This window comes from Nocardia sp. NPDC051052 (assembly GCF_044456045.1).
Lineage (GTDB): Bacteria > Actinomycetota > Actinomycetes > Mycobacteriales > Mycobacteriaceae > Nocardia.
Genome location: NZ_JBITFL010000001.1, coordinates 740773 through 797586, shown reverse-complemented (window position 1 = coordinate 797586; position 56814 = coordinate 740773). Strand labels below are relative to the sequence as shown.

At 67.6% G+C, this 56814-nt stretch carries 54 protein-coding genes and 2 pseudogenes (2 of these 56 cut by a window edge); 28 read left to right on the top strand and 28 right to left on the bottom strand.

Translation table 11 applies throughout. The features are described 5' to 3' along the window. Positions 1–239, bottom strand: the 5' end (the start) of a protein-coding gene (locus ACIBCN_RS03550) for a DUF2235 domain-containing protein (RefSeq protein ID WP_396989871.1). Its footprint begins 973 nt before the window's first position; only the first 239 of its 1212 coding nucleotides appear in the window; the start codon lies at positions 237–239; its stop codon lies beyond the left edge, outside the window. 128 nt (positions 240–367) lie between these two features. Beyond that, positions 368–970 carry an MspA family porin gene (locus ACIBCN_RS03545; RefSeq protein WP_396989870.1) on the bottom strand — a complete coding sequence of 201 codons (603 nt, stop codon included), beginning with the start codon at positions 968–970 and terminating at the stop codon, positions 368–370. A gap of 131 nt (positions 971–1101) precedes the next feature. Here ACIBCN_RS03545 and ACIBCN_RS03540 point away from each other — a divergent pair, with 131 nt between their 5' ends. Then, positions 1102–3789 (top strand): ATP-binding protein, encoded by a 2688-nt coding sequence (locus ACIBCN_RS03540; RefSeq protein ID WP_396989869.1) that lies wholly within the window; start codon positions 1102–1104, stop codon positions 3787–3789. On the opposite strand, the gene ACIBCN_RS03535 is transcribed toward ACIBCN_RS03540, so the two are convergent. After that, complete coding sequence (locus ACIBCN_RS03535; RefSeq protein ID WP_396989868.1) at positions 3786–4013, bottom strand: hypothetical protein; 228 nt, start codon at positions 4011–4013, stop codon at positions 3786–3788. The two genes, ACIBCN_RS03540 and ACIBCN_RS03535, sit on opposite strands and share 4 nt — an antisense overlap. A gap of 88 nt (positions 4014–4101) precedes the next feature. Here ACIBCN_RS03535 and ACIBCN_RS03530 point away from each other — a divergent pair, with 88 nt between their 5' ends. Further along, positions 4102–4539, top strand: a complete 438-nt coding sequence (locus tag ACIBCN_RS03530) for a nitroreductase family deazaflavin-dependent oxidoreductase (RefSeq protein ID WP_396989867.1) — start codon at positions 4102–4104, stop codon at positions 4537–4539. A gap of 103 nt (positions 4540–4642) precedes the next feature. Next, positions 4643–5998 (top strand): threonine ammonia-lyase IlvA, encoded by a 1356-nt coding sequence (gene ilvA / locus ACIBCN_RS03525; protein WP_396989866.1) that lies wholly within the window; start codon positions 4643–4645, stop codon positions 5996–5998. A gap of 1 nt (position 5999) precedes the next feature. Here the strand turns inward: ilvA and ACIBCN_RS03520 are convergent, their stop codons facing one another. Together ACIBCN_RS03520 and treZ are read right to left on the bottom strand one after the other, a co-directional pair. Continuing rightward, positions 6000–7247 (bottom strand): serine hydrolase domain-containing protein, encoded by a 1248-nt coding sequence (locus tag ACIBCN_RS03520; protein WP_396989865.1) that lies wholly within the window; start codon positions 7245–7247, stop codon positions 6000–6002. A gap of 115 nt (positions 7248–7362) precedes the next feature. Further along, entirely contained in the window at positions 7363–9087 is a 1725-nt protein-coding gene (gene treZ / locus ACIBCN_RS03515) for a malto-oligosyltrehalose trehalohydrolase (RefSeq protein ID WP_396989864.1), read from the bottom strand. 185 nt (positions 9088–9272) lie between these two features. On the opposite strand from treZ, the gene ACIBCN_RS03510 reads away from it, so the two are divergent. Continuing rightward, entirely contained in the window at positions 9273–10127 is an 855-nt protein-coding gene (locus ACIBCN_RS03510; RefSeq protein ID WP_396989863.1) for a hypothetical protein, read from the top strand. On the opposite strand, the pseudogene ACIBCN_RS03505 reads toward ACIBCN_RS03510, so the two are convergent. Continuing rightward, positions 10044–10436: pseudogene (locus ACIBCN_RS03505) on the bottom strand (PT domain-containing protein); the annotation flags it as partial. The gene ACIBCN_RS03510 and the pseudogene ACIBCN_RS03505 overlap by 84 nt on opposite strands. Beyond that, a pseudogene (locus ACIBCN_RS03500) lies at positions 10367–10528 on the bottom strand (PT domain-containing protein); the annotation flags it as partial. The pseudogenes ACIBCN_RS03500 and ACIBCN_RS03505, both read right to left, overlap by 70 nt. Positions 10529–10688: 160 nt before the next feature. Here ACIBCN_RS03500 and ACIBCN_RS03495 point away from each other — a divergent pair. Beyond that, positions 10689–11306 (top strand): class I SAM-dependent methyltransferase, encoded by a 618-nt coding sequence (locus tag ACIBCN_RS03495; protein ID WP_396989862.1) that lies wholly within the window; start codon positions 10689–10691, stop codon positions 11304–11306. Between the two features lie 287 nt (positions 11307–11593). Here the strand turns inward: ACIBCN_RS03495 and ACIBCN_RS03490 are convergent, their stop codons facing one another. Together ACIBCN_RS03490 and ACIBCN_RS03485 are read right to left on the bottom strand one after the other, a co-directional pair. Further along, on the bottom strand, positions 11594–11917 hold the full coding sequence (locus tag ACIBCN_RS03490; RefSeq protein WP_396989861.1) for a type II toxin-antitoxin system PemK/MazF family toxin: 324 nt from the start codon (positions 11915–11917) through the stop codon (positions 11594–11596). After that, complete coding sequence (locus ACIBCN_RS03485) at positions 11914–12231, bottom strand: hypothetical protein (RefSeq protein ID WP_396989860.1); 318 nt, start codon at positions 12229–12231, stop codon at positions 11914–11916. The genes ACIBCN_RS03490 and ACIBCN_RS03485 overlap by 4 nt, the downstream gene beginning before the upstream one ends. Positions 12232–12343: 112 nt before the next feature. On the opposite strand from ACIBCN_RS03485, the gene ACIBCN_RS03480 reads away from it, so the two are divergent. Both ACIBCN_RS03480 and ACIBCN_RS03475 read left to right on the top strand, forming a co-directional pair. Next, positions 12344–12916, top strand: coding sequence for a TetR/AcrR family transcriptional regulator (locus ACIBCN_RS03480; protein WP_396989859.1), 573 nt, complete (start codon positions 12344–12346; stop codon positions 12914–12916). A gap of 85 nt (positions 12917–13001) precedes the next feature. Next, the gene (locus ACIBCN_RS03475) at positions 13002–14180 is read left to right on the top strand and encodes a Cmx/CmrA family chloramphenicol efflux MFS transporter (protein WP_396989858.1); all 1179 of its coding nucleotides are present in this window, start codon (positions 13002–13004) and stop codon (positions 14178–14180) included. 331 nt (positions 14181–14511) lie between these two features. Here ACIBCN_RS03475 and dnaE read toward each other — a convergent pair whose 3' ends face one another. Together dnaE and ACIBCN_RS03465 are read right to left on the bottom strand one after the other, a co-directional pair. Beyond that, entirely contained in the window at positions 14512–18060 is a 3549-nt protein-coding gene (gene dnaE / locus ACIBCN_RS03470) for a DNA polymerase III subunit alpha (protein WP_396989857.1), read from the bottom strand. A 258-nt stretch (positions 18061–18318) separates the two neighbouring features. Beyond that, positions 18319–18711, bottom strand: coding sequence for a DUF3052 domain-containing protein (locus tag ACIBCN_RS03465; protein WP_396989856.1), 393 nt, complete (start codon positions 18709–18711; stop codon positions 18319–18321). A 125-nt stretch (positions 18712–18836) separates the two neighbouring features. Between ACIBCN_RS03465 and ACIBCN_RS03460 the strand changes: the two genes are divergently transcribed. The 9 genes from ACIBCN_RS03460 (at position 18837) to ACIBCN_RS03420 (ending at position 28805) form a co-directional block, all read left to right on the top strand. Beyond that, a complete protein-coding gene (locus tag ACIBCN_RS03460) occupies positions 18837–19286 on the top strand; it encodes a hypothetical protein (protein ID WP_396989855.1) in 450 nt (149 codons plus the stop codon). Positions 19287–19383: 97 nt separating this feature from the next. Continuing rightward, entirely contained in the window at positions 19384–20583 is a 1200-nt protein-coding gene (locus tag ACIBCN_RS03455; RefSeq protein ID WP_396989854.1) for a sensor histidine kinase, read from the top strand. 57 nt (positions 20584–20640) lie between these two features. After that, positions 20641–21438, top strand: coding sequence for a LytR/AlgR family response regulator transcription factor (locus ACIBCN_RS03450; RefSeq protein ID WP_396989853.1), 798 nt, complete (start codon positions 20641–20643; stop codon positions 21436–21438). Continuing rightward, on the top strand, positions 21435–21800 hold the full coding sequence (locus ACIBCN_RS03445; protein ID WP_396989852.1) for a hypothetical protein: 366 nt from the start codon (positions 21435–21437) through the stop codon (positions 21798–21800). Before ACIBCN_RS03450 ends, ACIBCN_RS03445 begins: the two co-directional genes overlap by 4 nt. Before the next feature lie 42 nt (positions 21801–21842). Further along, positions 21843–23597 (top strand): cation acetate symporter, encoded by a 1755-nt coding sequence (locus tag ACIBCN_RS03440; RefSeq protein ID WP_396989851.1) that lies wholly within the window; start codon positions 21843–21845, stop codon positions 23595–23597. Positions 23598–23760: 163 nt separating this feature from the next. Then, complete coding sequence (locus ACIBCN_RS03435; protein WP_396989850.1) at positions 23761–24117, top strand: DUF485 domain-containing protein; 357 nt, start codon at positions 23761–23763, stop codon at positions 24115–24117. Next, the gene (locus ACIBCN_RS03430) at positions 24114–25751 is read left to right on the top strand and encodes a cation acetate symporter (protein ID WP_396989849.1); all 1638 of its coding nucleotides are present in this window, start codon (positions 24114–24116) and stop codon (positions 25749–25751) included. The genes ACIBCN_RS03435 and ACIBCN_RS03430 overlap by 4 nt, the downstream gene beginning before the upstream one ends. 51 nt (positions 25752–25802) lie before the next feature. After that, entirely contained in the window at positions 25803–27749 is a 1947-nt protein-coding gene (gene acs / locus ACIBCN_RS03425; protein ID WP_396989848.1) for an acetate--CoA ligase, read from the top strand. 111 nt (positions 27750–27860) lie between these two features. Further along, a complete protein-coding gene (locus ACIBCN_RS03420) occupies positions 27861–28805 on the top strand; it encodes an alpha/beta hydrolase family esterase (RefSeq protein ID WP_396989847.1) in 945 nt (314 codons plus the stop codon). A gap of 205 nt (positions 28806–29010) precedes the next feature. On the opposite strand, the gene ACIBCN_RS03415 is transcribed toward ACIBCN_RS03420, so the two are convergent. Then, positions 29011–29166, bottom strand: coding sequence for a hypothetical protein (locus tag ACIBCN_RS03415; RefSeq protein ID WP_396989846.1), 156 nt, complete (start codon positions 29164–29166; stop codon positions 29011–29013). A 190-nt stretch (positions 29167–29356) separates the two neighbouring features. Here ACIBCN_RS03415 and ACIBCN_RS03410 point away from each other — a divergent pair, with 190 nt between their 5' ends. The 3 genes from ACIBCN_RS03410 to ACIBCN_RS03400 are packed head-to-tail and all read left to right on the top strand — an operon-like array spanning position 29357 to position 31043. Further along, complete coding sequence (locus ACIBCN_RS03410; protein WP_396989845.1) at positions 29357–30025, top strand: hypothetical protein; 669 nt, start codon at positions 29357–29359, stop codon at positions 30023–30025. After that, positions 30015–30587: a DUF6529 family protein gene (locus ACIBCN_RS03405; RefSeq protein ID WP_396989844.1), complete on the top strand. Its 573-nt coding sequence runs from the start codon at positions 30015–30017 to the stop codon at positions 30585–30587. The genes ACIBCN_RS03410 and ACIBCN_RS03405 overlap by 11 nt, the downstream gene beginning before the upstream one ends. Before the next feature lie 15 nt (positions 30588–30602). Then, positions 30603–31043: a ubiquinol-cytochrome c reductase iron-sulfur subunit gene (locus tag ACIBCN_RS03400; protein WP_396989843.1), complete on the top strand. Its 441-nt coding sequence runs from the start codon at positions 30603–30605 to the stop codon at positions 31041–31043. A gap of 4 nt (positions 31044–31047) precedes the next feature. Here ACIBCN_RS03400 and ACIBCN_RS03395 read toward each other — a convergent pair whose 3' ends face one another. Both ACIBCN_RS03395 and ACIBCN_RS03390 read right to left on the bottom strand, forming a co-directional pair. Next, positions 31048–31764, bottom strand: coding sequence for a hypothetical protein (locus ACIBCN_RS03395; RefSeq protein ID WP_396989842.1), 717 nt, complete (start codon positions 31762–31764; stop codon positions 31048–31050). Next, positions 31761–32714 (bottom strand): hypothetical protein, encoded by a 954-nt coding sequence (locus tag ACIBCN_RS03390; RefSeq protein WP_396989841.1) that lies wholly within the window; start codon positions 32712–32714, stop codon positions 31761–31763. Before ACIBCN_RS03390 ends, ACIBCN_RS03395 begins: the two co-directional genes overlap by 4 nt. A gap of 76 nt (positions 32715–32790) precedes the next feature. Here ACIBCN_RS03390 and lspA point away from each other — a divergent pair, with 76 nt between their 5' ends. Genes lspA through ACIBCN_RS03375 form a run of 3 tightly spaced genes read left to right on the top strand, consistent with a single transcriptional unit; the run spans position 32791 to position 35004 of the window. Further along, entirely contained in the window at positions 32791–33420 is a 630-nt protein-coding gene (lspA, locus tag ACIBCN_RS03385) for a signal peptidase II (protein ID WP_396989840.1), read from the top strand. Further along, positions 33417–34343, top strand: a complete 927-nt coding sequence (locus tag ACIBCN_RS03380) for an RluA family pseudouridine synthase (protein WP_396989839.1) — start codon at positions 33417–33419, stop codon at positions 34341–34343. Before lspA ends, ACIBCN_RS03380 begins: the two co-directional genes overlap by 4 nt. Beyond that, positions 34336–35004, top strand: a complete 669-nt coding sequence (locus ACIBCN_RS03375) for a hypothetical protein (protein ID WP_396989838.1) — start codon at positions 34336–34338, stop codon at positions 35002–35004. The genes ACIBCN_RS03380 and ACIBCN_RS03375 overlap by 8 nt, the downstream gene beginning before the upstream one ends. A gap of 313 nt (positions 35005–35317) precedes the next feature. Here the strand turns inward: ACIBCN_RS03375 and ACIBCN_RS03370 are convergent, their stop codons facing one another. Both ACIBCN_RS03370 and ACIBCN_RS03365 read right to left on the bottom strand, forming a co-directional pair. Continuing rightward, positions 35318–36136, bottom strand: a complete 819-nt coding sequence (locus tag ACIBCN_RS03370) for a PhzF family phenazine biosynthesis protein (protein ID WP_396989837.1) — start codon at positions 36134–36136, stop codon at positions 35318–35320. A gap of 80 nt (positions 36137–36216) precedes the next feature. After that, a complete protein-coding gene (locus tag ACIBCN_RS03365) occupies positions 36217–38640 on the bottom strand; it encodes an HAD-IC family P-type ATPase (RefSeq protein WP_396989836.1) in 2424 nt (807 codons plus the stop codon). 35 nt (positions 38641–38675) lie between these two features. Between ACIBCN_RS03365 and rarD the strand changes: the two genes are divergently transcribed. From rarD to ACIBCN_RS03350, 3 genes are read left to right on the top strand one after another with little or no spacing between them, the layout of a single operon-like run. Beyond that, on the top strand, positions 38676–39605 hold the full coding sequence (gene rarD / locus ACIBCN_RS03360) for an EamA family transporter RarD (protein WP_396989835.1): 930 nt from the start codon (positions 38676–38678) through the stop codon (positions 39603–39605). Positions 39606–39623: 18 nt separating this feature from the next. Further along, the gene (locus ACIBCN_RS03355) at positions 39624–39908 is read left to right on the top strand and encodes a type II toxin-antitoxin system VapB family antitoxin (protein WP_396989834.1); all 285 of its coding nucleotides are present in this window, start codon (positions 39624–39626) and stop codon (positions 39906–39908) included. Beyond that, positions 39895–40356, top strand: coding sequence for a type II toxin-antitoxin system VapC family toxin (locus ACIBCN_RS03350; protein ID WP_396989833.1), 462 nt, complete (start codon positions 39895–39897; stop codon positions 40354–40356). Before ACIBCN_RS03355 ends, ACIBCN_RS03350 begins: the two co-directional genes overlap by 14 nt. Before the next feature lie 17 nt (positions 40357–40373). Here ACIBCN_RS03350 and ACIBCN_RS03345 read toward each other — a convergent pair whose 3' ends face one another. From ACIBCN_RS03345 to ACIBCN_RS03335, 3 genes are all read right to left on the bottom strand, one after another. After that, complete coding sequence (locus ACIBCN_RS03345; RefSeq protein WP_396989832.1) at positions 40374–43688, bottom strand: arabinosyltransferase domain-containing protein; 3315 nt, start codon at positions 43686–43688, stop codon at positions 40374–40376. 157 nt (positions 43689–43845) lie between these two features. Next, positions 43846–44385, bottom strand: coding sequence for a hypothetical protein (locus ACIBCN_RS03340; protein WP_396990180.1), 540 nt, complete (start codon positions 44383–44385; stop codon positions 43846–43848). Between the two features lie 159 nt (positions 44386–44544). Beyond that, complete coding sequence (locus ACIBCN_RS03335; RefSeq protein WP_396990179.1) at positions 44545–45861, bottom strand: DNA polymerase IV; 1317 nt, start codon at positions 45859–45861, stop codon at positions 44545–44547. Positions 45862–46420: 559 nt separating this feature from the next. On the opposite strand from ACIBCN_RS03335, the gene ACIBCN_RS03330 reads away from it, so the two are divergent. Continuing rightward, positions 46421–47305, top strand: a complete 885-nt coding sequence (locus ACIBCN_RS03330) for a UTP--glucose-1-phosphate uridylyltransferase (RefSeq protein ID WP_396989831.1) — start codon at positions 46421–46423, stop codon at positions 47303–47305. 53 nt (positions 47306–47358) lie between these two features. On the opposite strand, the gene ACIBCN_RS03325 is transcribed toward ACIBCN_RS03330, so the two are convergent. Then, the gene (locus ACIBCN_RS03325) at positions 47359–47862 is read right to left on the bottom strand and encodes an NlpC/P60 family protein (RefSeq protein ID WP_396989830.1); all 504 of its coding nucleotides are present in this window, start codon (positions 47860–47862) and stop codon (positions 47359–47361) included. 320 nt (positions 47863–48182) lie between these two features. Beyond that, positions 48183–48833, bottom strand: coding sequence for a TetR/AcrR family transcriptional regulator (locus tag ACIBCN_RS03320; protein ID WP_396989829.1), 651 nt, complete (start codon positions 48831–48833; stop codon positions 48183–48185). 42 nt (positions 48834–48875) lie between these two features. Between ACIBCN_RS03320 and ACIBCN_RS03315 the strand changes: the two genes are divergently transcribed. Together ACIBCN_RS03315 and ACIBCN_RS03310 are read left to right on the top strand one after the other, a co-directional pair. After that, positions 48876–49292, top strand: coding sequence for an ester cyclase (locus tag ACIBCN_RS03315; protein WP_396989828.1), 417 nt, complete (start codon positions 48876–48878; stop codon positions 49290–49292). Beyond that, a complete protein-coding gene (locus tag ACIBCN_RS03310) occupies positions 49292–49450 on the top strand; it encodes a hypothetical protein (protein ID WP_396989827.1) in 159 nt (52 codons plus the stop codon). The genes ACIBCN_RS03315 and ACIBCN_RS03310 overlap by 1 nt, the downstream gene beginning before the upstream one ends. 44 nt (positions 49451–49494) lie before the next feature. Here ACIBCN_RS03310 and ileS read toward each other — a convergent pair whose 3' ends face one another. The 7 genes from ileS to pgeF all read right to left on the bottom strand — a co-directional run. Beyond that, complete coding sequence (gene ileS / locus ACIBCN_RS03305; RefSeq protein ID WP_396989826.1) at positions 49495–52629, bottom strand: isoleucine--tRNA ligase; 3135 nt, start codon at positions 52627–52629, stop codon at positions 49495–49497. A 270-nt stretch (positions 52630–52899) separates the two neighbouring features. Continuing rightward, a complete protein-coding gene (locus tag ACIBCN_RS03300; protein ID WP_396989825.1) occupies positions 52900–53100 on the bottom strand; it encodes a hypothetical protein in 201 nt (66 codons plus the stop codon). Between the two features lie 116 nt (positions 53101–53216). Then, positions 53217–54074, bottom strand: a complete 858-nt coding sequence (locus ACIBCN_RS03295; RefSeq protein ID WP_396989824.1) for a DivIVA domain-containing protein — start codon at positions 54072–54074, stop codon at positions 53217–53219. Positions 54075–54142: 68 nt separating this feature from the next. Then, complete coding sequence (locus tag ACIBCN_RS03290) at positions 54143–54445, bottom strand: YggT family protein (protein WP_014983168.1); 303 nt, start codon at positions 54443–54445, stop codon at positions 54143–54145. 89 nt (positions 54446–54534) lie between these two features. After that, complete coding sequence (locus ACIBCN_RS03285) at positions 54535–55344, bottom strand: cell division protein SepF (RefSeq protein WP_396989823.1); 810 nt, start codon at positions 55342–55344, stop codon at positions 54535–54537. A 187-nt stretch (positions 55345–55531) separates the two neighbouring features. Next, positions 55532–56314, bottom strand: a complete 783-nt coding sequence (locus tag ACIBCN_RS03280; RefSeq protein ID WP_396989822.1) for a YggS family pyridoxal phosphate-dependent enzyme — start codon at positions 56312–56314, stop codon at positions 55532–55534. Further along, a protein-coding gene (gene pgeF, locus ACIBCN_RS03275) for a peptidoglycan editing factor PgeF (protein ID WP_396989821.1) crosses the window boundary here: on the bottom strand, positions 56314–56814 show its 3' portion. It continues 225 nt past the right edge of the window; only the last 501 of its 726 coding nucleotides appear in the window; its start codon lies beyond the right edge, outside the window; its stop codon occupies positions 56314–56316. Before pgeF ends, ACIBCN_RS03280 begins: the two co-directional genes overlap by 1 nt.

Here is a 56814-nt window from a genome sequence, read left to right as displayed (position 1 = left end):
CAGTACGCGGACGACAGGTTCGCCTCCAGGCCCAGGCCGAACGCGCCACCCATCAGCCGGTCGGACAGGAAGCCGCGGGCACCGGGCCCCGACACGTAGGTGACCCACTGCTGGATCGTCTCCCCCAACGGACCGGGCGCGTCGTACCGGATCGTCTGGGCGATCTTGATGATGTTGGATACCGTGCTGCTCGACTCCGCTTTCCAGGTGCCGTCACAACATACGACCAGGCGTTTCATGGACCAGATCCTCCCGCCGGGCTTCTGCTGAAGCCCGCGTACTCGACTACTCGAATAATCGAGCGCGGGGTATACGGTGTTAATGAACTACGCCTGTTTCTAACGAGTAGCGAGCCGGATGGCGCGGCTCAGAGCCAGGTGGGCTCGCCGAAAACGGCTCCGGAATCGTCGACCTCGGGAGATTTGTAATCCACGTAGGCGTACTGCCGGAGGGTGACCGGGCCGGTGCAGGAGTTCACCTTGATATGGAAATCGCGGAAGCTGAGCTGAATCAGCTTGCCGGGAATCATGTCCTTCTCGGCGATCGCGACCTCGCCGACCTCGCCCGGCGCGAGGTTCAGGGTGGCGACCGGATTCGGATTGACGCTCGGCTGCTGCCCGATCACCAGGTCGGGCGTCGCGCCGAGGGTGCCCGCGCCGATGGTCACCGCGCAGCCGACGTGGTAACCGATCCGCAGCTTGCCCGCCGAGGCGCCCTCGACCTGGCCGTAGCCGATCGAACTGACCAGCGCCTCGCGGGTGGTGCCCATGAAGTTCAGCGGCGGGATCCGGTAGATGTACTCCTCCCGGCTGCCGATGGTGAACTTCATCGCGGCGCCGCCGCCCGGCGGGATGAACGACTTCTCGTGCGGGGGCATGCTGATCACCTCGGCGGTCGCCGTCGGTGCGAGGGCAGCAACGGACGCGCAGGTCACGGCGACGCCCGCCAATGCCTGAACGGTCCTTTTCACATTCGACCCCATAGCCCAGACCTTAGTAGCCGATCGCTATATCGTCGGCGTACGACACGGCAAAAACGGGCGCCGACCACTGCCGGGGCGGACGACTGATCGCCCGTCCAGCAGACCGCTACGGTGTGGAGATGCTCCAGGGACGACAAGCCGAACAAGCACAGATCGATCGGCTTCTCGCGGCGGCACGGGAGGGCCGGAGCAGCGCGCTGGTGGTGCGCGGCGAACCCGGCATCGGCAAGACGGCGCTGCTGGATTACGCAGCCGCCCAAGGCCTTCCGACGGTGCGCAGCGCGGGCATCGAATCCGAGGCCGAATTGCCCTTCGCCGGACTGCATCTGCTGGTTCGCCCCGGCATCGCGCTGCTGGACACGCTCCCGGACCGGCAGCGCGCCGCGTTGCGCGGGGCTTTCGGTCTGGCACAGCAGGATCCGGGCGATCGGATGCTGATCGGGCTCGCGGTGCTGTCGCTGCTGGCCGAGGAGGCGACCGACGGTCCGCTGCTCTGCCTGATCGATGACGCGCACTGGCTCGATCGCGCGACCGCGGAGGCCCTGCTGTTCGCGGCGCGCAGGCTCGACGCGGAAGGCGTGGTGATGATCTTCGCGACCCGCCAGGGCGCGGCGGTTTTCCCCGCGCCCGGCCTGCCCGAGCTGATCGTGCCGGGGCTGGCACCCGAGGCGGCCGCCGCCCTGGTGGACAGCCGCGACCCCGACCTGTCGCCGGTGCTGCGCTATCGGCTGCTCAGCGAGGCGGGCGGCAATCCGCTGGCATTGCGTGAGCTGCCCGCCGTGCTCGCGGCGGAATCGCCTGGCGCGGGCCCGAATCCGCTGCCGCTGACGCAGCGGCTGCAGGTCGCCTTCCACGGTCAGGTGAGCAGGCTGCCCGCGCGCACGCGGCTGTTGCTGCTCGTCGCGGCCGCCGCGAGCAACGCCGAGCTCGCCACGGTGCTGCGCGCGGGCGCCGCACTCGACGCGCAACTGGCCGACCTCGCGCCCGCCGAAGACGCCGGACTCGTGCACAGCGACGGCCGGACGCTGACCTTCCGTCATCCGCTGCTGCGCTCGGCGGTCTACCAGGGCGCGCCGCTGACCCAGCGCCTCGCCGCGCATCGCGCGCTCGCCGAGGCGCTCACCGCGGCCGAGGACGCCGACCTGCGGGCCTGGCACCTGGCCTCGGCGGCGACCGGACCGGAGGAAAACACCGCGGCGGCACTCGAACACACCGCGGATCGGGCGCGCGAGCGCAGCGGCTACCACGGTGCCGTCGCGGCCTATGAGCGCGCGGCCGGATTGAGTACCGTCCCGGCGGATCGGGTGCGCAGGCTGGTGCTCGCCGCCGAGACCGCCGGCGAAACCGGCCTGCCCGACCTGGCGCGGCAGCTGGCCGAACGCGCGGCGGCGCAGACGACCGATCGACTGGTGCTCGCGCGTCTCGATCTCGTCCGCGGTGTCGCGGAATTCGGTGCGGGCAAGCCACTTTCGGCGCATCGGCTGTTGCTGGGTGCCGCCGCGGTGGTGCGCGCGTCCGAGCCACCGCGGGCGGCCCGCATCCTCGCTCAGGCGTTGCACACGGCCTGGTATCTCGGCGAGCCGGAACTGGCGGAAGTGACCGAGGCACTGACGGCGCTCGCGCTGCCGGACAGCGAACCGCTGTCGTCCATCGCGCGGTACCTGGTCGCGGCGATCAATGGCCGGTTCACCGTCGACCTGCGGGTGGCCGCCGCCTCGGCACGGGAAGCGGGCGCGGACAGTCCGCGCGATCTGGTGCAGCTGTGCGGGATGGGTCTGGTGGTCGGGCAGGACGACCACGTCAGCGAGTTGGCGGGCGAGCTCGTCGCCGAATGCCGCGAGCAGGGCCGGATCGCCCTACTGCCGACGCTGCTGTTCTTTCGCGCCGAAGCCGAGGCCTTCCTCGGCAGGCCGGGTGAGGGCCGGATCGCCGCGACCGAAGGGTTGCGGATCGCGACCGACCTCGGGCACGGGCAGTGGATCAGCCAGCTGTCGGCCTACCTGGCATATCTGGCCGCGCTGGAGGGTCGGGCGGCTGAATGCCGGGAACTGGTCGACCGGGCACTCGCCGAGGAGTTCGGCGGAAGTAGCGCGCCCGGTGCGCCCTGGACGCACCTCGCGCTCGGCCTGCTGGAGCTAGGACTCGGCAAGGTCGACGGGGCGTTGGCCAGGCTGGAATTGCTGACGGTCGAGCCCGCGCGTCATCACGTGGCCGGCCGGCGTGCCCTGCCCGAACTGATCGAGGCGGCGGTCCGGCTCGGTGACCCGGCTCGCGTTGGCGACGGGTTGGACCGGCTGACCGAGTGGGCAACGGTCGCGCGCCAGGACTGGATCGAAGCGCTGACCTATCGCTGCCGGGCCTTGATCGACGACGCGAATGCCGAGCAGCATTACCTCGCGGCGTTGCGGCTCGGCGGCCGACCGTTCGAGCACGCCCGAACCCAACTGCTGTACGGCGAATGGTTGCGTCGCACTCGCCGCAAAGCCGATGCGCGAACCCAACTGCAACCCGCGCTGGAAACCTTCGAGCGCCTCGATGCTGTCCCATGGGCAGAGCGGACGCGTACCGAACTCGGCGCACTCGGCGTCGGCACGGCGGCCCGGCCCGCGCACGGTGTGCTGGCCGCGCTGACGCCGCAGGAACTACAGATCGTGCGATTGGCCGCGCAGGGCATGTCCAATCGGGACATCGCCGCGCAGTTGTTCCTCAGTCCGCGCACGGTCGGCCATCACCTGTACAAGGCGTATCCGAAGCTGGGCGTGCTCTCGCGAGGTGAACTCGCGGATCTTCCGCTCGACGCGAACTAGCCGGTTCGGTCGGCCGAGCGACGCGCGACGGCGAGCCCGACCACCCAGCGGCCCGCACCGACCGCGGCGGCGATCAGCACCGCCACCTGCGGCGAACCGATGATCAGCGCAAGGATCAGGCAGGTCACCAGCGCGGCGGCCAGCGCCTCGAGCTTGTATACCGGCCACGCGCTCCCCGCGATCTCAACTGTCGCGGAGCGGGCCGACGGGTGAACAACTGCCATCTAGTGAGGATATACGGACTACGAAGTTCGGGCTACCGAACTTCGTGTTGCCGGGAACACAGTCGGCTCCTGCCACGTTTTCGCAGTTATGCCACTGACAGGAGAATACGAACCGAGCCCGTACCCCATGGCCCGCGACCAGGTCGAAACCTATGAGAACTCGGGCGGCACCGAGGGCACCACGCACGAGGGCAAGCCGGTCATCCTGCTCACCACCAAAGGTGCGAAGTCCGGCAAGCTGCGCAAGATCCCGCTGATGCGGGTGGAGCACAACGGTGAATACGCGGTGGTCGCCTCGTTGGGCGGCGCGCCGAAGAACCCCGTCTGGTACTACAACATGAAGGCCGAACCGCACGTCGAACTGCGCGACGGCACCGTGAACAAGGACTACACCGCGCGCGAGGTCTTCGACGACGAGCGCCAGCTGTGGTGGGACCGGGCCATCGAGGTCTGGCCGGACTACATCGAGTACACCAAGAAGACGGATCGCACCATCCCGCTCTTCGTGCTGACTCCGCGAGACTGAGGACACGCCGCGCGTCGGATCATCCGACGTGAAGGCGGCTGATTCCGCCCACCACCGCCACCCGCCGCAGCAGCCCGACGCGGCGGGTGGCAGCATATTTCCGGTGTCCAATCCGCTTGATGTCATCGACGCACGGTCCACGTCCCGTCCCGCGCTGAGCGCGGACGAGATCGACGCTGCCGCCAAGCGAATTGCCGACATTATCGAGCCGACTCCGCTGCAGCGCAGCGAGCGGCTCTCGCGGCTCACCGGAGCGAACGTCTACCTCAAGCGCGAGGACCTTTCCGCGGTCCGCTCCTACAAGCTGCGCGGCGCCTACAACCTGGTGATGCAGCTGACCGAGAGCGAACGCGCCGCCGGTGTCGTCGCGGCCAGCGCGGGCAACCACGCGCAGGGTGTGGCGTTCGCCTGCCACGCGATGGGCATCAAGTGCCGCATCTACGTACCGACCACCACCCCCAAGCAGAAGCGCGACCGGATCCGGGTGCACGGCGGTGAGTTCGTGCAGCTGATCGCGGTCGGCGAAACCTACGATGCCGCCGCGTCGGCCGCCGTCGACGATGTCGAGCGCACCGGCGCGACCATGGTGCCGCCGTTCGACGACGTGCGCACCGCGGCCGGGCAGGGCACCATCGCGCCGGAAATCCTGGAGCAACTCGGCACCTCGCCCGACCTGGTCGTGGTACCGGTGGGCGGCGGCGGCTGCCTGGCCGGTGTCGGCACCTACCTGCGGGACCGGTCGCCGCACACCTCGATCCTCGGCGTGGAACCGGCGGGCGCGGCCTCGATGACCGCGGCGCTGGTCGCGGGCGGGCCGGTGACGCTGCCGGAGATCGACCCGTTCGTGGACGGTGCCGCGGTGCGCCGGATCGGCGCGGTACCGTTCGCGGCGATCGCCGGGTTCGGCGGCCGCGTGGTCTCGCATGCCTCGCTGCCGTTACTGACCACCACCGAGTCGCCAAGCGGCACAAGCTCTTTCCGGATGATGCAGGTCGACGAGGGCGCGATCTGCACGACCATGCTCGACCTGTACCAGAACGAGGGCATCATCGCCGAACCCGCGGGCGCGCTGGCCGTCACCGCGCTCAGCGAGCTCGCGGTGGAGCCGGGATCGACGGTGGTGTGCCTGGTCTCCGGCGGCAACAACGATGTGTCGCGCTACGGCGAGATCATCGAACGTTCGCTGGTGCATCGCGGCCTGAAACACTATTTCCTGGTGGACTTTCCGCAGGAGCCGGGCGCGCTGCGGCGCTTCCTGGACGAGGTGCTCGGGCCGGACGACGACATCACCATGTTCGAATACGTCAAGCGCAACAACCGCGAAACCGGTTCGGCGCTGGTCGGTATCGAGCTCGGCGCTCCGGATGGGCTGGGCGCCTTGCTGGAACGGATGGCCGAGTCGCCGATTCAGTGCGAGCGGCTGGAACCGGGCTCGCCCGCGTACCGCTATCTGACCTGAGCTAAGCCGCCGCCTCGCGCGTCTCCTCCATGGGGATGCGCCGGGTGGCGCGCAGGCAGTTCAGCAGCATCGGCAGCATCCAGAAGGCCGCCGACATGTCGTAGGACAGTTGGCCTGCGGACAGCCGGTTGTGCACGAAGCCGACCGAAAGACCAAGGCGCGGTTCGGCCCAGCCGAAGGAACCGCCGAGACCGATGTGGCCGAACCCGGCGCGGGCACCCGGCATCGGCAGCGAGTGGTAGCCGAGCCGCCAGAGCATGGGCGTATAGAACAGGGCGTGGTCGAGGCGGTACGTCTGAATTCGCCTGATCGCCTTGATGGTTCGCGGGCTGAGGTACTGACGGCCAGCCGTCACACCGTCGTTGGCGAGTGCGCCGTACATGGTCGCGAGCGCGGGCGCGGTGCACACGCCGTTGCCCGCGCCGAGCTCGGTGCGCAGAATCGGCGGTTGTTCCCCGGTCAGGATGGATTCCAGACCGGGCAGGAACAGGCAGCGGGTGGCCGCGCCCAAGGCGCCGGGGATTCGATGGCTGCGGCCCAATATCATTGCGCTGACGGGCTTTCCGATCAAGCTGAGCTGGGATCCGGCCAGTGGCGCGTAGCTGGTCGGCGCGTCCGGCGGCGGTGCGCCCAGGTGGATGCCGTCGATGCCGAGCGGGTCGGCGACCTCCGAGCGGAACAACTCACCCATGCTGTGACCGGTGATCGCGCGGGCAAGTCCGGCCATCAGCCAGCCGAAGGTGAGCGCGTGATAGGCCGGAACGCCAAGCAGGCGATCGGGTTTCGCGGCGGCCAGCCGCTGCTCCATCAGCTCGTGGTCCAGCACATCATCGAGGCCGATGGCGAGCGGACCGAGCGCGGACAGGCCCGCACTGTGCGTCATCGCTTGGCGCACGGTGATTTTGGCCTTGCCGTTGGCGCCGAATTCCGGCCAGTACTCGGCCATCGGCGCGGTGTAGTCGAGCAGTCCCCGGTCGGCGAGCCGGTGGATGACGGTGGCGGTGACGCCCTTCGTCGCGGAGAAGATGATCGACCCGGTGTCCTGGGTCCACGGGCTGGCGCCGGCGGATCCGGTCCAGATGTCGAGCAGCGGCTCGCCGTGCAGGTGCACCGCCAGCGCGCCACCCGCGCCGCGGCGGTGTCCGAAGGTCCTGGCGAAAGCGCGTACCAGTGGGGCGAATTCGGCGGTGGCGCTGCCACCCATCCCGGTCGGGATCGGCGCTAGATCCCCGGAAGCGACGTTGCTCATCTTTCTACGGTAATAGCGGCGGTCACACGCGGCAATGGATCTGTCTCGGACAGTGTTTTATCGTGACTTTCCCGCAACCGGATTCGGACGGGATGTCGGCTGTTCGCCGGGCCCGTTACCGGTCCGCGAGGATCGCGAACGAGTGCGCGGGAATCGTTGTCGCCGTCGGGCCTTCGGTCGGCGGCTCCCACGAGAGCAGCGAAAAACCGGTGACCGGCACGGTGACCTGGTCTTCGGACAGGTTGCACACCAACTTCAGCGTGCCGCGACGCACCACGATCCAGCGCGCGTTTTCGTCGTAGTCGACCGAGACGTGCGTCAGCCACGGGTCGGTGAGTTCCGGCCGTTCGCGGCGCAGAGCGAGCAACCTTCGATAGCAGGAAAGTAGCCGGATGTGGCGGGATTCTTCGAGCGCGGTCCAGTTCAGCTTCGAACGCAGGAACGTCGACGGGTCCTGCGGATCGGGAACCTCGTCGGAACTCCAACCATGCTCGGCGAATTCGGCCTTGCGGCCGGTCGCGGTGGCGGCGCCGATCACCGGGTCGGTGTGCGAGGTGAAGAACAGGAACGGGGTGCGCGCGCCCCACTCCTCCCCCATGAACAGCATCGGCGTGTACGGCGAGCACAGCACCAACGCCGCTTTGATCGCCAGTTGGCCGTCGTTGAGGTAGTCGCTCGGGCGGTCGCCGATGGCGCGGTTGCCGATCTGATCGTGGTTGCAGGTGTAGGCGAGCAAGGCGCTGCCCGGGATCACCGCGGTGTCGATCGGGCGGCCGTGAGTGCGGCCACGGAAGCTGGAAAACGTTGCGGCGTGGAAGAATCCGTGCGTCAACGTGTGGGCCAGGCAGCGCAGTGAGCCGAAATCGGCGTAGTAGCCCTGCCGTTCGCCGGAGACCGCGGTGTGGATCGCGTGATGCAGGTCGTCGTTCCACTGCCCGGTCAACCCGTAACCACCGGCGGCGCGCGGCGTGATCAGCTTCGGGTCGTTGAGGTCGCTTTCCGCGATCAGCGTGAGCGGCCTGCGCACGTGCGCCGCGAGACGCGCTGTCTCGGTGGCGAGTTCGGCGAGCACATGGTTCGCGGTCCGATCGACCAACGCGTGCACCGCGTCCAGTCGCAGCGCGTCGATATGGAAGTCCCGCAACCACCGCAACGCGTTGCCGATGATGAACCCCCGCACCTCATCCGAATCGGGCCCATCCAGATTCAGGCTCTGCCCCCAGGTATTGCGACCTTCGGTGAGATAGGGACCGAAGCGCGGCAGATAGTTCCCGGAGGGCCCGAGATGGTTGTAGACAACGTCCAGCGCTACCGCCAACCCCCGCGCATGGCAGGCATCCACGAACCGTTGCAACCCATCCGGGCCGCCGTAAGGTTCATGCACCGCGTACCAGAGCACACCGTCGTAACCCCAGTTGTGTGCGCCGTCGAACGCGTTCACCGGCATCAACTCGACGACGGTGACCCCGAGATCGACCAGATAATCGAGCCGCTCGATCGCCGAATCGAAGGTGCCGTCCGGGGTGAAGGTCCCCACGTGCATCTCGTAGAACACCGCGCCGGCCAACGGCCGCCCGGTCCACCCCGAGTCCGTCCACACCGACCGATCGAGGGTGTGCACCGCCGACCGCCCGTGCACGCCGTCCGGTTGCCGAGCCGAGCGCGGGTCCGGCAGCACCGCCGGATCGTCGTCCAGCAAAAACCCGTACCGAGCCCCATCGTCAGCAGCCACCTCCGCCTGCCACCAGCCGCCCCCGCCTCGCCCCATCGGGTGGACGACACCCGCCACATCCACTCGCACCTGCTCCACCCGCGGCGCCCACACCTCGAACAAGGTCACCCCGCCAGCATTCCACGCAGCCTGGCCCGGCGCCGCGCAACCCGACCGCTCAGGAGGCGATTGCGCGCATCCAGCGATGACGTCTGTTGGTCATTACAGTCGACTGCTAGCTTCTGATCGATGATCCTGGCCCGCCATGGTGTCGGCGCTCGATACCGCAATGAGGAGGTCTTACGGTGCGGTCGGTGACCAAGCAATCGACGATGGTGTCGCGAGCGGTGCTGGGGCTGTCGCTGGCCGTGGCGCTCAGCGGATGTGGCGCCGATGGTGCGAACGACAACAGCACCACACAGCAGCGCTCGACTGTCGCGGTGACAACGACCGGCGCTGCTTCGACAACGACGCCTGCCGGAGCCGAACCCACGGATCCGGCAGGCGTCCAGTCGGCCGGGGCGACCTACACGGTGCGAAAGGTGGAGGTGCCCAACGGTGTCGGCACCTCCGGCGTTGCGGCATCGCTGGAGTTGTCCGGCGGCGATCCGCGAGTGGCCGAGGTTTTCAATCGCGGTGTGCGGACGTTCATCCAGGAGCAGGTGGACACCACCAACCGCAGCGGCGACTCGCGCCCACACTCCGTCCGATCCGCCGGCCGGATCCTCTCCACCGACAGCACCATCAGCGAAGTGCTGTCCGGCCTGATCAGCTACCAGGGTGAGGCGCATCCGTTCAAAATCCTCGCCACCATCACCACCGACAGCCGCGCGGCCGCACCCGTCTTGATCGGCGACCTGTTCACCGACCGCCAGGCCGGGATCACCGAACTGGCCGCGGCCGCCACCGAGGCAACGAAGCAAATCCATCCGCAAATAGCCGACAACCCCGCCATCACCACCGCGTTGCAGCCGACAGAAAAGAACTTCGCGAACTGGGTCCCCACCCCGACCGGCGTCCAGATCTACATCGATACCGGCCTCTATGTGTACGGCTACCCCTGCGTGGAGATCCCCTGGTCCCGGTTACGACCGGTACTCGGGCCGACCATGCGGGCCGTCGCCGAGAAGGCACCCGACGCACCCCCGGCATCCTGCAGTGGGGTGTAGTCGATGTGACCCGAATGGCGAACGATTGCGGTGACGGGACCGCCGTTTCGGATTCGACTGCCCGATCAGCCAGAGGCACGCCGCGGCGGATCGCGAACAACCCGCGACACACACGCCGGGGTCTACGCCAACACCGTCCGATGATCGGGATCGAGACACCCGCACCCGCTGGGCGGCCAGCCGAACGATGACACGGCAGACTCGAACGGCTGCTCGGCTGCTCGGCTGCTCGGTAGGTCGGTAGGTCGGTAGGTCGGTAGGTCGGTAGGTCGGTAGGTCGGTAGGTCGGTAGGTCGGTAGGTCGGTAGGTCGGTAGGTCGGCTACTCGGCAGGTCGGCTGGTCGCGCAACGAACCCCGCGAACAACCAGTCCGGCGGTGGCGCGGCAGACTCGATAAACAAGCCGCCGAGTGGTGGATTGACACGCCGGGCTCGCTGAACGACCGGTCGAACGGTCGCTCAAAGAACCCCGCGAACAACGAGCCCGGCCGTGGCGCGGCAGGCTCGATGAGTAAGCAGCTGTGCGGTGGCGCGGTGGGGTCGGTCCTGGGAGAGTGGGCGCGTGGGCTTTTATGGAGATCGAGTTGTGCCGCGGATCGTCGACGTCGCGTGTGGGATGCGGTTCAATGAGCCGCTGCGGGAGCGGGTGTGTTCCGGGTTGCGTGGGCAGGTCGTGGAGATCGGGTTCGGATCGGGATTGAATGTGCCCTTCTATCCGGGGACCGTGGACACGGTCAGCGCGGTCGAGCCTGCCGATCTCGGGTGGAAGCTGGCGAGCGAGCGGGTTGCCGCGTCGAAGGTGCCGATCGAGCGGGCCGGATTGGATGGGCAGTCACTTCCCTTCGCGGACAACACTTTTGATTCCGCGGTATCCACCTGGACTCTCTGCACCATCCCGAACGTCGCGACCGCGCTCGCCGAACTCCGCCGCGTGCTCAATCCCGGCGCCACCCTGCATTTCGTCGAGCACGGCCTCGCCCCGGATCACAAGGTCCAGGTGTGGCAAAACCGCCTGAACCCGATACAAAAAGCGTTCGCAGGCGGCTGCAACCTGAACCGAGACATCCGCGGTTTACTGACCACTGCGGGTTTCGAAATCCAAGACATCGACATCTTCTACGGCGAAGACGCCCCCCGTTTCCTCGCCGCCCAATCCCTCGGCGTCGCAGTCTCCCTCTAGCCGCAGCACTCCTCATCCCGCTCACCGCGCGATCCCTCGGAGGCTGCCGTCCGAGCTGCTCCATCGGCAGACAGCCCGACAGCCGCCAAGCACCTCGATTACGACACTTCGAAGTCGAGGCACCCTGCGGAACATCGCCGCCAATCCTGCGAGATCCCGATCGTTGCCCGCGGACGACGGCCATCGTGCAGAATCCCTGCGGCGGTTGTCCTCCGAGGCGCTACTCAGCTGACAGCCGCCGAGTTCAACCCACATCCACCGCCTGCGGTTGAGACGCATCCTGCGGGTCACGGAATGGCGAGCACCAGCTTCAACGCTGAGTTGATCGCCATGATCGTGGCCGGGCCTACCGTACCTAGGTGCGCTTTGAGCTCGCCTCGGTGCAATTGCTGCAGATCGTCGGCAACGATATAGCCGACAAGCGGATCGTCAGACGACAACGGGATCACGGTCGGCAAGTCGACATACTTGTCCGTCGTCGTAATACGCACCGCCAGCAGGCTGGGTAACTGCCGGTTTCTGCGGTTGTTCGAAACGATCAACCAGGGTTTGGCGCCGTGGCCGATGTCAGCGCGGTAGATCTGGCCACGGGTCGGAGCAACGAGTGTCATCCGGGCATCACCCGATCGACTTCGTCGGCATACCTACGGAGCCGCTCCTGAGCTTCCTCTTCGTCGTGGATCTCCGGCCAAATCTCGGCGAGCTTCGCATAGCCGTCGTCCAGCGCTTGATCGATCAGCACCTGCGCGCCGATCGACATCAGCACTCGGATCACGGTCGCCTCGGACGCATCGGGGGTGAGGGAGTAACCGAGGTGGGCGGCGATGGATTCGAACAGCACCCACTCAGCTCCCTTTCGGTCACCGAGCGTCGCTAACGTGCGTTCCTCCCGCTCGGTCAGCGTCAGCGTGGTTCGTCTGGTCATGCATCAGAGTCTACATCGGTATCGATGCGCAATCTAGCATCACTTTGCGATGCACCGCTTCGCACCATACATATTGAAATGATCAGTTCAAAACTGTGTTAACCTCGTGCGCATGGCACGACCGAGGCAGTTCGACGAGGAGCGGGCCGTGGATGCCGCGATGCGGGCGTTCTGGACCGCGGGCTACGAGGCGACATCCACCCAAGACCTGTGCGATGCGACCGGACTGGGCCGCAGCAGCATCTACAACACCTTTACGAGCAAGCATGAGCTGTTCGAGCGGGCGTTGGGCAAGTACATGGCGACGAAGAACGCGGCCACTTTCGCGATGCTGGACGGTGACGAGTCGCCGAGGGCGAAGATGCGGGCGCTGCTGCAGCAGGTCGTGGAGGCGCCGGAGGATGATCCGCTCGGCTGCCTGGTCGTCAATTCGATGATCGAGCTCGCGCCGCGCGATCCGGACGTGGCGGCGGCGTTGCGGAAAGATCAGGAGCTGCGGCTGGCCGCATTGACCGAGGTGCTCGAAAGTGGCAGGCGCGCAGGGGAAATAGCTGAAGACAAGGATGCCCGCGAGCTGGCGCACTTCGTCAACGCCACCATCGCCGGGATGCGCGTGGCCGCCCGCGGCGGTGCCGGCCGCGACGCGCTGGAAGCCATCGCCGCGACCGCACTGAACGCCCTCTGACCCAGTCCCCCCAAGACATTACGAGACATCAACTTTTTCATGCGCCAATTTTGAACTGAATGATCCAAAACAGGAGAGGTATCCGATGCCGTTCGCCGTCTACATCCTGGGCTTGTCCATCTTCGCCCAGGGCACCTCGGAGATGATGCTCTCCGGCCTGCTCACCGAGCTGTCCACCGACCTCGGTGTCACCATTCCGCAAGCGGGCCTGCTGATTTCGGCGTTCGCACTCGGCATGCTGATCGGCGCGCCGATACTCGCCGTCACGACGCTGCGGCTGCCACGGCGCAACGCGCTGCTCGCGTTCCTCGCGGTGTTCGTCGCCGCCCACATTGTCGGCGCGCTGACCTCGGACTACTGGGTGCTGTTCGCGACCAGGGCGGTGGGCGCCTTCGTGTACGCCGGATTCTGGTCGGTCGCGGCAACCACCGCCATCGGCCTGGTACCGGCGAACGCCCGCGGCAAGGCGATGAGCATCGTCGCGGGTGGCCTCACCATCGCCACCGTCATCGGGCTGCCCGCTGGCACCGTGATCGGCCAGCACCTCGGCTGGCGCGCGGCGTTCTGGACGGTCGCGATCATGTCGGCGCTGGCCATGATCGGCGTGCTCGCCAAGATCCCGGCCGGTCGCGCGGAAATCCAGCCGGACCTACGAAAAGAACTGCGCAGCATGGTCAATCCCCGGCTGTGGCTGTCCTACAGCACCACCGCGCTGGCCACGTCCGCACTGATGGTCACCTTCGCCTACCTCGGCGCGCTGTTGTCACAGACGACCGGCCTCACCGACGGCTGGATCCCGATCGTGCTGGTGGTGTACGGCATCGGCAGCTTCCTCGGCATCGTCATCGGCGGCCGCACCGCCGACGCCCACCCGATCCGCACGCTGTACGTCGGCATCACCGGCCTGATCATCACCTCGATCCTGCTCGCCCTCACCGCCGAACACCCCGCCCCCGTCGTCGCCCTCACCTTCCTGCTCGGCGCCTTCGGCTTCGGCACCAATCCCACCCTCAACAGCCGAGTCTTCAACCTCGCCCCCAACGGCCCAACCCTCGCCCCCGCCTTCAACGTGTCCTCCTTCAACGTCGGCATCACCCTCGGCCCTTGGCTCGGCGGCCTAGCCATCGGCGCGGGCCTCGGCTACGCCTCGGTCGCCTGGATCGGCGCCACCCTCGGCACCACCGCCCTAGCCGCAATCACCTGGGACCAACTCCTGAACCCCCACACCCCCTCCCCCAACAAGCAACCCGAACTAATCCACTGACCACACCGGACCCGCCAGCAACAGCCCCCTCCGCTGAGCCAAATCCGCACCCACACTCGGGATCCGTACTCGGAATAGGGCCCAGAGCGAGTGCGGATCCCGAGACAGAGTGCGGATTTCGACAACGCCGACTACGGCACGGGGTCCCCGGCAAAGCCCGGTACTTGCTGAGCCGAATCCGCACCCTCACTTAGGATCCGCATTAGGAATAGGGCCTCATAGCGAGTGCGGAACCCTAGTGAGGGTGCGGGTTTCGGTGACGACGCCGATCCGCATGGCACGGATCGCTGCTCACGTCGCTCGGAGGCTGGCGCTTCCGTTGGGACGGTTGTCAGACTGCCAGGCAGCCGGGGCCGAGTAGTGCCTTCAGGTCGCCCATCAGCGCCGACGACGGGGTAACCCGCAGGCTGTCATCGAGTTTCAGTAGCGTTGTCTTCTCGCGGGCCCCTACGTGACGGATGTGCACGTCAGCGGTGCCGGGGTGGCGGGAGAGGATGCGCTTGAACTCGTCGATCTTGTCGGGGGTGCACATGCGGGTGGACATGACTACCGCCAGTGGTTTCGCGACACCGATGGAGGACAGGTCGGGTACGGCGAGATCGTTGGCGATCAACGAGATTCGGTCGTCGCGTACCGAAACGCGCGCCTTCACCAGCACCACCGCGTCCTCGACCACGTCCATCCCGTATACCGAGTAGGCCTGCGGGAAGAACAGCACCTCGATGCCACCGGCCAGGTCTTCCAGCTGCGCCGACGCCCACGCGAGGCCGTTCTTGTTGATCCGCCGGTTCACCGAGGCGAGGATGCCGCCGACGGTTACCTGGGTGCCGTCCTTGATGTCACCTTCGAGGATCGCCGGAATATGCGTATCCGATTGCGCCGCAAGGACATGCTCGACGCCGTTGAGCGGATGCCCGGACACGTACAGGCCGAGCATCTCGCGCTCGAGCGCCAGCTTGTGCTTGGACTCCCACTCGTCGTCGGGCACCTTCACGTTGAACACCGAGGACACCGACTCGTCCGCGTCCACCCCACCGAACAGGTCGAACTGCCCGATCGCCTCGGCCTTCTTGGTGGACATCACCGCGTCGATGGCGTCGGAGTGGATCAGCAGCAGGCCCTTGCGTGGGTGCCCCAGCGAGTCGAATCCGCCAGCCTTGATGAGGGATTCGGTGACCTTCTTGGTGCAGGCGACCGCGTCGATCTTGTTCAGATAGTCGGAGAAGTCGGTGAACTTCGACTTCTCCTTGCGCGCCGCGATGATCGAGGACACCACGTTGGCGCCGACGTTGCGCACCGCGCCCAAGCCGAACCGGATGTCCTTGCCGACCGAGGCGAAGTTCAGCTCGGATTCGTTGACGTCCGGCGGCAGCACGGTGATGCCGAGGCGGCGGCAGTCCGACAGGTAGACCGCGGCCTTGTCTTTGTCGTCACCGACGGAGGTGAGCAACCCGGCCATGTATTCGCCCGGATAGTTGGCCTTGAGGTAGGCGGTCCAGAATGAGACGAGGCCGTAGCCCGCGGCGTGCGACTTGTTGAACGCGTACCCGGCGAACGGAAGGATGGTGTCCCACAGGGCCTTCACTGCGGCCTCGGAGAATCCGTTGGCGGTCATACCCGCGTGGAAGCCCTTGTACTCGGCCTCCAGCACCTCGAGCTTCTTCTTACCCATGGCCTTACGCAGCGCGTCGGCCTTACCCATCGAGTAGGAGGCGACCTTCTGCGCGATGAACATGATCTGCTCTTGGTAGACGATCAGGCCGTAGGTCTCCGAGAGGATGTCCTTGAGCGGTTCCTCGAGCTCCGGATGGATCGGCGAGATCGGCTGCCGGTTGTTCTTGCGGTCGGCGTAGTCGTTGTGCGCGTTCATGCCCATCGGGCCCGGCCGGTACAGCGCGAGCACCGCGACGATGTCGTTGAAGCCGGTCGGCTGCATGCGGCGCAGCAGGTCGCGCATGGGACCACCGTCGAGCTGGAACACGCCGAGAGTGTCGCCGCGGGACAGCAATTCGTAGGTGGCCGGGTCGTCGAGCGGCAGCGTGTCCAGGTCCAGGTCGACGCCGCGGTTGGCCTTGATGTTCTCCATCGCGTCACCGATGACGGTCAGGTTGCGCAGCCCGAGGAAGTCCATCTTCAGCAGGCCGATGGCCTCACAGGACGGGTAGTCCCAGCCGGTGATGATGGCGCCGTCCTGGGCCCGCTTCCAGACGGGGATGGTGTCGGTGAGCGGCTCGGACGACATGATCACCGCGCAGGCGTGCACGCCCGCGTTGCGGATCAGGCCCTCTAGGCCGCGGGCGGTCTCGTAGATCTTCGCGACATCCGGGTTGTTGCCGATGAGCTCGCGGACCTCGGCAGCTTCCTTGTACCGCTCGTGGTCCGGGTCGGTGATGCCGGCCACCGAGATGTCCTTGGCCATGATCGGCGGCGGCAGCGCCTTCGAGATCTGGTCGGCGATGGCGAAACCGGGCTGACCGAACAGCACGCGCGCCGAGTCCTTGATCGCGGCCTTGGTCTTGATGGTGCCGAAGGTGATCACCTGGGCCACCCGGTCGCTGCCCCACTTCTCGGTGGCGTAGCGGACCATTTCACCGCGGCGGCGATCGTCGAAGTCGATATCGATATCGGGCGCGGACGGGCGTTCCGGGTTCAGGAACCGTTCGAACAGCAGGCCGTGCGGGATCGGGTCGATGTTGGTGATGCCGAGCGAGTAGGCGACCAGCGAACCGGCCGCCGAACCACGGCCGGGGCCGACCCGGATGCCGACCTCTTTCGCGTGCGAGACGAGGTCGCCGACGACGAGGAAGTAGGCGGGAAAGCCTTTCTGCTTGATGACGTCGAGCTCGAAGTAGGCGCGGGTGTAGTACTCCTCGGGCACACCGTCCGGGAAACGGCGGGCGAGCCCGCGGTCGACTTCCTTGCGCAGGAACGAATTCTGGTCGTCGCCCTCGGGCACCGGGAACACCGGCATGCGGTCCTTGAAGGCCCACACGTCGTCGTAGGGCTGCACGCGCTCGCCGATGAGCACGGTGTTGTCGCAGGCGCCGGGGACTTCCGCGTCCCACAGGGCGCGCATCTCCTCGGCGGACTTCAGGTAGTAGCCGTCACCGTCGAACTTGAACCGGGTGGGGTCGCTGAGCGTCTTGCCGGTCTGAATACACAGCAGCGCTTCGTGGTTGGTCGACTGGTCCTTGGTGACGTAGTGGCAGTCGTTGGTCGCGATCGGCGGGATGCCGAGCTTCTGACCGATGTCGATGAGTCCCTCTCGGACCCGGCGTTCGATGGACAGGCCGTGGTCCATGATCTCCAGGAAGAAGTTGTCCTTCCCGAAGATCTCCTGCCACTTGGCCGCCGCCTCCAGTGCCTCGCGGTCGTGGCCGAGGCGCAACCGCGTCTGCACCTCGCCCGACGGGCAGCCGGTGGTCGCGATGATGCCCTCGGCGTACTGGGCGATGATCTCCTCGTCCATCCGCGCCCACTTGCCGAGCTGACCTTCCAGCGACGCCAGCGAGGACAGCTTGAACAGGTTGCGCAGCCCGGTCGCGTTCTCCGCGACCATGGTCATGTGCGTGTAGGCGCCGGAGCCGGAGACGTCGTCGCCCTTCTGGCTCGGATCGCCCCACTGGATGCGCTTGGTGTCGAACCGGGAGGCGGGCGCGATGTAGGCCTCGATGCCGATGATCGGCTTGATACCGGCCTTCTTCGCCGAGTTGTAGAACTCGGAGGCGCCGTACATATTGCCGTGGTCGGTCATCCCCACCGCGTTCATTCCCAGCCGATTCGCCTCCGCGAACAGAGGCGATATTTTGGCCGCACCGTCGAGCATGGAGTACTCGGTGTGGTTGTGCAGGTGAACGAACGATCCGGACGAGGCGGCCAAGACGGTCCTTCCTCCCAAGGTCTCGACGGGGGTTGGCCTAGCGATTCTAGGCACGTCGGTATGACATTTTTTCCGAGGCGCGCGGCGCGCAACGCGACGTCCCAGGAGGGCCCGGCGTGTCGGTGTCGAAGATCACCGGCGCGTCTGGCGAGTCGCCCTGGAGCTGTCTGATTTCCGCGAGTGACGTCTAGCGCGGACCGGTTGACCCTACTCTGGCGTACTCGCGCAGGCCGCAGCAGTCGGCAGCGACACACACGGTCAGGTTTGCTTGCGCCAGACGAATTTCAAACCGGACCAATCATTGTCGAGCGCGGCGACCTTCACGTCCACGACGCCGATCGGCAGCAGCAGCTCCCGCAGATCGTTCTCGGCGATGTCGCTGACGTGTCCGCCCGCCTTGCGTGGCCAGGCGATCCACAACCCGCTGCCCCTCGGCAGCCGCGCCGCCAGGTCCGGCGCTTCGTCGGCCAGGTCGGCATGTGTGCGATAGAAGGCGAGGACTACATCGGGGGTTCCGGCGCCGGCGATCTCGACATCGGCCGGGAGATCGGGGATCTGCCAGCCCGGCGGCCGGTGCCGCAGCACGACCCGGTGACCGGGCTTGATGCCGAGCTTCTTGGCCAACGGCGTTCCGGAGTAACCGGCTGTCATGGCTCGACTGTAGATCCGCGATGACCGCCTGCCCCTGAAATCGAGGGCATCGAATCGGGGATATCAGCCCGCGGAAGGGGCATAGTCGAGGGGATACGAGTGATCCCAAACCTGTCGAGGTGTTGATGAATTCGCTCAGAGCACTTTTCGCGATTCCTGCCGTACCCGCCGTCGCCGTGGCCGCCATGGTCGCCACGTCGGCGCCCGCCGCCGCCCAGATCGTCGACCAGTTCGACAGTTTCTACTCGCTCACCGATGGCCTCTGTGTCGCTCAGGTCAGCTCCGCGGTGACGAGCAACGCCTATCCGGAACACGCGGCGTTCAGCGTGGCGACCACGATGTTCGGCGCGGGCAGCTGCCACCTGTCGCTCACGCTGAACTGGCGCAATGTCGAAACCGGTGAGACCGGCGACTTCACGGTGACCGCGAACGGGCCCGGATATTGGGGCAACAGCGGCTACTCCGCCCTGTTCCACCCCGGCATCGGCCGGTTCACCGCCACCATGACCGTCGGCGCGGCGCACATCCCCGAGCCCGGCTCAGTGGAATTCCGGGTCGACCCCTACCAGGGCTAGCCGGACTACACCGGTCAGGACCGCGAAACCGCCACCACCCGCGCGGCGGACGCGATAATCGGCGCATGAACGCACCGCCACGGTTTCCGGGACCCCGATGACGACGACCGTTGTCGCGCTCCTCGTCTCGGCGACGCTGATCGCCGGGGCACTGGCCATCTGGCCGCGGACGCGCCGGGTGGTGACCACGCCCGCCGAGCGGGCGGTGCATTCGGCGCTGCATACCGCGTCGCTGGCGGCTATCCCGTTGCGGCGCGGGCTCACCGCGCAGTCGGCGCAGGAGTCCGCGCCGCATCTGCGGGTGCTCACCGGGGCCGAGGCGCTCGGCGTCGCCGACCCGGATGGCACGCTGCTCGCCTGGGACGGGCCGCATGCCGAACTCGCCGAACACTTCACCGAGGCGGCCAAGCGCGCCGTCGCCGGTGAACGGCCGGTGCTCGTGTCCGGGCCGGGCAGTGGCGAGCACGCGGGACGCACCCTCATCGCGCAGCCGCTGCTGATCGACAGCACCGGGGTGGCCGGGGCGATCGGTGTGGTCACCACCGGGCAGCCGGGGCCGGGCTGGCTCGGGGCGGTGGCGGAGGTCGCCAGGTATGCCTGCGGCCAGCTCGAACTGGCCGAACTGGACGCCTCGCGGGCCCGGCTCGACCGCGCTGAGGTGCGGGCGTTGCGGGCCCAGATCAGTCCGCACTTCATTTACAACGCGCTCAACACCATCGCCTCGTTCGTGCGCACCGACCCGGACCGAGCCCGCGAACTGATCCTCGAATTCGCCGACTTCACCCGCTACTCGTTCCGCGCCGCGGGCGAATTCACCGTGCTGGCCGACGAATTGCGCAATATCGAGCGTTATCTCGCCCTGGAACGCGCCCGCTTCGGCGACGCGCTCGACGTGCGCCTGCAGATCGCGCCGGAGGTGCTCGGCGTGGTCCTGCCCTTCCTCGCGCTGCAGCCGCTGGTGGAAAACGCGGTCCGGCACGGCCTGGCCGGCGCCACCCGTGGCGGCACCGTGCACATCACCGCCACCGACGCGGGCACCGACTGCCTGATCAGTGTCGAAGACGACGGCGTCGGCATGGATCCCGAACTGCTCCGCTCCGGCGCCCTCGACGCCATCGAAACCGGCAGCGGCCCAGCAGGTTCCGGCGAATCGGCGCACGTCGGCCTGGCCAACGTCGACGACCGCCTGCGCGCCGCCTTCGGCAACGACTACGGCCTCATCGTGGAAACCGCCCCCGGCGCGGGCACCAAGGTCTCCCTGCGCGTCCCCAAGTTCCGCGCGGGCATCCAGGCGTGAATCGAGTCGGACGAGCGCGGGCGAACTCGAGGATTGACTGTTTACGATGGAGCGGTTGTGACGCGGTCCACCGATAACGCGGTCGGCACCCTGCGGGTGCTGGCCGTCGACGATGAAAAGCCTGCTCTGGACGAGCTGGTGTATCTGTTGCGCGCCCAGCCCGGCGTCGGCGAGATCCACGACGCGGCCGACGCGACCACCGCGTTGCGGGTGTTGCGGGCACATCCGGTCGACGCGGTGTTCCTGGATATCAATATGCCCGGGTTGGACGGGATGGAGCTGGCGGGCATTTTGTCGGAGTTCGCGAACCCGCCCGCGGTAATTTTCGTGACGGCACACGATGATCGGGCGGTGGCCGCCTACGATCTGGGCGCGGTCGACTATCTGCTGAAGCCGTTGCGTGAGGCGCGGCTGGCCGAGGCGGTGCGCCGGATCGCGTCGACCCGCGGCGCACCGGCTCCCGTCGTCGATGAACCGCGAGCCGATCCGAGTGAGGTCATTCCCGTCGAGCTTGGCGGGGTCACCACGCTGGTGCCACGGTCGAGCGTCAGCTGGGTGGAGGCGGATGGCGACTACGCGCGCCTGCACACCAGCGATGGCTCGCACCTGGTTCGGATTCCGTTGTCCGCGTTGGAGTCCCGGTGGCAGGACGCGGGATTCCTGCGCGTGCACCGTTCTTACCTTGTCGCGTTGCGACTGGTGACCGGCCTGCGCACCGTCGGCACCGGAACCGTGGTGTGCCTGCGAGCCGACGGCAATGCCACGGCGGTGGAGTTGCCGGTCAGCCGCAGGCAGGTGCGTGAGCTGAAACAGCGGCTGGTGCACGGACCTCGGCAACAGTGGACCGGCCAGTGACCGGGCCGCACCGCCCCGCCCGCCAGCGCGTGGTGCTATCGGAACGCCGTGGCGCGCGGCGGGTGCGCACGCGGATGGAGGTGGCCGAGCAGACCGAGATCGGCGAGGCCTTGATCGGCGGCCTGATCCGTGCCCAGCTCGGCCTCGCGTTGCGGCTCGGCTTGGTCATTGTCGTCGTGTTGTGCTCACTCCCGGTGCTTTTCGGGATCGGCACGGTCGGCTCGACGGTGGTGTTCGGCATCCGCCTGCCGTGGCTCCTACTCGGCCTCGCCGTCTACCCACTCCTTTATCTCGCCGGACGCTTATTCGTCCGCCTGGCCGAACGTAACGAGCAGGACTTCCTCGACCTGGCCGAGGACTGACATGCCGGCCCGCCCAGCAAGCAGAGCTGACGGAGGGGCGCGGTGACCGCTGGGACGGTGCCGTGGTTGACGGTGCTCGCGCTGCTGTTCGCCGCACTCGCGACTGTCGCCATCGGGGCCTACGGGGTTCGGTTGGCGCGCACCACCTCTGACTTCCTGGTTGCCTCGCGCAGTGTCAGATCCGGGTGGAACGCCACCGCGATCTCCGGTGAATATCTCTCGGCCGCTTCGTTTCTCGGCGTTGCGGGGCTGATCGCGAAGTACGGCGCGGATGCGCTGTGGTATCCGGTGGGATTCACCGCAGGCTATCTCTCGCTGTTGCTGTTCGTCGCGGCGCCGCTGCGGCGGTCGGGCGCCTACACGGTGCCCGACTTCGCCGAATTCCGTTTGGGCTCGGTGCGATTGCGCAGATTGGCCGCGACCGTCGTGGTGCTGGTGTGCGCGGTGTACCTGATTCCGCAGTTCCAGGGTGCCGGGTTGACGTTGCATACGCTGCTCGGCCTGCCCGATTGGGTGGGCGCGGCGGCGGTGGGGGTCATCGTGATCGCGAACGTGGCCGGCGGCGGCATGCGGTCGATCACGCTGGTGCAGGCGTTTCAGTATTGGTTGAAGTTGACCGCGGTGGCGATTCCGGCGCTGGTGCTGCTCGGCCATTTCCTGACCGAGGATCAGCAGCTCGGTGCGCCCGCTCCCCCGGTGGTCACCGAGCGCACAGTGGTGGACGTGCGCACCGCCGTGGTGGTGCAGGTCGCTGCGGCACAACAGGTTTCGATCACCGGAACCCTGGACGACAGTCCGGTGAGCGGTCAGGTGCTGCTGACCCCTGGCCCGCACGAGCTGTCGCCGGGCACCGAAATGGTGCTCGAGGCGGGCGCCGCGGTGCCGGTGGTGGCGGGTGCGCCGGCGGATGGCAGCGAATGGCTGGAGCCGGGCGGCGGGTTCGGCGGCGCGCACCCGACATATCAGGTGTATTCGCTGATCATCGCGACCTTCCTCGGCACCATGGGCTTGCCGCACGTACTGGTGCGCTTCTACACGAATCCAGACGGTCGAGCCGCACGCGCGACGGCCGTGGCGGTCATCGGACTTGTCGGATTGTTCTACCTATTCCCGGTGCTGCTAGGGGTTTTCGCGCGGCTGTACGTGCCGCAGCTGTTGATCACCGGAACCTCCGACGCGGCGGTGGTGCTGCTGCCGGGCTCGGTGGTGGGTGGCCTGCCTGGACAATTGCTGGCCGCGCTGGTGGCGGCGGGCGCGATCGCGGCGTTCCTGTCCACGTCGTCGGGACTGCTGGTGAGCATCGCGGGCGTGCTGAGCACCGACATGCTGCGCGGGCGAATTCGCGACTTCCGGGCGGCGGCGCTGGTGGCCGGTGGTGTGCCGCTTACCCTTTCGATCACCGTTGCCTCACTCGACCTGTCGCGCACCGTCGGTCTCGCCTTCTCGGTGGCCGCCTCGACCCTGTGCCCGCTGCTGGTGCTCGGCATCTGGTGGCGCGGACTGACGGCGACGGGTGCGGCGGCCGGGCTGACCGCGGGCGGGCTGGTCTCCGGTGGCGCGACGGTGGTGTCGGTGACCGGCGGCCTGTCCGACGAGGTGGCAGGCGGGTGGCCCGCCGCACTGGTCGGCTATCCGGCGGCAATCAGCGTGCCGCTGGCGTTCGCGGCAATGGTGTTGGTCAGCAAGGTGACTCAGGGCCCCGGCGGCCGCCGGGTCGGCCGCATCTTCGTCCGCATGCACGCCCCCGAGCGGCTCGGCATGGGCGCCGATCGCGAACGCGGTCTGCGCTCGAACTGAGCCGTCGCACGGGGATCCGCCGCCGACCGCTCGTCGTGCCACACCGACCGTTCACCGCACAATCGGCCGTCTTCCCGGAGTGACCCACGCCACATCATCGTTTCCTCATACGGGCCTGGCTACGGTGCTGAGCAAGTAAGCCATGTCAGAAGCTAGGACGACCATGACTAGTACAGAACTCGACGGCACCGCCCCCCGGCGCACGCCGAGTGCAGACGAATTCATCGATGTGCAGGCCAGCCCGGACTTTCAAGAATTACGAACGCGCCTGCGTCGCTTCGTCTTTCCGATGACTGCCCTGTTCCTGGTGTGGTACCTCAGCTATGTGCTGCTCGGCGCGTACGCGCACGACTTCATGGCGCACAAGGTCTTCGGCAATATCAACCTCGGATTGTTGCTCGGTCTGGGGCAGTTCGTCTCCACCTTCGCCATCACCGCGCTCTACGTCCGGTTCGCCAACCGGGAACTGGATCCGCGCGCGGCGGCCCTGCGCGACAAGCTCGAGGGGGGCCACGCGTGAATCAGATCAGCACCTATGCCGCCGCCGCGACCGTCGGCAACCCGACGGCCAATATCGCCATCTTCGCGGTATTCGTCGCGATCACCATGGTCGTGGTCGTCCGGGCCAGCCGTAACAACGCTACCGCCGCCGACTTCTTCACCGGCGGCCGTGGCTTCTCCGGCCCGCAGAACGGCATCGCCATCGCAGGCGACTATCTCTCCGCCGCAAGCTTTCTCGGTATCGCGGGCGCCATCGCGGTGTACGGCTACGACGGGTTCCTGTACTCCATCGGGTTCCTGGTCGCCTGGCTGGTCGCACTGCTGCTGGTCGCCGAAATGCTCAGGAACACCGGCAAATTCACCATGGCCGATGTGCTGAGCTTCCGGCTCAAGCAGGGCCCGGTGCGCACCGCCGCGGCGTTGACCACCCTCGCGGTGTCGCTGTTCTACCTGCTCGCGCAGATGGCCGGTGCCGGTGGCCTGGTCGCGCTGCTGCTCGACATCTCCGACAAGACCGGGCAGTCCATCGTGATCGCCGTGGTCGGCGTGCTGATGATCGTGTACGTGCTGGTCGGCGGCATGAAGGGCACCACGTGGGTGCAGATCATCAAGGCGGTGCTGCTGATCGTGGGCGCCGCGCTGATGACGGTCATGGTGTTCGCCAAGTTCGGCTTCAACCTGTCCGACATTCTCGGGTCGGCCCAGGAGCATGTGACCGGGTCGAAGGCCAAGGGCGTCGCCGCCCGCGACGTGCTCGCGCCCGGCGCGCAGTACGGCGCCACCGCCACCTCGAAACTGAACTTCCTGTCTCTCGGTTTGGCGCTCGTGCTCGGCACCGCGGGTCTCCCGCATGTGCTGATGCGCTTCTACACCGTGCCTACCGCGAAGGAGGCGCGCCGATCAGTCGTGTGGGCGATCGGGCTGATCGGCGCGTTCTACCTGTTCACCCTGGTGCTCGGCTACGGCGCCGCCGCGATCGTCGGGCCGGACCGGATCCTGGCCGCGGCGGGCGGACAGAACTCCGCGGCGCCGTTGCTCGCGTTCGAACTGGGCGGCGTGGTCCTGCTCGGCGTCATCTCCGCGGTCGCGTTCGCCACCATCCTCGCGGTGGTCGCGGGGCTCACCATCACCGCGGCGACCTCGTTCGCGCACGACATCTACGCCGGAGTCATCAAGCGCGGCAAGGTCGATGACGCCAAGCAGGTGCGAGTCTCCCGGATCACCGCGGTGGTGATCGGCGCGATCGCGATCGGCCTCGGCATCCTCGCCAACGGGCAGAACATCGCGTTCCTGGTCGCGCTGGCGTTCGCGGTGGCGGCGGCGGCGAACCTGCCGACGATCCTGTACTCGCTGTTCTGGAAGCGGTTCAACACCACCGGCGCGCTGTTCAGCATGTACGGCGGCCTCATCTCGACCATCGTGCTGATCGTGTTCTCGCCCGCCGTGTCGGGTACCGCGAGCTCGATGCTGCCCGGCTCCGATTTCGATTGGTTCCCGCTGTCCAACCCCGGAATCGTGTCCATTCCACTGGCTTTCGTGCTCGGCGTGGTCGGGACGTTCCTCGGCAAGGCCGACGAGAACCCGGCCAAGGCCGCCGAGATGGAGGTCCGCTCGCTGACCGGTGTCGGCGCCGAGAAGGCGGTGGTGCACTGATCACTGACCGATAGTTGTTGTCCCCCTTGTTCTCTCGTTAGGAGATATCGCGTGACCAGCGCAACCACCGATCCCCGCGACAGCACCGCACCGGCGGCCTACCCGCCCGGCGAGGCCTTCGCCTCGACGGCGAATGCCGATGCGGGACTGTACGACCTGGCGGCAGGGGACCGGTTGGCGTTCTGGGCGGAGCAGGCGCGGCGGCTGTACTGGGAACAGCCGTGGACGCAGGTTCTGGACTGGAGCGACGCGCCGGTCGCGCAGTGGTTCGTCGGCGGCAAGCTCAATGTCGCCTACAACTGCGTCGACCGGCACGTGCTGGACGGGCACGGTGACCAGATCGCCATTCACTGGGAAGGCGAGCCCGGCGATTCCCGCGATATCACCTATGGCGAACTCCGCGACGAAGTATCGAGGGCGGCAAACTATCTGACCGAGCTGGGGTTGCGGGCGGGTGATCGGGTCGCCATCTATATGCCGATGGTGCCCGAGGCCATCGTGTCGATGCTCGCCTGCGCCCGGCTCGGGCTCACCCACTCGGTGGTGTTCGCCGGTTTCTCCCCCACCGCCCTGCGCCAGCGGGTGGACGACGCGGGGGCGCGGCTGGTGATCACCACCGATGGGCAGTGGCGGCGCGGGACGGCGGCGCCGCTCAAAGCAGCCGTCGACGAGGCGCTGGGCGGGGCGCGATCGACCGTCGAGCACGTACTCGTGGTGCGGCGCACCAACATTGATGTGCCGTGGACCGAGGGCCGGGATCTGTGGTGGCACGACACCGTCACCGACGCCTCGCCGGAGCACGAGGCGCAGGCATTCGATGCCGAGCATCCGCTGTTCATCCTCTACACCTCCGGCACCACCGGAAAGCCCAAGGGCATCCTGCACACCTCCGGCGGCTACCTGACCCAGACCGCCTACACCCACCACAACGTCTTCGATCACAAAGCCGGACAAGACGTTTACTGGTGCACCGCCGACATCGGCTGGGTCACCGGACACAGCTACATCGTCTACGGACCACTCGCCAACCGAACCACCCAGGTGGTCTACGAAGGCGCGCCCAACTCCCCGGACGAGCACCGGCACTTCCAGATCATCGAAAAGTACGGCGTCACTATCTATTACACGGCGCCGACGCTGGTGCGGACGTTCATGAAGTGGGGTCGCGAGATCCCCGACGCCCACGATCTGTCGTCGCTGCGGCTGTTGGGCAGCGTCGGCGAGCCGATCAATCCGGAGGCCTGGCGCTGGTACCGAGAAGTCATCGGCGGCAACCGCACGCCGATCGTGGACACCTGGTGGCAGACCGAGACCGGCGCGATCATGATCTCGCCGCTGCCCGGCGTCACTATCACCAAGCCGGGTGCCGCGACGGCCGCGCTGCCGGGTATCTCGGCGAAGGTGGTCGACGATGACGGCGCCGAACTCGACCGCGGCGCAGCCGGATTGCTGGTGCTCGACCAGCCGTGGCCGTCGATGCTGCGCGGCATCTGGGGTGACCCACAGCGTTTCCGCGCGACCTACTGGGACCGATTCGCCGCCGCCGGTTGGTATTTCGCCGGTGACGGCGCGAAGCTCGACGACGACGGCGACCTCTGGGTGCTCGGCCGGGTGGACGACGTGATGAACGTGTCCGGCCACCGGATCTCCACCGCCGAAGTCGAATCCGCGCTCGTCGAACATGCTTCGGTCGCCGAGGCAGCGGTCGTCGGCGCCAGCGACGACACCACCGGCCAGGCCATCGTCGCCTTCGTCATCCTCACCGCGGGCGCGGCGAACACCGGCGACCCGCTCGTCACCGAGCTGAAATCGGCGGTGTCACGCGAGATCAGCCCCATTGCCCGTCCACGCGAGATCCATCTCGTCCCTGAGCTGCCGAAAACACGCAGCGGCAAGATCATGCGCCGCCTGCTCCGCGACATCGCCGAAGGCCGCGAGCTGGGCGATACCTCGACCTTGGTAGACCCCAAGGTTTTCGAGGCCATCGCCCGCGGGTAGCCCCCGCCCCGGTGACGGACCCGGCCACCCGAAATGGCGATGAGGGGACGGGTCCGTCGCCCAGGGAATCGAGGGCGTGTGCGCGGCTCGACGCGTGGTTAGGCTGGTGGGGTGCGAGTCACCGTGCTTCGCCTTTCCGCCGTCCTCGGCTCTTTCCTGCTGATCGCCGCCTGCCTGCTGTCCGGCGCGCCGGGCGCGCGAGCCCAGATCGACAAGCGCTGCTTCACCAATGGCGCGGGCACCCGCTGCTACTACCTGCACGTGCCGCCCGGTGCGACCGCGGGCAGGCCGCTGATGGTGTACCTACACGGTTGCGACGATCCGATCGATCATCCGGAGCCGACCGGCTTCTCGCTCACCCGGGTCGCCGACGAAATGGGCTTCGTGCTCGCCTATCCGCTGCAGGATCCGGCGGCGAACAAGGAGCTGTGCTGGAACTGGGACAAGGCCGGGAATCAGCGGCGCGGCGAGGGCGAGCCGTCCATTATCGCGGGCCTCAGCACCGCGTTGATCGATGAGTTCCAGCTCGATCGGTCGCGCGTCTACCTGGGTGGCTACTCGGCGGGCGGCGCGATGACCACCGTTCTCGGTGCCACCTATCCCGACCTGTACGCGGCGATCGCGCCGATGGCGGGCGCGCCGTACCGAACCCGACCCGAGGGCCAGGTCATCATCGACGCGATGGGCGAACGAGCCCGCCCGATGCCGACCTTCTTCGTGCAGACCCTCTTCGATGAGATCAGCACCATCGTGATCGGCCGGTCCAACCTCGCGCAGTGGCTCGCGGCCGACAATCTCGCGGATCCGGGTTCGGCGCCGACCCTGCCGACCGCCGTGCAGGTTCTCGACGTCGGGCAGGGACTGCCGAACCCGCTCACCGTCGAGCATTACGCCAGTCCCCGCGGATGCGAACTCGCGCAGTTCACCACCCCCCTGCTGGCCGAGCACGCGATCGGCGCGTGGCTGATGCAGCAGGATCACGGCATCGAACTCCAGCGAAACCTGATGCGATTTCTGTTAGCACACCGCATGTCGCCACCACACCAAACATGCTGAAACCTGCAGCGCCCCACAATCCCCCAACCGATTCCGAGGTTTCCGAAGCAATCGCCAGGGGGTAACCCCCCAGCGGCGGACCTGGCCACCGCAGCGTTGAGGGGGGCCAGGTCCGCCGCCAGGCCCCGCGTTCAGAGCTTGATGATCCGCAGGCCCGGCATGGCGGCGTAGTCGCCGTCCTGCGTCGCGATCGGAATGTTGTACGTCAGTACGGTGGCTGCGATCCAGCCGTCTGGCTCAACGTCTCTCGCAACTCTTCGAGCAAACCTGTCGTATCAGGGCCGAGCCGGGTCAGCACCTCGAGTATTTCCGACGCGGGTATCCATTGCCGCCGCCGAGGTCGCAGGATGATCGCTGCCATCAGACGATTGTCTCGCACGGTTGAAGTGCGCACGGTCGATTGACACGCCGATAGCTGGCTGTCGTCGATGTCTGGTTGAACCGCCCGGTGGGCTGCCCCGTTGACAAAGCGAAGAGCGGTAACCGGTGCGGCATTACGTTCGAGGATCGCTTCGGCCGGTTGGCCGACGGGTAGACATCGAGGAGACCCTATGAAACGTCTTGGGCCTTGGCTCACTTTGGCGGCTGTGGCTGTGCTCGGTGTGGTGCTGCTGATCGTCAATATGTCCAAGGAGAGCGAGCCTGCTGCGGCGAAACCGAATACGCCGGTAGTGACGAGCAGCGCCGTTGCGGCACCACCTACTACCGCCGCGCCAACCAGCAATCCGCCTGCACCGGTGCGGTTTCCGGCGAAGGCTGACTATGTCGGCACAATTCCGCTGGTGACAGGTGCTCCGATCACGCTGTCGATCACCGTCCAGGAGGACAAGGCGATTGCCTATGCCTGTGACGGGAAGGCGGTCGAGTCGTGGTTGCAGGGCAGTGCGGCCAGTGGCGCACTACAGCTGACCGGGAAGAACGACGCCAAGCTAGCCGGCCGCTACGACGGCAAGGTGGTCACCGGCACGCTGTGGCTCGGACCCCGGAAATGGGACTTCACCGCCGCGCCGGTGCAATCGCCCGCCGGACTCTATGTCTACAACGAGGGCGGCGCGCGGCAGAGCTGGATCGTCGACGCCAACGGCACCGTGACCGGTGTGCGGCGCGCCGCCGACGGTGCGACCTCCCCGGCCGCCGGCCTGGCCCCCGACGCGACGGCAATCGTCAACGGCAAGAAGATAATCGCGAACAAGGTAAGTGGTGGTGACAGTGTCGGCTGATCGGAAGACGACGCCCATCCGGCGGCCGAGCGCAACGGCGGTCGCGGCCATCGCGATCCCGGTATTGATCGGTGCGGCGGTGTCGGTGCTACTCGGCGTCTACGCCAAAACGCATGAGCCGATGGGCTACTCGGTCAATATCGCGGGCTTCTCCAGCCCGCAGGCGGTCAAGACCTGGCTGGCCACCGTCGCCATCCTGCTCGCCCTGTGCCAATTGGTCTCGGCGCTGGCGATGTACGGCAAGCTACCGGTCGACGCACCGTCCTGGGTCGGCACCGCGCACGTCTGGACGGGCAGGCTCGCCGTGCTGGTCAGCGTCCCGGTCGCGGTGCACTGCCTCTACGCCTTCGGATTCGAGCAGTACGACACCCGGGTGCTGCTGCATTCATTACTCGGCTGCTTCTTCTATGGCGCGTTCGTCGCCAAGATGCTGCTGCTCACTCGAAAAGGGTTGCCCGGTTGGGTGATCCCGGTCGCGGGCGGCCTGGTGCTGGCCGTCCTGACCGGCATCTGGCTCACCTCGTCGCTCTGGTTTTTCCAGCACAACGGACTCGCCTTCTGATCGGAGATCGACCACATGACCAACGACGAATCGGTCCTCACCCGCCGCAGCGTGGTCGCGGGCGCCGTTGTCGCGGCGGCCGCACTGTCCGCGTGCTCCACCTACGGCAAGGAAAACGCCGCTCCCGCACCGAATCCCGCACCGACCGGCAATCCGACGACCCCAGGCCGGCCTGCTGGCAACGCACTCGCCAAGACCGCGGACATTCCGGTGGGCGGCGGCGTGATCGTCGGCGACACCGTGGTGACCCAGCCGAGCGCGGGCACCTTCGTCGGACTGTCCTCGACCTGCACGCATGCCGGCTGCACGGTCGCCTCGGTGTCCGGCGGCACGATCAACTGCCCGTGCCACGGCAGCAAGTACAAGCTGGACGGCACCGTCTCCAACGGCCCGGCAACCAAGGCGCTGGCCGCGAAAACCGTTCGGGTCGTCGGCGATTCGGTGGTGCCAGGCTAGTTGCTCATGGCCCCGGCACACCCTGCAGCCGACGCACCTGCACGGCGGTCAGATCGCTGAGCACCCCGTCCTCGACCGGTTCCGGCGCGGTCACCGCCACCTGCACCAGCGTGCAGCCGACCTGCACGATCGCGACCGAGGAATGCAGCGTCAGCCCATCGCTGGTGGTCCGCACCTGAAACGCGGCGGCGGCGTCGCCGACCCGCGGCGCAGTGAGACCGCCGACCCGGTAGTCGGCCGCGATATCGGTGGCGTCGTTGCCGGAGTAGTGCAGGCAGCGGCGCAAGGTCGCCTGCACCTCCGAAAACGCGGACGCCACCGCGTGATTCGGATAGCTCGCCGCATCGATATCGACGCTGGAGAAATTCGGACCCGAGTATTGAATGGACGCCTTGGCGAGCGAACCCGCCTGCTGCGCCCCGAGCGGAGTAAGGACTTTCGCGCACTCCGCCGGATCGGTCGGCGAGTCGTGCGCGCCGGCGGGCGCCTCGGCGCGGGTGGGCAGCATGGTGAAGTTCGGCGGCAGATTCGTGCTGGTCAACAGCTGGTCGTGGAGTCGGTCGGCATTGGCGATCGGGTCAGCGGTGACCGGCGCGGCGGTTACCGCCGGACCGAGTGGCGGCAATCCCGGCGACTCGGGGGCCGCCGATTTCGACGACCCGCACGCCGCGACGAGCGCGGTGGTCGCGGCGGCCAGCACCAGGGCAGACCCGCGGCTCACTCCGTCCACGACACCTGCGTGTCGATCGTCTGCTGCAGCACGCTCGCGCTGCGCGCATCGCGGTAACCCTGGTGGCCACCGACGGTGATGGACCCGGAGACCGGCAGCGGCAATCCGAGATCGACGGTGATGGTGCCGGTGCCCTGCATCACGTAGTCCTGGATGTCGAGCTTGCCCGCGTTGTTGGGCAGGTTCCACACCGCGGACTTCGGTTGCTGGATGACGTCCAGCTCGATGGTGAGCCGGTCGCCATCGCGCTTGGTGAGCGTCGCCGTGGTCACCTGATCGAGGGTGACGCCGCCGGCGATCTCCTGCCGCACCGTCCAGACCGCACCCTCGCCGACCGGCTGATCAGGGAACGCGATGGAACGGTAGACCGCCTGATAGAAGGCCTGCTCCAGCGCGGCCCGCGCCGGGTTGGGGATGTCCGGCGACGGCTCGAGCCGCAGCGCGGTGATGGTGCCGAGGTCGCTGAGGTCGAATCCGGCATGCGAGCCGCCGGTCTTGGTGAGCGCCTTGGCCAGCGACGGGTCCGGCGTGGTGACGGCGCCGAGCGTCAGATCGATGCCCTCGGCGTCGGTCTGCGCGGTCATCGGGATGGACAGCGCGGGCGCGGAAAAATCGCGCGCGGGCTGATCGTTGATCTGCTGGGCGATGCGGTGCGAGGTATGCAGCGTCACCTGCTGCACGGTGCCCGCCGGATAGTCGCGGTGCAGCAGCGAGCGCGGCTCGGCACCGGGCGAGACCAGGACGGTGGTCGCGGCCGGGATCGGCACCGTCACTTGCTTGCCGATGCCCAGCGGCTCGGTGCTGTCGGTCTCCGGGCGCGACTCCGAGCCACCGCTGCAGCCGGTTCCGAACGCGGTCAGGCCGACCGCGAGGACTATCAGCAGCACACCCGACCGCGCGAACCGAGGGATGTGGGGGGAAGACAACACCGTCACGAGCATCAGGGTACGACCGGTTCCTGAGTGTCAGCTGGGACTTGCGGGTGACCGCCGCACAACGTGTCGGGTAGCTCGAGAGATGATGGTGCGTGTGAGTGATGAGCCGCCGTCCGAGGAGAACCCAGCGAACACCGCCGAGGAGGCAACATCAGCGGCTCCGCCGCAGCGGCTGCGGACCCTATTGATCATCGCGGGCGTGCTGCTCGGCCTGGACCTGCTCACCAAATGCATCGTCGTCGCGAACTTGACGCCGGGCGAGCCGGTGTCGATCATCGGCGACTTCGCGAGGTTCAGCCTGGTCCGCAATCCCGGCGCGGCCTTCTCGATGGCAACCGGCATGACCTGGTTGCTGACCTTGGTCGCCGCGGCCGTGGTGATCGGGGTGGTGCGCATCGGGCGCACGCTGCGGTCGCTGTGGTGGGCGATCGGGCTCGGCATGGTGCTCGGCGGCGCGCTCGGCAATCTGGTGGACCGGCTGTTCCGTGCGCCGGGGCCGTTGCAGGGACATGTGGTCGACTTCATCGCGATCGGCTGGTGGCCGGTGTTCAACGTGGCGGACTCGTCGATCGTCTGCGGCGCGATCCTGCTGGTGGTGTTGACCGTATTCGGCTTCGAGCCGAACGGGACGCGCACCGGGCGCGACGAGCCGGACACCGACGAAACCGAGACCACTACGAACAAGAGCACCAGCGAGGGGAACACCGCATGAGGGAAACACGAACCATGCCCGTTCCCGACGGGCTCGACGGCATGCGCGTGGACGCGGGCCTGTCCCGGCTGCTCGGCCTGTCCCGCACCGCCGTCGCCGCGCTCGCCGAGGAAGGCTCGGTGCAGCTCGACGGCATCGCGGCGGGCAAATCCGACCGGCTCGCCGCGGGCGCCTGGCTCGAGGTGATCTTCCCGGAGCCGAAGCGCGAACTGTCCATCGAGGTCGCGCCGGTGGAGGGCATGCGGATCCTCTACGCCGACGACGACATCGTCGCGGTGGACAAGCCGGTCGGCGTCGCGGCGCACACCGGCGTCGGCTGGACCGGGCCGACGGTGATCGGCGGGCTGGCCGCGGCAGGCTACCGGATCTCCACCTCCGGCGCGCATGAACGTCAGGGCATCGTGCACCGGCTCGACGTCGGAACCTCCGGTGTCATGGTGGTCGCGCAGTCCGAGCACGCCTACACGGTGCTCAAGCGCGCGTTCAAGCAGCGCACCGTGGCCAAGCGGTATCACGCACTGGTGCAAGGACATCCGGACCCGAGCAGCGGCACCATCGACGCCCCGATCGGGCGGGCCCGCGGCAACGACTGGAAGTTCGCGGTCACCGCCGACGGACGCCCGAGCGTCACGCACTACGACACCGTCGAGGCGTTCCAGGCCGCGAGTCTGCTCGACATCCACCTGGAAACCGGGCGCACCCACCAGATCCGGGTGCACTTCTCCGCGATCCGGCACCCATGCTGCGGCGACCTCACCTACGGCGCCGACCCGCGCCTCGCTCAGCGCCTCGGCCTGGAAAGGCAATGGCTGCATGCCCGTTCGCTCGGCTTCCACCATCCCGCGGACGGCCGCTGGCTGGAGATCACCAGCGAATACCCCGACGATCTGAAGCACGCCCTGGACGTCCTGCGCAATGCCTGACCGGCGGACGCTGCCCCTCGGTCGACTCGCCCTGGGGGCGGCGGCCGTCGCGCTGGTCGTGTTCATCGTGCTGCTCGGTGTGCTGAACCCGCCGCGTACAGCGGGGGTGTTCACCGACCGACTCGGCCCGGAGCAGGGTGAGCGGGTCGCGGATTATCTTGCGCGGGCCCGCGATTCGCTCACCGGTACGGACGCCGCTGATCACTGGGCACTGGTGTCGTTCACCGAACCGCTGGTGCCGGAGCAGATTCCGTTGCACAGTGGCGGGCTGCGGATATCGCAAGTGCTGTACCAGGTTCCGATCCCCCGGGTGCAGACCCCGTTGGTCGCGGTGCCGGTCCCTGCGGGCGACGAGGCGGCGGTCACCTCGGCGGAGTCGGCCGCATGGCTGCTCCCACGGAACACACCCGATGACCGCGCCGCCCGGATCGCCGCGCTCTCTGCCGCCCGACTGCGCTCCGGGTGCGCATGCACCGTCGGCCTGGTCCTGCGCGGACCACTCGCCGGCCTCCGAAACATCGCCTCCCAGAACGGAATCCGCGCGGTAGAGGCCCTGCCCCCCGACGCCGTCTCCGGCCGATTCAGCGTAGTCCCGCTCCTCCCCGACCAACTCGACGCCGCCCTCCCCGGCCCGAACGACGGCCCCGTCCCGGATCAGTGACACGGCGCGCCAATTCTCTCGCCGCACGCCCCCATCTTTTGCCCCATCGAAGATCAGTCCTGACTCAGCACCAGCTCGGAACCTCAACAGCTCGAGCGAGATTCGATGACGACCGAAACAGAGCCCGGTAGGACAGACCTCCGCCGGGGTGATTCATCCCCACTTCATCCCGGCGGAGGCCTGAAATCACCACGCCGCATCAATGATTCGCCGCGCCGTGGTGACAACGCGCGACTCGGCGGCGGCGCGGCCACGGCGGCGCTGAATGAGCGCGAGTCTTGGTGGCAATGCGCGCGAGTCGCGGATGCTCGGTTCAGTCCGGTAGTTGCACAACACCGTCGAGGTATCGGCGGCACCGGCCGACGAGCAGCACCCGGTCATCGACGAGCGCGCAGCGCAGGCTGCCGCCGCGCCGGGAGAGCTGGCGGGCACTGAGTTCGGTACGGCCGAGCTCGCGCGCCCACAGCGGAACCAGTTGGGCGTGCGCCGATCCGGTGACCGGGTCCTCGAGCACGCCGACGCCCGGCGCGAAGAACCGCGAGACGAAATCGGCGCTCTCGCCGCGCGCGGTGACGATCACGCCGCGCGGCACCGGCGGGAACGCGGTGAAAATCGGTACGGCGTCGCGGACTTCCTGTTCGGTCGCCACCACGATGACCTCGTCGGTGCCGGTGAATGCGCGCACCGCGCTGACGCCGAGCGCGGCGACGAGCACCAGATCGGGTTCCGCCTCGGTGGATGACACGGCGGGCAGATCGAGCACGAATTCGTCGTCGTCGGTGCGGTCGACATGCAGCCAGCCGCTGCGAGTGAAGAAGCTCACCCGGTCGGCGCCGGGATGCATGTCCTCGAGAATCTGTGCGGCACTGGCCACGGTGGCGTGCCCGCACATGTCGACCTCGACCGCGGGGGTGAACCAGCGCAGGTGGAACGCGGGCCAGTCCCCCGGAGGCGCACCGGCCTCCGGCGGTAATTCCGCGGTGTAGAAGGCGGTTTCGGCGAGGTTGTTCTCCTCGGCCAGGTGTTGCAGCAACGAATCCGGAAGCCACGACGGGAGCGGCATGACCGCGGCTGGGTTGCCCGAGAACGGTGCGTCGGCGAACGCGTCGATCTGGTGCAGCAGTACCTCCATATTCGGAGAAGGTACTCCAACACTGAATGGTCGCTTCGCACAAGGCTTCTCGCGGCGCGCCGGGTCAGATGTCCAGTTTGTCAGGAAACGCCGTTATTCGGGGTCGGGAACAGTTGGCCCTTCTCGCCGAGCAGCGTCGCGCTGACCCACCACGCGACCTCGACGAGCACGATTCCGACAGCGCCGCAAATGAATGCGGCCGTGGTGAGCCCGACATTCGACGGGTCCAGCTTGAAGAAGTGCCGGGTGAACGGGACGGTGAACAAGATGATGTAGGCGGCGACCGAGGCCGCGATGAGCACCACCTTCCACCACACGTACGGCCGCGCCACGATGGCGAGCACCCACACCGCGATCATGATCAACGTGATGAGCGCGGTGGTGCCCGCCTGCTCCTTCTGCTGCGCGGTGGCATCGGGACCGGCGTAGGCGATCAGGTAGGCCACGAAGGTGGCGACGCCGATCACCACGCCGGACGGGATGGCCAATCGCATGACGCGCCGGACGAATCCGCTACGGGCGCGCTCGTTGTTGGGCGCGAGCGAGAGGATGAACGCCGGGATGCCGATGGTGAACCAGGCGGCGATCGTGACGTGCCGAGGCAGGAACGGGTAGCCGATCGGGTCGTAGCCGAAGATCTGCGAGCCGATGCCCGCGATGCCGATCAGGAAGGCGAGCAGCACCGAGTACACGGTCTTGGTGAGGAACAGATTCGAGACCCGTTCGATATTGCCGATCACCCGGCGGCCCTCCCCCACCACGTACGGCAGGGTCGCGAACTTGTTGTCCAGCAACACGATCTGCGCGACCGCGCGGGTGGCAGGGCTGCCCGCGCCCATCGCGACGCCGATGTCGGCATCCTTGAGCGCCAGCACGTCGTTGACGCCGTCGCCGGTCATCGCGACGGTGTGGCCACGCGACTGCAGGGCGGCCACCATGGCGCGCTTCTGGTCCGGGCGGACCCGGCCGAAGGTGGTCTCGTGGTCCAGCACGTCGGCGAGTTGGTCACGGCCCTCGGGCAATTCGCGCGCGTCCACCGCGTGATCGCCGCCGGTGAGGTCGAGCGATGAGGCGACCGCGCCCACCGATACGGCATTGTCGCCGGAGATCACCTTGATCGAAACGTTCTGGCTGGCAAAGTATTCGAGAGTTTCCTTGGCGTCCGGCCGGACCCGCTGTTCGAGCACGACCAGCGCGGCGGGACGCACCGTGCCCGGCGCGTCCGCGGCGTCGACCGGGCGGTCGCTGCGGGCGAGCAGCAGGATGCGCAGCCCGGAGGAGCCGAGTTCTTCTGCCACCCCGGCCTCTTCGGAGTTCGAGTCGAGCAGCACGTCGGGAGCGCCGAGCAGCCAGTCGCCGTGCTCGCCGTAGGAGCAGCCGCTCCACTTCTTGGCCGAGGAGAACGGCGCGACCGCGGTGCGCTGCCAGCCTGGGCTGTCCGGCAGCGCCTCGGCGATGGCCTGCACGCTCGCGTTCGGGCGTGGATCGTCGGCCGCCAGCGCGGCGAGTGCCTGCCGAACGTCGTTGTCCTCGAACGATTCCAGGGTCTTGATGTCGGACAGCCGCATGCCGTTCTCGGTGAGCGTGCCGGTCTTGTCCGCGCACACCACGTCCACCCGGGCCAGACCCTCGATGGCGGGCAGCTCCTGCACCAGGCATTGCCGCCGCCCCAGCCGCACCACGCCGACCGCGAACGCGACCGAAGTCATCAGCACCAGGCCCTCGGGCACCATCGGCACCAGCGCCGCGACCATGCCGCTCACCGCGGGGCGCCACGACTCCTTGCTGGAGAACAGCTGGTTGTAGATGCTCAGCAGACCCGCCGGGATCAGCAGGTAGGTGATCACCTTCAGGATGGTGTCGATGCCGCTGCGCAGCTCCGACTTCACCAGCGTGAACTTGCTCGCCTCGTCGGCCAGCTTGGCCGCGTAGGCGTCCTTGCCGACCTTGGTCGCGCGGTAGCAGCCGCTGCCGGAGACCACGTAGCTGCCCGACATCACCTCCGCGCCGACCTGCTTGTCCATCGGGTCGGCCTCGCCGGTGAGCAGCGACTCGTCGATCTCCAGCAGCGACGCCTCGGCGACCTCGCCGTCGACCACGATCTGGTCGCCGGGGCCGAGCTCGATCAGGTCGTCGAGGACCACCTCGCGCGGCGCCACCTCGACGGCCTTGCCGTCGCGGCGCACCGTCGGCTTGGTCTGGCTGACGATGGCCAGCTTGTCCAGGGTGCGCTTGGCGCGGACCTCCTGGATGATGCCGATCGCGCTGTTCGCGATGATCAGCAGGCCGAACATGCCGTCGATGATCGAACCGGTGGACAGCACCAGGATGAACAGCACGCCGAGCAGGGCGTTGATCCTGGTGAAGACATTCGCCCTGACGATGTCGCGGACCGAGCGGCTGGCCCGGTCCGGCACATCGTTGGTGAGCCCGTCGCGGCGACGTTGCTCGACCTCCGCCGCGGTGAGTCCGGTGGCGCGCGAAGCCTGCACGGTTGTCGACATGACCGCAAGGCTACGTGAGAAGTAGCGTCGGAAGCGTGCAGCGGAGCAGGTCCATCCCGGGTGTTGCGTTCGGTATGAGCGCGTTTTTTCTCTGGGGTTTGTTCCCCGCGTTCTTCGGTTTGCTGGCGTTCGCCAGTGCGGGCGAAGTGGTCGCGCAGCGGATCCTGTGGACGTTGCTGGTGGTGCTCGCGGTGCTGATGGTGTCCGGCAGGCTGCGCGAGCTGCGTGGCATCGGCGCGCGGATCTGGCGGTTGGCGGCCGTGGCGTCAGCGGCGATCGCGATCAACTGGGGTGTGTATGTGTACGGCGTCACGTCGGGGCATGTGGTGGAGTGCGCGCTCGGGTACTTCATCAACCCGCTCGTCACCGTCGCGTTCGGGGTGTTGATCTTCCGCGAGCGACTGGCCAAGGCGCAGTGGGCCGCGCTCGGGCTCGGTGCCGCCGCGGTCGCGGTGCTCACCGTCGACTACGGCAGGCCGCCGGTCATCGCGCTGGTGCTTGCCTGCTCGTTCGCGACGTACGGCCTGGTGAAGAAGGTCATCCCGCTGGACGCGCTGCGCGGCATCGCCGCCGAGGGCATCGTCGCCGCGCCGTTCGCGCTGGTCTTCGTGATCGTGCTCGCGGTCACCGGCCGCAGCGAATTCGGTTCCAGCGCAGGACATGCCGCGTTGATGCTGGCCACCGGCCCGGTCACCCTGGTGCCGCTGCTGCTGTTCGCCGTTGCCGCCCAACGGGTTCCGCTGACCACCATGGGCCTGCTCCAGTACCTCACGCCTGCCCTCCAGATGGCCTGGGGCGTGGCCATAGCCCACGAACCCATGCCCGCATCCCGCTGGGCGGGCTTCGCCCTCATCTGGACGGCCCTGGCCCTCTTCACCGCGCACGCCCTGCTGCGCGTCCGCCGCACCCATCGCGAAGGCCGAGGCGGCGTTCTCGGTGAGAATTCTGTGCAGAAATCTGCATAACGGGGTACAGTTCTCTGCATGCGGACCACCCTTGATCTGGACGATGCGCTTCTTCGCGCCGCCAAACAACGGGCGGCGCGGGATGGACGGAGTTTGACCAGTCTTATCGAGGAGGCGTTGCGCATGTTGCTCGAAGAACTCGGTGAGCGTGACACGGCCAAGATGGACATCGCCCTACCCACCTACGGTGGCGACGGGCTCCAGGTCGGCGTCAACCTCGCCGACTGGAGGACCGTCCGGGACGCCGACTACGACGAGGACGACGCGCGGCTGCGATCGGCGTTGACCGATGCTGCTACCTGACGTCAATGTCCTGGTCTACGGCTTCCGAACCGAGTCGCCCGACCACGCCGACGTCCACGCGTGGCTGACCGCGCTGGTGAACGGGGCCGCCACTTTCGCACTGAGTGAGTTAGTGCTCAGCGGATTCGTTCGCGTGGTGACCAACCCACGGATCTTCCGGACGCCGACACCGCCGGACAAGGCGCTGGAATTCACCGAAATCCTGCTCGGCGCACCGAATTCGCGGCCGGTCCGGCCCGGACCTCGGCACTACGAGATCTTCGCCGGGCTGTGCCGCGCCCTGGACGCCAGAGGCAATGACGTCGCCGACGCCTATCACGCCGCGCTGGCGATCGAGTCCGGCAGCGAATTGGTCACGTGCGACCGGGGTTTCGCGCGATTCCCGGGTCTTCGCTGGCAGCATCCGCTGCCAGCGAAGACGAAAGGCGCACGGGCGCGGCGCCGGTAGGCCGTGCTCGGCGGCTGCTACCAGTCGGTGTTGATGTGGCCGGGGGTCCAGGTGCCCCACCGCTGGGTCTTGTCGATGGTGACGTGCGCGGGTTGCGCGTTGGGGTCCAAGGGCAGGTACTGCTCGATCGAGCCCCAGTCCCGGTCCCAGTCCTTGTCCAGATAGGTGGGCAAGGCGCGGGCGGTGAAGAGCAGCTGGGTCCAGCCGAGTGGACCGCCGCCGTCGTGGGCCTGCCACAGGTTGGTGATGGTCGCACCGTTGCGGTCCGGCAGGATTCGGTAGGTCGGCAGGTCGCCGACGCCCGCGTGGGTGGGAGCGAGGTTCTGGCAGGGGAAGTTCAGGACGACCTCCCAGTCCACCAGCACCGGGGTCCGCGAACCGACCACGGCGGTCAGGGTTTTCGTCTGCGGCACCCGCGGCGGGGTCACCGCGAGCCACTGGTCCTTGCCGAGATCCTTGTCGCTGGCGACGATTCGGACGACGTCCGCGTCGCCGGGCAGCTGATCGAACGGCACGCGCACATTGCGCCAGGACGGCGACGGCCCGATGTCGATCGGGTCGACGCTGCCGAGTGCGGTTGCCGTGCCGTCGGATCCGGTGCGGCCGTACTCGACGCGCAGATCCTGGCCGGGGTGCACAATGCCGTCGCTGTCGACGTGCCTGATCCGCCCGGCGACCGCGATCGAGACGATGTCGCCACGACTTCCGTTGGTGGCGTCGGGAAGTCGATACCAGCCGGACGTCAGCTCGGCGGGCACCTGGGCGCCGTCGCGGTAGCTGCCGAGCACCGGCGTGGTCGCCGGGTCCAGGCCGAACGGCAGCGGGACACTGCTGCCGTTGATTCCCGCACCCGAGGTACCTTTTTCGGAGCCCGGCGATTTCGACCCGGCCTTCGGATCGGCGGTATCGCCGGAATCAGCGCTGGTGACGGAATTCGCCTTGCCCGTGGTGGATTCGACCTCATCGGAGGTGAGGTCGGTCGCCACGCCGTTCGGGGTGAAGCCGGTGGTCTCGGTGCCCGCCAGCGCCGTGGCGGTGTCGCCGGCCAGCGGGCGCAGCACCGACGCGTTGGGATCGGTCTCGATCAACACCTTGTCGGCCAGGCCGCAGCCACCGGAGACGGCCGCGGACACGTTCGATTGCGCGATCGAATACGACGGATACTGTGCCACCGCCGCTTTCGCGAACGACATCACCTCGAACAGGACCATGGCGGCCGCGACGACGGCGAGCACCGGAACGCGCGCGCACCGGCCCGCCACCGAACCGGGACGGGGCTGTGTCTCCGGGCGAATGTGGAACCACGCCGCGACCGCCAGCGCGAGCACCGAAAGCCCGGCGGCGAAGGTCGACAGCCCGAAACCGGCGAACGTCGGCGGCTTGTCCCACCACGGAATTCCCCACGCCGACACGTACCAGTAGCCGTTGGCGCCGACGAAGGTCAGCGCCATGGCGAAGAAGACCGCGGCGGCGAACAGCGCCCGGTTGCGCAGCGGGCGCATCACGCCGGGACTGATCGAGACGGCGGTGAGCGCCGCGACGCAGGCGGCCAGTCCGGCGAAGACGCCGAACTGATGGGTCCACTTGGTCGGGGAGAACATCATCAGCACCATCGCGGCGACGGTGATACCGACGAGCCGACGCCCGGGCCCGAGAGCGGTCCCCGGAATACGGCCGCCCCGGCGCAGCATCGTGACCACGCAGACCACCAGCCCGAGCAGCAGCATGAACATGCCGAACCGCCGGGTGAGCCAGCCGTCGGAGTTGATCTGCAGCAGATACTGATAACGCAGGAACTCGAAGAACCACGATTCACCGGGGCTGATCCGGCCGTGCACATAGAACATCTCGCGGGCCCCCGCCAAGGTCCGATCCGCGAAGACCACGGTCAGCACCACCGTGCCGGCCGCGAGCACGGGCAGCAGCAGCGCGAGGTAGCCGGAGTCCTTCGCCCGCCGCACCAGCACCGAGGTCATCGTGCGTGCGCCCGCGGCGAGCGCGCCGAGACAGATCAGGCCCGAGGGCGCGCAGGTCAGGGTGAACGCCGCGATGATGATCGCCAGCGCGTAGGGCAGCAGCCGCCGGGTCGCGATGGACCGTTCGACCGAGGCCCAGGTGAGGATCACGCCAAGCGCCACAAAGGGTTCGGCGCGCAGGCCATTGTTGTAGGGCATCCAGAACGCGAGGAACACCAGCGCGCTGGTCCAGATGACGATCGCGTTGGCGCGCAAGGCAAAGCCGAGCCGGGGCAGAATCTCGCGGCTGATCACCCACCAGGCGATGATGCCGACTAGCAAGGTGGGCAACCGAACCCAGGGACTCGCCGTCGACACGTGGGACAGCACCGAGATCATGTCGGTGTAGGGCGTGTAGAACGGCCCCTCGTCGACGCTGAACCAGCGGTAGTAGTTCGACATGAAGCCGGAACTCTGTGAGGCACGCGCCATTCCGAGGATGTAGCCGTCATCGGAGGTGTTGGCGCCGATGAAATGCCACACCAGCAGCGTGGCGAACACCAGGTAGTCCGGCGGCTGCAACCGCCACCATCGGGTGGGCAGGAACCGTCGCGTCTTGCGGCCGTCGAGGCTGTCCAAGCGATACAGCGCGACCAGCGCGACCAGTGTCGCCAGCGCGGCCAGTCCGATCATGGCCTGCTTCAGCAGTGTCGGCGACGACGAAAAACGCGAATCGACTTGCACATTCACGTGCAGCCCCGACGGCGCCGCACCGGTCAGATCGCTGAAGACGCCGACGACCTGCGGGCGGATGTCACTGGTGAACTGCTTGTCCGAATCCGCGAGACCGGGGGCCGACACCGTGGTCCGCTCGATATTCATCTCGATGCCGACCGCACAGGACTGATCGCGGACCGCGCTCAGCGACGACGACCACAGCAGCATGTTGCGCGACACCACGTCGACCCGGCCCGCCCGATCGGGCGCGTCGGGCACGACCTTGACGACCAACCCGTAGCGCTCCGCGTCGGGTGACTGATGCGGAATCGTCGACACCACAACGCCGCCCGACTCCGCGAGCGCACCGAACGCAGCGCACGGAATCTCGGCGGACAGGTTCATCGGCGCGTAGGTCAACAGCGGCGATGTCACCGGGGTGATCGCGGCCGCCTGCGGCCACTGCACGCTGGACTGGTCCTGACGAATCGGCAGGAAGGGCAGCGACACCGCGGCGAGGAGCGCGATGGCCCCGCTGATGAGCGCCAGCAACTCGAGGCGGCTCGAGGCGGTCCCCGCAGGACGCCCTGCCGGGTCCTGCTGGTTTCCCCGCTGTGCCGACGGTTGGGCGGACTCACGCACAGCGTCACTGACAGTCACGACGGTGGATGCTAGCGCGAAATCATCGGATGACACAGAGTCCCAGCTACCGGGGCTCGAAACACGCAGCCAGCCTGCGTATTCGGCAACCGCGCGGCACCGGACAAAACGGCGTTGCCGCGGCCGACTCAGCAGAGCCGGCCGCGGCGGGCACGATTTAGCCGCAGGCCGTGGAGGTCTGGCCCAGGTTGGTCAGCATGGCGCAGGCCCAGGACTTCTGGATCTTCCACTTGCCGTTGTCGGCGACGAAGGGCACGTCGACGATATTCTCCTGGCCGTTGACGACGAACTTGGCCTTGGCGTTGACGCTGTCACCGAACGCGGAAACGTCGGTGACCTCGATCTTCACGTCGGCACCCTTGGCCGCCTGGGACAGGCGATCGGGCAGCGTCGGGTCGGCCTCGGCGCCCTGGACGCCATCCAGCTTCTCCGCGGCCGGAACGGCCGGGTCGAGCGCGCGGGCCAGGGCCGCGTTCAGCTCCGCGGGGGTCGGGACCGGCGGCAGGTTCGCGGTGTTGGTCGACGCCGACGCGCTGGCGCTGGTCGACGTCTTGGCGGCAGGCTTGCTGTCTTTGTCGTCGCTGCTGCATGCGGTCATGCCGAGCGCGGCAACGACGGCGAGGCCGGCGATCGCGATGCGTCCAGTCTTACGAAGCTTCAACTGCTCGTCCTTTGCGTTCGAGTAGGTCCGTGTCATGTCCACCACTGGCAGCCTCCACCCGACCGGCGGCGCTGCACGAGCTCACAGGCTACCGGCACAGCGGACCACCGCGTGGACCCACACGGGACGGACTGATGTCGTCGGCAGCGAACGTAGCCGGTGGGCTCGGCGATGTCGAGCCGTTCGCTGGCCCGGTCACCGCAGACTGTTCAGCGGATCGGCTCTGGTCAGACTCGAATCATCGGCGGCGAAGGTGCGGGCCGGGCCGGGACCGGTCGAGCGGGTCTCGAAGCGCACGGTCACGACGCCGTAGCCGCCGCCCTGCACCCAGCCGTGGCCGTGCTCGGGGTGTTCGACGTCCATGCCCGGGTGCCAGAGCGGGATCGGCAGCGGGGTCGCGAGCGGTGCGGTCTGCGGGGCTTCGTCCTCGGCGGGCACAGCGGCCTGCTCCCACGCCTCGGCGACCGGTGCCTGATCCAGTTCGGGAAACAAGGATTCCTGGCGCACGGTGGACAGGCCGCCGTAGCCGACGCCGACCAGTCGGATCGGGCCGAGCTCGGCGGGGTCGATCGCGGAGCGCTGCGCGGCGGTGGTGAGCGTGACGAGGTCCTCGGTCGCGTAGGGCAGGGTGAACGAGCGCGTCACGATGCTCATGTCGGACTTGCGCAGCTTGAGGACCACGGTGCGGGCGGCGCGACCGTCCTTGATCAGCCTGCGATGCGCGGCCGCCGCCATCGATTCGATGGCAGGGCGCAGGCGGGCCAGCGTGACGATGTCGGTCTCGAAGGTGGTTTCGGCGCTGATCTGTTTTGCCTCGTTGCGTTCGGCGACCGGCCGGTCGTCGATGCCGCGGGCCAGCCGGTGCAGCGCGGCGCCGACGCTGCCGCCCAGGATCGACATCGCCTCGGATTCCGGCAGCGCGGCGAACGCGCCGACCGTCTCGATGCCGAGCGAGCGCAGCTTGTGCTCGGCCACCGGGCCGATCCCCCACAGCTTCCGAACCGGAAGGGCGGCCAGCATCTGTGGCTGCTCGACCGCCGAAACCACCCGTATCCCATCGGGTTTGGCGAGTGCGGAGGCGATCTTGGCGAGCTGCTTGCCGGTGCCCGCGCCGACCGACGCGGTCAGCCCGGTCCGTTCGCGCACCGCCGCCCGCAGCTCCTCGCAGAACTCCTGCACACGGGCCACCGTCGCGCCGGCCAGTTCCTCGGGCTCGCCGAACGCCTCGTCGAACGACAGCGTCTCCAGCACCGGGATCCGGCTGCGCAGCGCGTCGAACACCTGCCCGCTGAGCGTGCCGTAGACGACCCCACGCGGCGGCACCACCACCGCGGTGACGCCGACCAGCCTGCGCGCCATGTGCATCGGCATCGCCGACCGCGCGCCGTACACCCGCGCCTCGTAGCTCGCGCCCGCGACGACGCCGCGCCCGCCGGTGCCGCCGACCAGGACCGGCCGCCCGCGCAAGGTGGGCCGAGTCAGTTGCTCGACGGACGCGTAGAACGCATCCATATCGATGTGCAGCACCCAGCGCCGTGCGGTGCTCTGCGCGTCGGCACGAACGAGGCTCCCCACATCGGCGGACACCGCGCTCCCCAGATGGGCGGCATCGGCGGGCACAGCACCCGGCACGTCGGCGGGTACCGCGCTCCGCACGCCGGTGCGCGCCGGTGGATGCTGCTCGCTCACCGCGGTTTCGCCGACGGTTTCCTGGACATGGGCACACGCACCGGCAGCAGCTCGGCGGTGCACCGCACGAACTCCGCCGACCAGGTCGAACCCGCCGACCGCGGTTCGCTCGCTGCGCTCACTCACGTCCGGAAATCTACGCCCGAGCACCGACAGGTCCGGGCAGGCGCCGACGCTGGCTGATGACTGCGTACTTGCTGTTGATTTCCTGTAGAGATCACAGATCACCGACCGCCCGCCAGCACCCGAACCTTGAACGGACAACCAGCCGACGACCTGGGCCGATAGCACCCTCGCTGCCGCACTACACGGTTTCGGTAAACAGTTGACGAAGCACGGGGACTGCCCTTGCGGCCCAGCTTCGTATGTGATGATCGGACCTATGAAGATCCGCAAGGCCGTGATCCCGGCCGCCGGTATCGGTTCCCGGCTCCTCCCGCTGACCAAGGCCATCCCGAAGGAGATGCTGCCGGTCGGCGACAAGCCGGTCATCGAACATACGGTCCGCGAGCTGGTCGCGTCGGGCATCACCGACATCACCATCGTGGTCAGCAGCGGAAAATCGTTGATCCAGGACCACTTCCGGCCCAACCCTGCCCTGGTGGCGCAGCTACGCGCGGACGGGAAGACGGCCTACGCCGACGCGGTCGAAGAGGTCGGCGAGCTGTCCAGGCTCGGCCACATCACCTACCTCGACCAGCACGGCCCGTACGGCAACGGCACCCCCGTCCTGAACGCGGCCCGCAACCTGGGCGATGAGCCGATGCTGGTGCTGTGGCCGGACGACGTGTTCGTCGCCGAGGTCCCGCGTGCCCAGCAGCTGATCGACGCCTACGAGGCCACCGGCGCCCCGGTGCTCGCGCTGATGCCGATGGACCCGGCGGAGTCGCAGCGCTATGGCGTGCCGGTGGTCGCCGACGACCAGGGCAACGGGCTGCTGCGCATCACCGGCCTGCGGGAAAAGCCCAAGCCCGAGGACGCGCCGTCGGACTTCGCCGCGATCGGCGGCTACGTGGTCACCCCCGGCATCATCGACGATCTGCGCACCCAGACCAAGGCCTGGTACAAGCACCACACCGGCGAGGTCTACCTGACCGACGCGATCAACGTGCACGCCGCCGACAACCCGGTCTTCGGCCAGGTGATCCAGGGCCGCTGGTACGACACCGGCAACCCGGCCGACTACCTGGTCGCCCAGTTCGCCTCGGCGCTGGCCAACCCGCAGTACGCGCCGCTGCTGCGCAGCCTCGTCGAAGATGCCGGCTGAGTCGCGAATCCTGATCTCCCGCACCCCGATTCGCCGGTGTGCGGGAGCTCGGGTCAGAAGCGGCGGATCGCGAAGATGTCGAATTGGCGCAGCGGGCTGAGCCCGACGGGGACGCCCCAGTCGTAGGCGTTGAAGATCTGGCCGAAGCCCGCGTAGATGCCGACGTGCGAGCCGTCGGTGTTCAGCACCACCACGTCGCCGGGCGAGAGCGCGAAGAACGGGACCGGCGCGCCCGCCCTGGCCTGCTCCCAGGTGGTGCGCGGAATGTTGACGCCGACCTGCCGGAACGCCCATTGGACCAGGCCGGAGCAGTCCCAGGCGAACGGACCGGTGCCGCCCCACTCGTAGGGCTTTCCGGTCTGCGAGGCGGCCGCCGCGAGCGCACCTACCCCGTGCGAGCTCGGCAGCGGGATCGCGGCGGATCCGGAGGCGGACAGGGATTCGGCGCTGCCGGTGCCGCTACCGGTGTCCGACCATCCCGGCCCCGCCAGGAGCAACGTCGCGGCCGTCGCTAGGAGGAATCCGAAAGCGATGCGACGCAAGGGTTTTCTCTTCACGTGCTCGTCCCTTCCGGCGGCCCGGCGTGCGGGTCACCATCCGGCGGTCCCGGCTGACGCCTAGGGTCGAGCAGCGTCATCCATAAGGAGCCGCAGCCGCCGCGTCCGGCGCGGGAACGCCGGGCGCAACGCGTTTCAGGTAGGACAATCCACGAACTCACTGCTGCCCCAGAAGTACATATCTGTCACAGCAGCACCACCCTCGATTCTGCCGCGCGGCTCGGACCAGCGACGACACTTCAGCAAATTTGTAGCATGTGATCTGTATCACATTTAAGACCGATGGCCGCGGCGCTTCTTTTCCGCCATACGGCCCGCACTCAGGCCGCGCCGGCTTCGGCAATGGCGGCACGCACCAGCGCACGGGCCGCCCAGCTCATCGTGTCGGTGGCCGCTTCGGGATCGAGCCCACAGGTATCGCGCGTGGAGACCAGCGCCTCGACGCCGAATACCAGCACGACGGCATTCACCAATCGCTCCAGCCGCTCGGCCGAGAGCGTGTCGCGCAGCGGCGCGAGGGCGACCCGAGCCATCTCGAGCCGGGTCACCCCGCGCACCGGAACCCGTTCCGCCTCAGCGACATCCACCTGACTGAACCAGCGATCGAGGGTTGCCCGTAGTACGCCACGCCACACCACTTCGTCCGCGAACTGGAAGGCGCAGCACTCGCGCACCACCCGCTCGATGCGGTCCTCGACATCCTCGGGCAGGTCGTCCAGGAAATCCGGGAAGCCACCGGTGGTCCCGGCCTGCCGGGTGGCCATATCCGACCACAGCGACTGCGGGTTCGGGAAGTACCGGTACGCGGTGGCGGTGGAGACCTTCGCGGCCTCGGCAACCTCGGCGATCGAGGGCGAGTGACCGTTGCGGGCGAGTTCGAGCGCGGCGCCGATGAGCGCCTCCCTGGTGCGCATCTTCTGATTCGCCGCTCGCCCGCTATTGAGAATCTCGTCTCGCCGTGAGAAAGTCATCTCACTACGATAGCAGAATCTCACTACAGAGGGGCGTGTGCGATGACCAGAGAAGAGATGGACGAGCTGTTCGAGCGGCACTGCGCGGCCGAGGCGGCCAACGATGTGGACGCGATCATGGACACGCTGGCCGAGGAGGTCGAGCACGACGCGGTCGGCGATCCGCAGGGCACGCTGCGCGACCCGGCGGCCATCGCCCAGCGCTACCGCGACCTGTTCGACGCGATCAGCGAGGACAAGATGGAGTCGATCCGCCGGTACTACGGCGAGGACTTCTTCCTCGACGAATCCGAGTGGCACGGCAGGGCGACCGGCATGTTCCTCGGCGTCCCCGGCGGCAATCGGCCGATCAGCTTCCGGATACTGCACGTCTGCGAGGTCCGCGACAACAAGATCAGCCGGGAGAACGTCTGGCTGGACACCGCCGCGATCATGCAGCAGTTGCTGGCACCGGCCTGATGGGTGCCTACAAGGCGGCCAAGCGCGGGGTCGCGGTGGAGCAGCAGGAGCGACGCGACCGGCGCTGGGACAGCGTCGTCGCACACTGGGCGCCGTTCGGAAAGGGCGCGTCGGCGGCGCGACCGGCGCAGCACAGCCCGGAGCTAGCGCCGAAATAGCAAGGGCGGGGCCGACTTCGGCCCCGCCCCGCGATGTCGAACCGTCAGGCCTTTGCGACCTGCGCGCGCACTCCCCCGACCAGGTCGGCGGCGTCGGCGTTCACCTCACCGAGGGTGAGGGTGGTGGCGAGGACCTCGCCCGCGATCAGGTCGCGGTGGGTTTCGGCCCACTCGGCTCGATCGGCGGGCACCGCGAGCACCACGGTGATCCGGTCGGACACGTCCAGCCCCAACGACTTCCGGGTCTCCTGGAGATCGCGGATGAGGTCGCGGGCCCAGCCCTCGGCCTCCAGCTCCTCGGTGACCACCGAGTTCAGCACCACCAGGCCGGCATTGCCGGGCAGGGCGGCGGTGGACTCGGGTTCGGCGGCGACCAGTCGCTGCGTGTATTCCTCAGGGAGCAGGGCGATTCCGGCGGCGGTGACGACGCCGTCGGCGTCCTCGGACCATTCACCGGCCTTGACCGCCTTGATCACCGTCTGCACGTCCTTGCCGAGGCGCGGACCCGCGGCACGAGCGTTGACGACCAGTTCGAACCGGCCGTGCACGGCGACGTCGGTGGTCAGGTCGACCTTCTTGACGTTCACCTCGTCGGCGATGATGTCGGCGTAGGGCGCCAGCCGCTCGGCGTCGGCCGCGGCGATGGTGACCTCGGCCAGCGGCAGCCGCACCCGCAGGTTCTGCGCCTTGCGCAGGCTCAGCACCGTCGAGCAGACCACCCTGGCCTCGTCCATCGCGGCAACCAGCTCCGGATCGGCGGGCAGCTCACCGTCCTTGGGCCAGTCGGTCAGGTGCACCGACTCGCCACCGGTGAGTCCACGCCAGATCACCTCGGTGATCAACGGAAGCAGCGGCGCGGCCAGCCGGGTGACCACCTCGAGCACCGTGTGCAGCGTGTCCACCGCATCCGGCTCCTCGCTCCAGAAGCGCGAACGCGACCGGCGCACATACCAGTTGGTGAGCGCGTCGGCGAAACCACGCAGCTGGTCGCAGGCGCCTGCGATGTCGTAGGTCTCGAACGCCTCGGTCATCGCATCGCGGGTTTCCGCGAGCTTGGCCAGGATGTAGCGATCCAGCACATGGGGTGAATCCGTGCGCCAGGTACCGGGTTTCGAGGCGTACAGCTGCAGGAAGGTCCATGCGTTCCACAGCGGCCGCAGCGCATGGCTGACGCCCTCGCGGATGCCGCGCTCGGTGACGATGAGGTTGCCGCCGCGCAGGATCGGCGAGCTCATCAGGAACCAGCGCATCGCATCGGAGCCGTCCCGGTCGAACACCTCATTGACGTTCGGGTAGTTGCCCTTGGACTTGCTCATCTTCAGTCCGTCGTCACCGAGCACGATGCCGTGCGCGACAACGGTTTTGAAGGCGATCTCATCGAACAGCGCAGTGGCCAGGACATGCATCTGGTAGAACCAGCCACGCGTTTGGCCGACGTACTCCACGATGAAGTCACTGGGATAGTGGCTCTCGAACCACTCCTTGTTCTCGAACGGGTAGTGCACCTGAGCGAACGGCATCGACCCGGAGTCGAACCAGCAGTCGAGCACCTCCGGCACCCGGCGCATGGTCGACTTGCCGGTCGGGTCATCAGGATTCGGTCGGGTCAGCTCGTCGATCATCGGCCGGTGCAGGTCGGTCGGGCGCACGCCGAAATCGCGCTCCAGCTCGTCGAGTGAACCGTATACGTCCATCCGGGGGTAGGCGGGGTCATCGGACATCCAGACCGGGATCGGACTGCCCCAGTAGCGGTTCCGGCTGATGTTCCAGTCCCGCGCTCCCGCCAGCCACTTGCCGAACTGCCCATCCCTGATGTGCTCGGGCAACCACTCGATCTGCTGGTTCAGCTCGACCATCCGGTCGCGGAACGTGGTCACCGCGACGAACCAGGACGGCACCGCCATGTAGATCAGCGGCTGACCGGAGCGCCAGCTGTGCGGATAGGAGTGCTCGATCGTCTCGTGCCGCAACAGCTTTCCGGCGGCCTTGAGGTCCTTGATGATCACCGGGTTGGCGTCGAACACCATCAGGCCCTCGTAGGGCGGCACCATCGAGGTGAACTTGCCGCCCTGATCGAGTGGCTGCACGATCTCGATGCCGTTGGCGGTGGCGACATCCATGTCCTCTTCACCGAAGGCCGGTGCGAGGTGCACGATCCCGGTGCCGGAGTCGGTGGTCACGTAGTCGGCGTTCAGCACGCGGTGCGCGCGCGGATGCCCGACGAAGAAGTCGAACGGCGGCTCGTACGACAGATCGGTCAGCGCGGCACCGTCGAACTCGCCGAGCACCTCGGGCTCGTCACCGAATTCGCGGGTGTAGTGCGACACGCGTTCGGCGGCCAGCAGATAGCGCTTGCCGTCGGCGCCGCGCAGGTGCACGTAGCGCACGTCGGGGTGCACCGCGATCGCGAGGTTCGACGGCAGGGTCCACGGGGTGGTGGTCCAGATCAGCGCGTTGGCGCCGTCCAGCGCGTGCAGCGGATGCTCAGCGGGCACGCGCAGCACCATGTCGACAGTGACCGCCGGATCCTGGCGCATCTTGTACGCGTCGTCGAGCCGGGTTTCCTGATTCGACAGCGGCGTCTGCTCGTACCAGCTGTAGGGCAGCACCCGGAAACCCTGGTAGATCAACCCTTTGTCGTGCAGCGACTTGAACGCCCACATCACCGACTCCATGAAGTCGAGATCGAGCGTCTTGTAGTCGTTGTCGAAGTCGACCCAGCGCGCCTGACGTGTCACGTAATCGCGCCATTCGCCGGTGTAGCGCAGCACGGAAGATTTAGTGGCCGCGTTGAATTCGGCGAGCCCCATTGCTTCGATCTGTGATTTGTCCGTGATACCGAGCTGCTTTTCCGCCTCGAGCTCCGCGGGCAATCCGTGACAATCCCAGCCGAAACGCCGGTCGACGCGCTTACCGCGCATCGTCTGGAAACGCGGGACGAGATCTTTGACGTATCCGGTGAGCAAATGCCCGTAATGTGGCAGACCGTTGGCAAACGGCGGTCCGTCGTAGAAGACGAACTCCGCTGCCCCGGAACGGTTTTCGATGCTCGCACGGAAGGTGTCGGCGGCGGCCCATGCGTCTAGCACGCGGCGTTCCATCTCGGGGAAAGCCGCTCCGCCGTCAACACCAAGGTCGACGCGCGGGTATGCGCTGTTGCTGGAAGTTTGGTCCGCCATCGCGGATGCATCTCCTCGTGCCGTTTCCGTTGGCACGGGGACGATGCCGGCGCCGGTGCGCCGAAACCGCGGTACCACCCCGCTTGTCCGGCCAGACCTGCCGAACCTCTCGTTGTGAGCTGTGACGGGCTCACCCGTTCGGTTCTACTGAGCACCCCCGCCGCGCGGGCAACGAGTGCTGTTCTTCCGAAGGCTCCCCGGTGATGGCCGGATCGACACCATGTTCATGTTTGATTCTAGCCACTGCGGTCAAACCTGTTTACGGCCCACCTAGCGTTTCGCGTGGCGGCCGGGCGGCGGAGCGGAATCTTCGTCCGGCTTACGCATAGACAGGGCACTGACCAGCAGGAGCACCGCACCCAGCACGCACACCAGGATGCAGCCCCACGCCCAGATCACCGAACCGGTGGTCAGCGCGGCTACCAGTAGTGCGAATCCGACGGCGGCGAGAACAAGCGTCAAGACAAGCATGATGACCCCCCGGGGGGATGGCAGGAAGCGAAGCCGACGGGGTGGGTATCGAGCAGGCCAGGCGGCTCGACAGTTCCGCTAGGTGGGTGAACTGCGGTGCGCTCGGTGTGAGCGGTTTACTTGCCACCCTTGGCGAACGTGGCGGGCTGCAGGTTGTTGGCCGTGTTGGCGTCGGCGAAGGCCTCGCCACCGTCGACCGGGACCGCCGAGCCGCGGTTCTCCAGCTCCTCGAGCTGCGACTCCAGGTAGGACTTCAGCCGCACCCGGTACTCCCGCTCGAAGGTCTTGAGCTGCTCGATCCGGCTCTCCAGCACGCTGCGCTGCTGGGTGATGGTGGCCATGATCTCGGTGTGCTTGCGCTCGGCGTCGGCCTGCAGTGCGTCGGCCTTTTCCTTGGCCTGCCGCAGCTGGTTGTCCGAACGGGACTGCGCGTCGGACAGCATCGCGTCGGCCTTCTGGCGCGCGTCGGCGATCATCGCCTCGGACCGGGTCCTGGCATCGCCGACGAGACGCTCGGAGTTTGCCCTGGCGTTGGAGAGCAGGTTTTCCGCCTCGCCCTTCGCGTCGCTGGTGAGCCGGTCCGCCATCTCCTGGGCGAGACTGAGCACCTTGGCGGCCTGCAGGTTCGCGTCCGCGCTCGGCGCTTCCTTCGGCGCGGGCGGCGGCGACATCGGGGCGGGCGGAGCCTGCTGCACCGGCGGCTTGATCGGCTCCGGAGGCGGCGGCGGGGCCTGCTGGACAGGCGGTTTCACGCTGTTCGGGCCGACCGGGCCGCGATTCTTTTTGGCATCAGCCAGTTCCGCGTCGAGTTCGGCGACCCGCTGACGCAGATCGGCGTTTTCCTCGATCAGACGCGAGAGTTCCTGCTCGACGAGATCCAGGAAGGCGTCGACTTCATCCTCGTTGTAGCCGCGCTTCCCGATCGGCGGTTTGCTGAACGCGACGTTGTGCACATCGGCTGGAGTCAGCGGCATGGAAGGATCCCTTCACGCGTCTTTTGGAGATCTAGCAGATCTAGCAAGCTACTTCACGGCCCATTCTGTCACACCGGGGCTACCGGTTGCCCGAGCCTGCCCACGATCGACATCAAGATGAAGACGATGAAAAGCAGGACCATTATCGACAGATCCAGGCGAATTCCTCCCAGTGACACCGGTGGTATCAACCGCCTCAGGAGTTTCACCGGAGGGTCGGTGATCGTGAAGATCACCTCGAGGATGATGACCACGACACCCGTAGGGCGCCAGTCACGGGCGAAGCTTCGGATGAACTCGACGATCACCCGGCTGATCAGCAACAGCCAGAAGATGAACAGTACGAAGTACAGCACCGCGAACAAGGCCACGACTTCACTCTGCCGCAAAATCCGCTTTGCGCAAAATGACCGCGCCGCCCCACCTGCGACCGGTCTGCAACACCCCCCAGATCACGACCTTATTTCTGGTTGTAGAAGCCGGTTTCGGCGATGCGTCGGCGTTCTTCGGCTGATACGTCGACATCGGCCGGTGAGAGGAGGAACACCTTCGTAGCAACCTTGTCGAACGAGCCACGCAGCGCGAACGCGAGTCCGGCGGCGAAGTCGACGAGGCGCTTGGCGTCGGCGTTGCTGAGTTCGACCAGGTCCATGATCACCGGGTTGCCCTCGCGGAACCGCTCGCCGATGATCCTGGCCTCGCTGTAGTCACGCGGACGCAGTGTCGTGATCTTGGACAAGGGGCCTCCGTCCTCGAAGAGCCCCGGCCTGCGCGCGGGTGCCGGCTCGGGACGCACGCGCTCCTCGAGCCTGCGCTCCTCGGCGTCGGGATCGACGGCGAGCGCACCACGGGTGGTGCCGCGCAGCGGCGGCGCGGTGCCGCCCGCCCGGAACCGGCCGGACGACGGCGCGGTCTCGATCCTGGTGGGTCGCCGCGACGTCTCGTAGCGGTCCTCGCCGTAGGACGCGTCGCTGTACTCGTCGCGGCGGGAGACCGGGTAACCGGCCTGATACGGCGACTTGTACGCGGGCTCCGGGTAACCGGCGCCCTCGCGATCGAATCCGTCGGCGGCGTAATGATCTGCGCCGTAACGATCTTCGGCATAGCGATCGGCCGCGTAGCCGTCGCGTTCGGGGTAGTCACGGGGGCGAGGCCGACGCGCGACGCGATCGTCACTGCCCCTGGGGGCGCGATCGTCTACGTAATCGTCTTCGTAGTCCTCGAGGGGAACCATTCCGAAGTACGCCTTGAACTTGTGCAGCGTACTCATGACCTGGCCTCGCTGACGCTCGGCGCAGTCATGACCATGATGGTGGCTGCGTCGAGGACTCGCTCGCTGCGCTCGCTCATATTGGTCGACCTTCCTTCGGCCCCGGTGGCGGCCGGGTGTTGAAGTCTTGCTCAGCCCTCGTCTGCCTCAAGCATATGTGTCGAATGTGACTGATGAGGTTTCTTTGCTACGCCGAGGTTATCGGTCGAGCGCCCATCAAGGCGGTACCGACACGCACACACGTTGAGCCGTGTTCGATGGCGGTTTCCAGATCGCCCGACATTCCGGCGGAAAGTTCTGTCGCACCGGGATGCTCGGCGAGCAGCATGGTGTGCAAAGTCGCAAGTCGTGCAAATGCCGCATCAGACTCTGCCGCCAATGGCGGAATGGCCATCAGACCGGACAGTCGTAATCCCGCAGACCCCGCAACATGTTCCGCGAGGCGGGCCAATTCGTCGGGTGCGACACCGCCGCGCGAAGGGTCTTCATCCAGGCTCACCTGCAACAGGACGCGCACCGGCTCGGTCCGCTCCCCCGCGTCCAACGCGGTCCGCGCACCCGCGTCAAGAGCCGTTGCCAGGCGTTCGCTGTCCACCGAGTGCACGGCGTGCGCCCAGCGCGCGACGACCCGTGCTTTGTTGCGCTGCAACCGGCCGATCATGTGCCACTGCACATCCGGGAGGCCTTCGTCACCTTCGGCGCCTTGGCCGACCAAAGTTGGCAGGGCTGCCACCTTTGCGGTGGCCTCCTGCTCGCGCGCTTCGCCGAACTCACGGCGACCGAGGCGGTAGAGGATCGCTACGTCCTCGATCGGGAAAAACTTCGTCACGGGGAGTAGACGCACCGAGTCCGGCTTGCGCCCGGCCGTGAGACAGGCCGAGTCGACCCGCTGGAGTAGCGCGGCGAGAGTGGTGGCCAGTTCGGCGGTCCGCGCGTCGACCTGTGGCGCAACGGCTTCCGGCTGCGTCATTACCGCACCTCCGCCCAGATCACGCTGCCGAGGCGCCCGGTCGGCGCGCCGCGGCGATGGCTGAACAGGGTGCGGTCCTCGATGGTGCAGCGCGGGTCGACGGCGACACCGTTGACCCCGGCTTCGACGAGCTGCCTGGTGATTCCGGCGCGCAGGTCGAGCGCGGGGGTCTTGCGCACCGTGGTCGCGGCGCTGCCCGGCAGGTGCCGCTCGACATCGGCGCGCATCGCGGCGGGTACCTCGTACTGACGCCCGGACGCGGCCGGACCGAGGAAGGCGCCGATCCGGTCGACGCGCGCGCCGAGCGACACCATCGCCTCGAGCACCCGGGGCACGATCCCGATCCTGGCGCCGATCCGCCCGGCGTGCACGGCGGCGATGATGCCCGCCTCGTCGTCGGACAGCAGGATCGGCACGCAGTCGGCGGTCAGCACCACCAGGGCAAGACCCGGCACGTTGGTCACGATCGCGTCGGTGGCGGGCACCGGCTCATCCCGTGG

Excerpts from the sequence above, each read along its gene's own strand:
- ACIBCN_RS03540 (WP_396989869.1), top strand. The coding sequence starts at position 1,102 with ATGCTCCAGGGACGACAAGCCGAACAAGCACAGATCGATCGGCTTCTC.
- ACIBCN_RS03535 (WP_396989868.1), bottom strand. The coding sequence starts at position 4,013 with ATGGCAGTTGTTCACCCGTCGGCCCGCTCCGCGACAGTTGAGATCGCG.
- ACIBCN_RS03530 (WP_396989867.1), top strand. The coding sequence starts at position 4,102 with ATGCCACTGACAGGAGAATACGAACCGAGCCCGTACCCCATGGCCCGC.
- ACIBCN_RS03520 (WP_396989865.1), bottom strand. The coding sequence starts at position 7,247 with ATGAGCAACGTCGCTTCCGGGGATCTAGCGCCGATCCCGACCGGGATG.
- ACIBCN_RS03490 (WP_396989861.1), bottom strand. The coding sequence starts at position 11,917 with ATGACACTCGTTGCTCCGACCCGTGGCCAGATCTACCGCGCTGACATC.
- ACIBCN_RS03485 (WP_396989860.1), bottom strand. The coding sequence starts at position 12,231 with ATGACCAGACGAACCACGCTGACGCTGACCGAGCGGGAGGAACGCACG.
- ACIBCN_RS03480 (WP_396989859.1), top strand. The coding sequence starts at position 12,344 with ATGGCACGACCGAGGCAGTTCGACGAGGAGCGGGCCGTGGATGCCGCG.
- ACIBCN_RS03475 (WP_396989858.1), top strand. The coding sequence starts at position 13,002 with ATGCCGTTCGCCGTCTACATCCTGGGCTTGTCCATCTTCGCCCAGGGC.
- ACIBCN_RS03465 (WP_396989856.1), bottom strand. The coding sequence starts at position 18,711 with ATGACAGCCGGTTACTCCGGAACGCCGTTGGCCAAGAAGCTCGGCATC.
- ACIBCN_RS03460 (WP_396989855.1), top strand. The coding sequence starts at position 18,837 with ATGAATTCGCTCAGAGCACTTTTCGCGATTCCTGCCGTACCCGCCGTC.
- ACIBCN_RS03455 (WP_396989854.1), top strand. The coding sequence starts at position 19,384 with ATGACGACGACCGTTGTCGCGCTCCTCGTCTCGGCGACGCTGATCGCC.
- ACIBCN_RS03435 (WP_396989850.1), top strand. The coding sequence starts at position 23,761 with ATGACTAGTACAGAACTCGACGGCACCGCCCCCCGGCGCACGCCGAGT.
- ACIBCN_RS03415 (WP_396989846.1), bottom strand. The coding sequence starts at position 29,166 with ATGGCAGCGATCATCCTGCGACCTCGGCGGCGGCAATGGATACCCGCG.
- ACIBCN_RS03410 (WP_396989845.1), top strand. The coding sequence starts at position 29,357 with ATGAAACGTCTTGGGCCTTGGCTCACTTTGGCGGCTGTGGCTGTGCTC.
- ACIBCN_RS03400 (WP_396989843.1), top strand. The coding sequence starts at position 30,603 with ATGACCAACGACGAATCGGTCCTCACCCGCCGCAGCGTGGTCGCGGGC.
- ACIBCN_RS03390 (WP_396989841.1), bottom strand. The coding sequence starts at position 32,714 with ATGCTCGTGACGGTGTTGTCTTCCCCCCACATCCCTCGGTTCGCGCGG.
- lspA (WP_396989840.1), top strand. The coding sequence starts at position 32,791 with ATGATGGTGCGTGTGAGTGATGAGCCGCCGTCCGAGGAGAACCCAGCG.
- ACIBCN_RS03380 (WP_396989839.1), top strand. The coding sequence starts at position 33,417 with ATGAGGGAAACACGAACCATGCCCGTTCCCGACGGGCTCGACGGCATG.
- ACIBCN_RS03375 (WP_396989838.1), top strand. The coding sequence starts at position 34,336 with ATGCCTGACCGGCGGACGCTGCCCCTCGGTCGACTCGCCCTGGGGGCG.
- ACIBCN_RS03370 (WP_396989837.1), bottom strand. The coding sequence starts at position 36,136 with ATGGAGGTACTGCTGCACCAGATCGACGCGTTCGCCGACGCACCGTTC.
- ACIBCN_RS03365 (WP_396989836.1), bottom strand. The coding sequence starts at position 38,640 with ATGTCGACAACCGTGCAGGCTTCGCGCGCCACCGGACTCACCGCGGCG.
- ACIBCN_RS03355 (WP_396989834.1), top strand. The coding sequence starts at position 39,624 with ATGCGGACCACCCTTGATCTGGACGATGCGCTTCTTCGCGCCGCCAAA.
- ACIBCN_RS03350 (WP_396989833.1), top strand. The coding sequence starts at position 39,895 with ATGCTGCTACCTGACGTCAATGTCCTGGTCTACGGCTTCCGAACCGAG.
- ACIBCN_RS03340 (WP_396990180.1), bottom strand. The coding sequence starts at position 44,385 with ATGACACGGACCTACTCGAACGCAAAGGACGAGCAGTTGAAGCTTCGT.
- ACIBCN_RS03335 (WP_396990179.1), bottom strand. The coding sequence starts at position 45,861 with ATGGATGCGTTCTACGCGTCCGTCGAGCAACTGACTCGGCCCACCTTG.
- ACIBCN_RS03330 (WP_396989831.1), top strand. The coding sequence starts at position 46,421 with ATGAAGATCCGCAAGGCCGTGATCCCGGCCGCCGGTATCGGTTCCCGG.
- ACIBCN_RS03320 (WP_396989829.1), bottom strand. The coding sequence starts at position 48,833 with ATGACTTTCTCACGGCGAGACGAGATTCTCAATAGCGGGCGAGCGGCG.
- ACIBCN_RS03315 (WP_396989828.1), top strand. The coding sequence starts at position 48,876 with ATGACCAGAGAAGAGATGGACGAGCTGTTCGAGCGGCACTGCGCGGCC.
- ACIBCN_RS03310 (WP_396989827.1), top strand. The coding sequence starts at position 49,292 with ATGGGTGCCTACAAGGCGGCCAAGCGCGGGGTCGCGGTGGAGCAGCAG.
- ileS (WP_396989826.1), bottom strand. The coding sequence starts at position 52,629 with ATGGCGGACCAAACTTCCAGCAACAGCGCATACCCGCGCGTCGACCTT.
- ACIBCN_RS03300 (WP_396989825.1), bottom strand. The coding sequence starts at position 53,100 with ATGCTTGTCTTGACGCTTGTTCTCGCCGCCGTCGGATTCGCACTACTG.
- ACIBCN_RS03295 (WP_396989824.1), bottom strand. The coding sequence starts at position 54,074 with ATGCCGCTGACTCCAGCCGATGTGCACAACGTCGCGTTCAGCAAACCG.
- ACIBCN_RS03285 (WP_396989823.1), bottom strand. The coding sequence starts at position 55,344 with ATGAGTACGCTGCACAAGTTCAAGGCGTACTTCGGAATGGTTCCCCTC.
- ACIBCN_RS03280 (WP_396989822.1), bottom strand. The coding sequence starts at position 56,314 with ATGACGCAGCCGGAAGCCGTTGCGCCACAGGTCGACGCGCGGACCGCC.